This window comes from Duganella margarita (genome assembly GCF_009857535.1).
GTDB classification, from domain to species: domain Bacteria; phylum Pseudomonadota; class Gammaproteobacteria; order Burkholderiales; family Burkholderiaceae_D; genus Rugamonas; species Rugamonas margarita.
Genome location: NZ_WWCS01000001.1, coordinates 393,851 through 451,521, shown reverse-complemented (window position 1 = coordinate 451,521; position 57,671 = coordinate 393,851). Strand labels below are relative to the sequence as shown.

Sequence of the window (57,671 nt, the reverse complement as noted above, 5' to 3'; positions counted from 1 at the left end):
GGCGTTCGAGTACGACAGGTCGCCGACCAGCGTCCAGCCATCTTTCTTGAAGGTGTTGTTCCAGCCCAGCGCACCGAGCTGGTCCTTGCGCTGGTTGTAGTCGTTGCGCACGATCGGTTCCAGGTTGGTCAGCACGCCGCCGACCAGCACGCGCGTGCCGCCCACGTTTTCAACCTGCGGATTCAGATAGCGGATCGGATTGTCCTGGTTGGAGTTCCACATCAGGCCGCGCATGGTGGTGTTCTGCTTGAACTCGGAATAGTACATGTCCAGCGTGGTGCGGAATTCCTTCGACGGACGGTATTCGACCACTGCCATCAGGCCATCGCGCTTTTGCTCGCGCGAAGAGGCGGTGACTTCGGCGCCGTTCAGCGTGACCACGTTCTGCATGTCGGCCGGCAGGTTTTTATTGGTGCCCCACCACCACGACTTGTATTCCTGCTGCTGGCCCGGCGAATCCAGATGCGCGTAGCCGACCGCGATGCCCAGCGTGTTGTTGAGGAACTGGTCGACATACGACGCGCTCACGCGGTTGCCGTTGGCCGAGGTGTTGGAGTTGAGCTTGCCGTTGGAATTGTGCTCGCCGCGCGCATTCAGCACCAAGGTGCGCTGGCGGACGTCCAGCGGCCGCACGGTCTGCAGGTCCACGGTGCCGGACAGGCCGCCCGACACCAGCGACGCATCCGGCGTTTTATACACCACCACGCCGTTGATCAGTTCGGATGGATACTGGTCAAATTCGGCGCTGCGGTTATTACTGGTGGACACTTGCTCGCGGCCGTTCAGCAGCGTGGTGGAAAAGTCCGGCGCCAGGCCGCGAATCGATATCGACTGCGCACGGCCTTCGACGCGCTGCGCGGTCAGGCCGGCCAGGCGGGCGATCGACTCGGCGATCGAGACGTCCGGCAGCTTGCCGATGTCTTCCGCCGTCACCGCCTCCACAATGGCGTCGGCATCGCGCTTGATCGCCATCGAAGTCTCGATGCTGCGGCGGATCCCGGTCACGACCACTTCCTGCACCGCGCCGTCGTCGGTCTTGTCGGCCTTGGGTGCGGCGGTTTGCTGTTGCGCCATGGCTGGACTGGCGGCAAAAGCCAGTGCGGCGCAGGCGGCAGCGATGGGTGTCATCTTGGCCTTCATTTTTCGTCTCCCTTTTATCGTTTTATTTCCAGGTGAAGGTGGCCACACTGGCAGCCGGCAAGGTGTAATCGAAACTGCGCTGGCCGATGCGCACCGCGAACTGGCGTGGCGCCCTGGCCGAATTCACCACCAGCAGCGCCAGCGAACCATCGTCGGCGTTGCGGAAGGCGACCGTGTCGAGCTGGTCGTAGCCGCTGGTGGACGCGATGCGGCGCGCGCCCTGGCGCACGAAGCGGCTGGCGTGGGCCAGCGCGTAATACTCTTCGTTGCGGGTGATCTTGCCGTCGCGGCTGTCGATGGTGACCACGCCGCGGCATTCCTTGCAGCCGCCCAGGTACGGGCCATCGTTTTCATCCAGCGCAAGGTTCCACAGCAGCACGCCCCTGGCCCAGCCGCGCGTGGCGCCGATCACCAGCGTGCGGGCGAAGTGCTGCAAATTGTCCGACCATACCGGCGCCCACTTGCCGCCCGAGCATTCGGTGAAATAGGTTTCCTTGTCCGGCCAGCGGTCGTGCAGTGCCGACTGCACGCGCACGTCGCCGCCATAGCAGTGCCAGGCGACGCCGGCCACGTACTTGTTGGCGACCGGATCTTTCAGCACCTCGGCCGGCGACCACGGCTCGTCCCAGTTGTGGTCCCAGTCGAGGATTTTGGTGTGCGGATGGTCCTTGGCCAGCAGCGGGCCGAGATAGCCGCCGATGAAAGCCGCGCGCTTGGCCGGATCGACGCGCATGCCGGGATAATCCTTGGGCTCGAAGTGCGGCTCGTTCTGCAAGGTCAGCGCGAAGATCGGCACGCCTTCCTTTTCGTAGGCGCTGATGTAGCGCGACAGATAGCCGGCGAACGGCGCGAAGGCTTCCGGCTTCAGCGTGCCCTGGATCAGGCTGTCGGTCGACTTCATCCAGCCCGGCGCGCTCCATGGCGAGGCCATCACGCGCAGCCTGGGATTGATGGCCAGCGCCGCCTTGGTGACCGGCAGCACATCGGCGCGGTTGGGGGCGATGGAAAAATGCTGCAGGGTCGGATCGGTCTGGCCCGGCGGCATATCGTCAAAGCTGTAATGGCTGCGGGAAAAATCAGAAGCGCCGATGGTCAGCCGCGTGAAGCTGAAATTAGCACCCGGCGACCGGCCGAACAGTTCGTTGAGCAGGTCGGCGCGCTGCTGCGGGTTCAGCTTGTTCTGGATCAGCCAGGCCGACGCATCGGTGATGGCGGCGCCGAAACCGACCATTTCCTGAAAGCGCTGCCTGGGGTCGACTTCAATGATGGTAGCGGCAGTGGCGCCGCCGTGGAAACGGCTGTCGGCGCCGCGCGCCAGCAGCTGGGTCTGGTCGCCGGTGGTGATCCAGGCCTGCACGGTTTGCGCCTGCGCGGACCCGTGCAACGCTGCACCGAGCGCGCCTAACAGCATGATTTTAAAGAGGGATTTCAAAGACGATGGGCGCAGTTGTCCATCGCCCGGCAAAGCGGGGCTTGCAGTCATGAATGTGTCTCCTCGCGCAGGCAGATCGTCGTCCGCCCGTCTCCGTTTGTTTATTTATGAAATAAATGGAATCGTTTCCACTTATTGACGAAACTATAGCACCGGAAAATCTTTGATGTCAACGCGAGGACGCCAAGCGTGTGGTTGATATAGCGACGGGAGTGCAAATCAATTGGACGGATTTTTGATGCACATCAAAAACCAACGAAAGATTTTCGTCCTAAATAGGCAGTAAAACGTTGGCAAAAAGAGCGCTCGGCTGGGTTGTGCGGGCATCACCGCAAAGGCAATTGCTGCGGTGGCACAATACAACTATCGGCGAATGAAACAAATTGGCGCAGCGATTGTGCCAAGCCTAGCGTTGGCGGAAACGACAGCGCATCGCCATGTGACTGCTAAGCAATTGATTTTACTGGGAAAACTTGGTGCGGCTGGCTGGAATCGAACCAGCGACCCTTGGCTTCGGAGGCCAATACTCTATCCACTGAGCTACAGCCGCGACGAGGGATACGCGAACGCGTGCCGTAGGATACCGTTTTTATTGGCAGCCGTCCATGGGGCAATGTTCTTTTGCTTATGTTTGCGTTTCCTTCGCGGCATTCTTGTGTCTATAATCAGCCGTTTGGTGAAGTTTTTTACAAGGTAGCCGCTGATTCACTCTCGCGCCACCCCGGCTGAAATTAGTCTCTTAAGGAAATCATGAGCGACGCACACAACGAACACGAATCCCTCATCCGTACCCCGAAACAGCTGGTTGGCGCTGTGGTCGGCTTCTTCGCGGTCACGATCATCGGCATCATTCTGCTGGTCCAATATGTCACCACCACCAAGCTCACCGGCGCCGGCTCCAACAGCCAGGCGCCGGAAGAAGTGGCCGCGCGCATTGCGCCGGTGGCCAACGAGGGCTACACGCTGAAAGACGCCAGCGGCCCGAAAGTGCTGCAGTCCGGCGAGGCGGTCTACACTGCCACCTGCGCGGCCTGCCACGGCGCCGGCGTTGCCGGGGCGCCGAAGTTCGGCGACAGCGGCGCTTGGAGCGCGCGCATCGCCCAGGGTTACGACACCGTCCTCAAGCACGCGCTGGAAGGCTTGCGCGCGATGCCGGCCAAAGGTGGCAATCCTGATCTGGACGACGTGGAAGTGGCGCGCGCGGTGGTTTACATGGCCAACCATGGCGGCGCCAAGTTCAAGGAACCAGAAGTGCCGGCCGCACCGGCCGCCGCCGCAGCAGCAGCATCCGCACCAGCGGCGCCGGCAACTGAACCAGCGGCCCCGGCGCCGGCAAAATAAACGGCGTCAGCGCGCCAACCAACAACCGGCCTTGACGGCCGGTTTTTTTATTAGCGGCACAAGCCGTAGGCTTTGCGCTCCGGGAAGTAGCGGTAGGTGAAGGTGCGCATAGGATACTTATGCAGCGCGATCTCGAACGCCGGCGGCACCACGTCGAAACGTTCCGGCAGCTTCTCGGTCACGCGCAGGCGCACGCGCCAGATGGTTTCCTCGCCAGTGGCGCCGGCGATCAGCATATCCGGCACCTTGGGGATCGCCTCGACGATTTCCGGCGCGGAGTTGGTGGTGCGCTGGTAAAAGGTCACCAGTTTGGCCTTGGCCAGCACCGGCCCCTTGGGCTGGGTGACGTTGAAGTCGCGGGTCAGGAACAGCGCGCGCTCGCCGCGCGGCACCAGATAGACGAAGGTGAACTCGGCGCCGCCATCGGGCAGCGTCACCGGCGGCGTGGTCGACACGCTGATCCCGCGCGGCAGCTCGAAGCGCGAGCCGTCCTGCCAGTCCTTGCACTCCGGCGTCTGGGCCATGTAAACATCCACCGGCGTAAAGGAATCGCCGCAGGCACTCAGTAGCAGCGGCAGGACAAGAGGAAGGGTGTAACGCAGGCGCATGGCAATCAGCTTCTTAACATCGGAAGCCGCTAGTTTACTCTGAAATGAAAAAAGGCCGCATCGCTGCGGCCCTTATTTACCTCATTACCACATGATCACGCGGTCTTTTGGCGCCAGGTACATCTTGTCGCCTGGCTTGACGCCGAAGGCGTCGTAGAAGCCCGGCTGGTTGCGCATCGGGCCGTTGGCGCGGAACTGGCCTGGCGAGTGCGGATCGGTCTTGATCTGCTGGATCTGCGCCGCTTCACGCATCTTCAGGCGCCATACCTGCGCAAAGCCCATGTAGAAGCGCTGGTCGCCGGTCAGGCCGTCGATGACTGGCGGCTTCTTGCCGTGCAGCGACAGCTTGTAAGCCTTGTAGGCGATCGCCACGCCGCTGTTGTCGGCGATGTTCTCGCCCAGGGTCAGCTGGCCGTTGACGTGGTAGCCAGGCAGCGGGCTGAACTGGTCGTACTGGTCGACCAGCATCTTGGTCTTGGCGGCGAACGCCTTGTGGTCGGCGGCGGTCCACCAGTCGCGCAGGTTGCCGTCACCGTCGTACTGGGCGCCCTGGTCGTCGAAGCCGTGGCTGATTTCGTGGCCGATCACGCCGCCGATGGCGCCGTAGTTGACCGCGTCATCCGCGTCGGCGTTGAAGAACGGCGCCTGCAGGATCGCTGCCGGGAACACGATTTCATTCATCTCCGGGTTGTAGTAGGCGTTGACGGTCTGCGGCGTCATGCCCCACTCGTCGCGGTCGATCGGTTTGCCCAGCTTGTTCAGTTCCTTGTTGTAGTCGAACTGACGCGAGCGCAGCACGTTGCCCACCAGGTCATCCTTGCTGATCGTCAGCGCGCTGTAGTCGCGCCATTTGTTCGGGTAGCCGATCTTGTAGGTGAACTTGGCCAGCTTGGCTTGCGCCTGCTTCTTGGTGGCCGGGGTCATCCAGTCCAGCTTGTCGATGCTGGTCTTGTAGGTCGCCAGCAGGTTCTTCACCAGCTCTTCCATGCGCGCCTTGCGCTCGGCCGGGAAATACTGATCCACGTACAGTTTGCCGACCGCTTCGCCCAGCGCACTCTGGGTCACGGACACGCCGCGTTTCCAGCGTGGACGCTGCTCGGTCACGCCGCTCAGCACGGTGCCGTAGAAGGAGAAGCTTTCGTCGACGAAGGCTTTGTTCAGGTAAGCCGCGTTGGAACGCAGCAGATGCCATTGGAAGTAGGCCTTCAGCGTGTCCAGCGGCGTGCTGTCCAGCAGCGCGGTCATGCCTTTCAGGTAGCTCGGCTGGCTGACGATCACGTAGCTGACCTTGCCGGCAACGCCGGCGTCGGTCAGGTAGGCGTTCCAGTCGTAGCCCGGAGCGACCTCGCTCAGCTTGGCGATGTCGACCTTGTTGTAGGCCTTGATCGGGTCGCGCAGCTCGACCTTGGTCCATTGCAGTTGCGCCAGCTGTTTTTCAAACTCGACGATGGCGTGGGCGGTGGTGGCGCCATGGGCGTCGCCCGCCAGCGTCAGCATTTTACCCACGTGCAGTTCGTACTTGGCCAGGATGTCGGCCAGTTTCTTGTCGTCGGCTTTAAGGTAGTAGTCGCGGTCCGGCAGGCCCAGGCCGTCCTGCGAGATGTCGGCCACGTATTTGGTCGAATCCTTGTTGTCCTGGTGGATGCTGTAGCCGTACGGCGCGCTCACGCCGATCTGGTTGAAGTGGGCGATCAGCGCCGGCACCTGTTTCTTGTCGCTCAGTGCCACGACCTTGGCCAGTTCCGCGTTCAGCGGTTTCAGGCCCAGTTGTTCCAGCTTGGCTTCATCCATGAAGCTGGCGTAGAAGTCGCCGATGCGTTGCGCTTCCGCACCGCCCGCCTTGTTGCCGGCGGCGCCTTCGATAATCGCGCGCAGCTGCGGCTGGATGTCATCGTTCAGTTTGGCAAAGCTGCCCCAGCTCGATTTGTCGGCCGGGATTTCGGTCGTCGCCAGCCACTTGCCGTTCATGTGCGTGAACAGGTCGTCCTGCACGCGCACGGCCGGATCGATGTATTCGGTGGCGATGCCGGAGACGGGTTTCTTGCTTTCTTTAGCGCTGACCGGAGCAGTGCTTTTGGCAGTGTCCGCGGCGCCTGCCAGGCCTGCGATCAGGCTCAGCATCAATGCACTTACGAGATGACGTTTCACGAGTTTTCCTTCTAGATTTAAATGAAAGGCCCATTGCTCACATGGGCGCAGTACCACTTGCTACGCTGCGTTTATATCACATCACCACATGATGACGCGATCCTTGGGCGCCAGGTACATCTTGTCGCCCGGCTTGACGCCAAAGGCTTCGTAGAAGCCCGGCTGGTTGCGCACCGTGCCATTGGCGCGGAACTGATCCGGCGAGTGCGGATCGGTTTTCAGATAGACGATTTGCTGCGCGTCGCGGATCTTGCTGCGCCACACCTGGCCGAAGCCCATGTAGAAGCGCTGCTCGCCGGTCAGGCCGTCGATCACCGGCGCCGGTTTGCCGCCCAGCGAAATCAGGTAAGCCTTGTAGGCAATGGCGGCGCCGCTGTTGTCGGCGATGTTTTCACCCAAGGTCAATTCGCCGTTGACGAAGTAGCCCTTTACCGGACTGAAGCCGTTGTACTGCTTGACCAGCATCCTGGTCTTGGCGGCGAAGTTCTTGTGGTCGGCCTTGGTCCACCAGTCGCGCAGATTGCCATCGCCGTCGTACTGTGCCCCCTGGTCGTCGAAGCCGTGGCTGATCTCGTGGCCGATCACCGCGCCGATGGCGCCGTAGTTGACCGCGTCGTCGGCGTCCGCATCAAAGAATGGCGGCTGCAGGATCACGGCCGGGAACACGATCTCGTTCAGCTCCGGGTTGTAGTACGCGTTGACGGTTTGCGGCGTCATGCCCCACTCGTCGCGGTCGATCGGCTTGCCCAGCTTGGCCACTTCCTTGTCGTACTCAAACACATGTGAACGGCGCACGTTGCCGGCCAGGTCGTCCTTGACCACCGTCAGCTTGGAATAGTCGCGCCACTTGTTCGGATAGCCGATCTTGGTGGTGAACTTGGCCAGCTTGGCCTGCGCCTGCAGCTTGGTCTCGGGGCTCATCCAGTCCAGCGTGTTGATGCTTTCCTTGAACGCGGCCAGCAGGTTCTTCACCAGCTGTTCCATGCGCGCCTTGCGCTCGGCCGGGAAGTGCTGCTCGACGTACATCTTGCCGAGCGCCTCGCCGAGCGCGCCGTCGGTGGCGTTGACGCCGCGTTTCCAGCGCGGCTGCTGCTCATCGATACCGCTCAGCACCTTGCCGTAGAAGGCGAAATTCTCCAGCGCGAAATCCTTGGCCAGGTACGGCGCGTTGGCGTGCAGCACCTGCCACTGGAAATAGGTTTTCCAGGTGCTCAATGGCGTCTTGTTCAGCAGCTTGTTGAAGCCGGTGATGAAGCTCGGCTGGCTGACGATGACGTAATCGACCTTGCCGCCGATGCCGGTGTCGTTCAGCCAGGTGGTCCAGTCGTAACCCGGCGCCAGCTTGGACAGCTTATCCAGCGGCACCTTGTTGTAGGCCTTGACCGGATCGCGCAGCTCGACCTTGGTCCACTGCAGCTTGGCGATCTCGGTTTCCAGCGCCACGATGGCCTTGGCGTCGGCCGCGCCGTTGGGGTTGCCGGCCAGCGTCAGCATCTTGGCCACGTGCTGTTCATACTTGACCAGCGTGTCGGCCAGTTTCTTGTCCGATTTTTTCAGGTAGTAATCGCGGTCCGGCAGGCTCAGGCCGTCTTGGCCCAGGTCGGCCACGTACTTGGTGGAATCCTTGTTGTCCTGATGGATGCCGAAGCCGTATGGCGCGGTGTAGCCGTTGCGGTTGAAGTGAGCGATCAGCGCCGGGATCTGCTTCTTGTCGCTCAGTGCGGCCACGCGGTCGAAGTCGGCCTTCAGCGGCGCCAGGCGCAGCTGCTCCAGCTTGGCTTCGTCCATGTAGCTGGCGAAGAAATCGCCGATGCGCTGGGCTTCGGTGCCGGCCTGCTTGTCCGGCGTAGCGGCGGCCGCTTCGATCAGCGCGCGCAGCTGCGGCTTGGTATCATCGTCCAGCTTTTCGAACGAACCCCAGCTCGACTTGTCGGCCGGGATCTCGGTCTTGGCCAGCCACTTGCCGTTCAGGTTGAGGAAGAAGTTATCCTGCGGCCGCACCGATGGATCGATGTTGGCGAGGTCGACGCCCGAGGTTTTTTGTTGTGCCTGTACGCCGGCCGAGGCCAGCAGCGCCAGCATCAACGTGCTAAGCAGATATTTTTTCATTGTTACGCTCTCCCTAAGATCCAAAACAATAACAAAAAAGCCACGCAGGGTGGCTTTTTTGCTATGAATAAACGATTACCAGATGATGATGCGCTGTTCCGGCGCAACATACAGCTTGTCGCCCGGCTTGACGCCAAACGCGTCGTAGAAGCCCGGCTGGTTGACCACCGGTCCGTTGGCGCGGAACTGGCCCGGCGAATGCGGGTCTGTCTTGATTTGCAGGATCTGCTGGTCTTCGCGCATCTTCACGCGCCACACTTGGCCAAAGCCCATGTAGAAGCGCTGGTCGCCGGTAAAGCCGTCGATCACCGGCGCCGGTTTGCCGTCCAGCGACATCTTGTAGGCCTTGTAGGCGATCGCCATGCCGCTGTTGTCGGCGATGTTCTCGCCCAGCGTCAGCGCGCCGTTGACGTTATAACCTGGCAGCGGGCTGTAGCCGTTGTACTGCTTGATCAGCGCGTCGGTCTTGGCCTTGAAGTTGGCGCGGTCTTCCTTGGTCCACCAGTCGCGCAGGTTGCCGTCGCCATCGGACTGGCTGCCGCCGTCGTCGAAGCCATGGCTGATCTCGTGGCCGATCACCGCGCCGATGGCGCCGTAGTTGACCGCATCGTCCGCGCGCGCGTCAAAGAACGGCGGTTGCAAAATCGCGGCCGGGAACACGATCTCGTTCATGGTCGAGTTGTAATAGGCGTTGATGGTTTGCGGCGTCATGCCCCACTCGTCGCGGTCGACCGGCTTGCCCAGCTTGGCGATCATGCGCTGGTGGCGGTAGTTGGCCGTGCGCAGCACGTTGCCCACCAGGTCGCCCTTGATGATCACCAGCGTCGAGTAGTCGCGCCATTTGTCCGGGTAGCCGATCTTCGGCGTAAACTTGGCCAGCTTGGCTTGCGCTTCCAGCTTGGTCGCCGGGCTCATCCAGTCCAGATTATCGATCGAGGTTTTGTAGGCGGCCAGCACTTTCTTGACCAGCTGGTCCATGCGCGCCTTGCGCTCAGGCGGGAAGTACTCGGCCACGTACAGCTTGCCCAGCGCTTCGCCCAGGCTGCCTTCGACCAGGCTGACGCCGGTTTTCCAGCGCGGCGGCTTGACAGCCACGCCGGTCAGCACGGTGCTGTAGAAATCGAAGTGGGCGTCGGCGAATTCCTTCGACAGGAACGGCGATGTTTCACGCAGCAGCTGCCATTCCAGGTAAGCTTTCCAGGTGGCCAGGTCGGTCTTTTCCAGCAGCGCGCCAAAGCCGGTCAGGAAGCTCGGCTGGTTGACGATCACATAGTCGGTCTTGTTGGCCACGCCGGCCGCAGCCAGCGCGTGGCCCCAGTCGTAGCCTGGCGCCAGTTCGGCCAGCTGCTTGATCGGCATCTTGTTGTAGCGCTTGACCGGATCGCGGTTTGCCACCTTGGTCCATTGCGCTTCGGCCAGCGCGGTTTCCAGCGCGACGATTTTTTTGGCATCGGCGGTGGCGTTGTGGTCGCCCGACAGACCCAGCACCCTGGCGATGTAGAGCTCATACTTGGCCAGGGCGTTGGCCAGCTTGGCGTCGTCTTTTTTCAGGTAGTAGTCGCGGTCCGGCAGGCCCAGGCCGCTCTGACCGACGTAGACCGCGTACCTGGTCGACTCGCGCGCATCCTGGCGCACGCCGACGCCGTACGGCGTGGTGATGCCGATCTGCGCCAGGTGGGCGATCAGGATCGGCAGGCCTTTCTTGTCCTTCAGCGCGCGGATGTGGTTCAGTTCGCCGCTGAGCGGACGGATGCCCAGATCGTTCAGCTTGGCTTCATCCATGTAGCTGGCGTACAGGTCGGCGATCTTCTGCGGCTCGGTGCCGCTCTTGGCTTTTTCGGCGCCGGCTTTTTCGATCAGGCCGCGCAGCTGCGGCAGCGTGTCGTCGCGCAGCTTGGCGAAGGTGCCCCAGCTCGATTTGTCGGACGGGATCTCGGTGGTCTTCAGCCAGCTGCCGTTGAGGTAGGTGAAGAAATCGTCTTGCGGACGCACGCTGGTGTCCATGTTGGGGATGTCGATGCCGGAGATCGGCGCGGCCGTATCGGCAGCGGTGGCGGCGCCGAAGGCAGTCATCAGGCTCAGTGTCAGCGTGGTCAGCAGAAGTCGTTTTTTCACAGCAGGTCCTTACGGTTAGAACTTCATTTCATATTTGACGCTCCAGACGACGTACGTCTGGTTGATCGTATTGGCCAATTGTGTCAGGCCGTTGGTGCTCACGGTATTGGCGCCGATCGCGTCTTCCGCCACCAGGTTGTTGGCGGAGATGCGCAACTGGTTGCTGGCGTTGAAGCGCCACAAACCATAGGCGTCGAACGAGCGCTTGCGGCTAGTGTAAACCAGCTGCGACAGGCTGCTCTGGATCAGCGTCTCCGGCGTCCAGTTGAGGCTGCCGCCCAGGGTCAGCGGCAAGTCCTTCATGCGGTAGTCGAGGCCGAGGTTGGCGGTCTGCTTGGGCTGCGCGTCGAGGCGGTTGTTGGGACCGGGAATATCGTCGACGCTGGACCAGAAGCGGCTGTAGTTGGTGCGGAAATCGATGGCCGGCGCATCCGCCATCAGCTCCTGCAGCTGGAATTTGGCTTCCAGCTCGATGCCGGTGCTGCGCGCGCTGCCGATATTGCGCGGCGTCGATACCCAGCGCGGGCCGGTGCTGGTGGTTTCCAGCGCGATATCGCGCCGGATCAGGTCGTCGATATTGCGGATGAAACCGCTGGCGCTGAGGATGCCGGCGCGGCCCAGGTAATGCTCGTAGGCCAGATCCAGACCGGTAGCCAGTTCCGGTTTCAGATTCGGATTGCCGGTGCGGTCGGGACGCGTCGCGCTGTTCAGGCGCGACAGCGACGGCAGCGCGATCAGGTCCTGGATATTGGCCGCCTTGTAGCTCTTGGTCAGGCTGGCGCGGATCTGGTCCTTGTCGTGGCCGGGAATGCGGTAGACCGCGTGCAGCAGCGGGCTCAGCACGCTGCTGGTGTTGCTGACATCGCCCGTGCTGGCGCCGCTGCTGGAAGTGCGGATGCCTTCCCAGCGCACGCCGGCATAGCCCGACCATTGCGCGGAGATATCCCACTCGTCCTGCACGAACACCGCCACGCGGCGGGTGTCGGCGGTCAGGTTGTCGCCGGAATCGGCAAACTGCGGCACGCCGTCCTTGTCGAGCGAGGTCTTGGTTTCTTCGCGGTGGCCCAGTTCCACATCCCAGCCGGCCGCCAGCGAGTGTTCGCGGCCCAGCGGCGTGCTGTACTTGCCGCCGGTGCTGGCGCTGCGGTCGCGCACGGTGGCGGTGTCGGTGAAGCGATCCAGCAGCGCGCCGCTGTTGTCGTACTGGTAGCGCAGCGAATCGTTGTCGCTGTGGCCGGCGCCGAAGCCGAACTTGACGTCCAGCTTGGCCGCCCCTTGCAGCTTGTGCACCCAGTTGCCGAAGCCGCGCAGGAAGGTCGATTCGGTATGGCCGTCGGTCAGCGCCAGGTTGTATTCCGGCGGCAGCAGCAAGCCGGGCGGCACCAGGCCGGGATTCTGCGTCAGGTCGCTGCGGGCCTTGCTGTCGCTGCGGTTGACCATCAGGAACGGCTGGAAGTTCAGCGTATCGCCGCCGTCGAATTTATACGACAGGCGCGGCGTCAGGAACAGGCCGCGCGTCTCGCGCCGGGTCTCGTCGAGCACGTTCTCGTCCTTGACCACCACGTTGTCGGCGCGGGTGTCGAGGTTGTGGGTTTCAGTCTGGTCGTGCTGGCGGTTTTCAAACAGCGAGCCGGTCAGCAGCCAGGTCAGGCTGCCGACCTTGCCTGGCACGGTCAGCGACACGTTCGGCGAGTGGCGGCCTTGCTCGATCGAGTCGGTCAGCTTGAGCTGGTTGTCGCGCTGCTGATAGCCGTCGCGCAGGATGATGTTGATGGTGCCGGCGATGGCCCGCGTGCTGTGTTCGGCCACCGGGCCGCGCATGATCTCGACCCGCTCCACCTGGTCCGGCGCCAGCGATTCCATCGAAAAGCCGGCCGGCGGCCGTTCGCCGTTGACCAGGATCTGCGTGTAGCCGCTGCCCATGCCGCGCATGCGCACGTCGCCGCCACGGCCCGGACGGCCGCCGAGCGTGACGCCGGGCAGGCGCTTGAGCACGTCGCCGAGATTGCTGTCGCCGTTGCGGTCCAGTTCCTCGCGGCCGAAGATCTGCTTGCCGGCCACCGAGTTGCGGCGCTCGTCCATATCGCTGGCGCGGCCACCGCTGATGGTGACCTGCTGCATCTGCTTGTCGGCTGCGGATTTGTCGGTCGCGGACTTGTCGGCTGCGGCCTTGACGGCCGGCTGTGCCGCCTGCTGCGCTGCGCTATCGGTCTGGGTTTGCGCGCATGCGTCTGCCGCGCCCAGCATGGCCAGCCAGGCGAGGGGTAGTAATTTGCTCATGTACTCTGTCAGGTGGAATTCTTGCGAAGAATTCTACCGTCATGCCAGCCGGCAAAAGAGCTTGCCGGAGGCTTTTTACTTTACGATACAGTAGCAACAACACTTTTTTCTAAGGGTATCCCTTATCCGCCCACGCCCACGCCCGGCAGGTTGACGTTGACGCCGCCGGCGCCCACACCGACGCCTCCGCCGCCCATGCCCCCGCGGCCCTTGCCGCCACGGTGTTCGCCGCCCTCTTCCTTGCGCTCCGGACGCGGCGCGCTGCCGCTGTCCGGCACGCGCTGCAATTGTTCGCTCAGCATCTGCACCACCGCCTGACGCTGGCTTTCCGACAAAGCATCATTGACCGTCAGCCACCATTCGCGCAGCTGTTTCTCTTCGGCGGTGCTGAGGTTGGTTTCGTCGTCGATGGCCTTGGCCACATCGCGCAGCTCGACATTGGCGCCCTGAGCGGCGGCCAGCGTGGCGGCCTGCAGGCGCTCGCGGCGGGCCTTGCGTTCGCGCAGCAGGTTGCGGGTCTTGGACTCGGTCTGCGACCACAATGTTTGCTGATTGGTATTCAGGCTCAGCGACTTCTTCAATTCTGCGGCCATCGGCAGGTAATCCTCGGCGCGCATCTCCATCACCGGCAACGCAAACGCCGGCGACAACAGGGCCGACAAGGCCAGCGCTGCACTGAGGCGGCGCAGAACGGATGAGGATGGACGTGACAGAAATCGCATGGAGGCTCCGTAGATAAAAAAAAGCCAGCGCTTGGGGCGCTGGCGAAAAACCACTTCAGGGTAGAGAGAAATACGAGCCCAGTTTAGGCCGCGAAATTGGGTGTTTCAGGGGTTCTTACAATTACTTACCGTCGTCAACGCGGGGGATACACTGTACACAAAAGTGTCAACATGACCCTACACCAGGCCGGCGTTGGTGCGCTTTCAAAGTCAATAACAAGCGTTGTAAAACGCCGTAAAGGTATAAATCATTTCGTGACGGCTAGAACGTTTGCTGGGAATCAGGTTTATACTCAATTCAGCCGCCGCAAATTCGCCGCGGCGATTCAGGACAGGTGAAACATGGGCAAGAAATTAAAGAATTCCGGTCTGGTCGGCCTGGGCGTAGTCGCCGGCGTCGCCATTTCGCTGCAATTTTCCGCCATGGCGCAAAAGCCGGTGGACCCGCCGTTGCCGCTGGAAGAGCTGCGCCAGCTGGCCGATGTCTTCGGCCTGATCAAGTCCGACTACGTCGAGCCGGTCGAAGACAAGAAACTGCTGACCGAAGCCATCTCCGGCATGGTCGCCTCGCTCGACCCGCACTCCGCCTACCTGGATAAAAAAGCCTATGCCGAACTGCGGGAAGGATCGCAGGGCAAGTTCGTCGGCCTCGGCATCGAAATCGGCCAGAGCGAGGACGGCTATATCAAGATCGTCGCGCCGATCGAGGATTCGCCGGCCTGGCGCGCCGGCATCAAGCCGGGCGACCTGATCAGTCGTCTCGACAATATGCAGGTCAAGGGCATGTCGCTGGACGAGTCGGTCAAGAAGATGCGTGGCGAGCCGGGTAGCAAGGTCAGCATGACCATCCTGCGCAAGGACGAGGCCGAGCCGCTGGTGTTCAACATCACGCGCGAGGAAATCCACCAGAAGAGCGTCAAGGGCAAGCTGGTCGAGCCGGGCTATGCCTGGGTGCGCATCTCGCAGTTCCAGGAGCCGACCGTGGACGACATGGCCGCCAAGATCCTCGAACTGTACAAGCAGGACCCCAACATCAAGGGCCTGGTGCTGGACCTGCGCAACGATCCGGGTGGCGTGCTGCAAGGCGCGATCGGCGTCGCCGCCGCCTTCCTGCCGAAGGATTCGCCGATTGTATCGACCAACGGCCAGTTGCCGGATCAGAAACAGATTTTCTACGGCCGTCCTGAATACTACGAACTGCGCGGCGAGAACGACGCGCTGGCCAAGCTGCCGGCCGCACTGAAGAAAGTGCCGATGGTGGTGCTGGTCAATACCGGTTCCGCTTCGGCCTCGGAAATCGTCGCCGGGGCCTTGCAGGATTACAAACGGGCCGACATCATCGGTTCGCAGACCTTCGGCAAGGGTTCGGTGCAGACCATCCGCCAGCTGACGGCCGACACGGCCGTCAAGCTGACCACGGCGCGCTACTACACGCCGAACGGCCGCTCGATCCAGGCCAAGGGCATCACGCCGGACGTGGCGGTGGATGAAAACGCCGACGGCGACGGCCTCAACGCGCTGCGCACCCGCGAAGCCGACCTCGACAAGCACCTGGTCAACGACAAGGAAACCGAAGGCGCCAAGGGCAAGCGCGACGAGCTGGAAGAACAGCTGCGCATCGTCGCGCTGGAGAAGAAACGCAAGCCGCTGGAATACGGTAGCGGCGACGATTTCCAGTTGCAGCAGGCGCTGAATCACCTGAAGGGCTTGCCGGTTCAGCTCGCCAAACAGGGGACCACGGTGGTGTCGGTGGATAGCGCCGCTAGCAAAAAATAAGCGGTCTGTTGTAGCGAACTCGGCGGCGCCTCAAGGGCGCCGCTTTTATTTGCGCCGAACCTGCAGGCATTGTGTAGAATTTGCCTCATTATTGGCATCTGCCATTGCTTAATTTGAAAGTTTAATCATGAAACAAGCCGTCATCAGCGGTACCGGGCTCTTCACGCCAGCGCAGTCGATCAGCAACGAAGAGCTGGTGATCTGCTTCAACACCTATGTCGAACAGTTCAACGCCGACAACGCCGCCGCGATTGCGGACGGCACGGTGACGGCGCTGGAACCGTCCAGCGTGGCCTTCATCGAAAAAGCCTCCGGCATCAAGGCCCGCTATGTGATGGAAAAAGCCGGCATTCTCGATCCCAAGCGCATGGTCTCGCACATTCCCGAGCGCGCCGACGAGGAACTGTCGCTGCAGGCGGAAATCTGCGTGGCCGCCGCCCACCAGGCGCTGGACCGCGCCGGCCGCACCGCCGCCGACATCGATATGGTGCTGGTGGCCTGCTCCAATATGCAGCGCGGCTACCCGGCCATGGCGGTCGAGGTGCAAGGCGCGCTGGGCATCGACGGCTACGGCTTCGACATGAACGTGGCCTGCTCGTCGGCCACCTTCGGCATCCAGCAGGCGGTGGCGGCGGTGCAGAGCGGCCAGGCGCGCGCGGTGCTGGTGCTGAATCCGGAAATCACCTCGGGCCACCTGAACTGGCGCGACCGCGACAGCCACTTCATCTTCGGCGACGCCTGCACGGCGATGGTGATCGAAGCGGCCGACACGGCCAAAGGTTCGCACCGCTGGGAAATCCTGGATACCAAGCTGAAGACCAGCTTCTCCAACAACATCCGCAACAACTTCGGCTTCCTCAACCGCTTCGACGAAGCCGGCATCGGCCAGCCGGACAAGCTGTTCCGCCAGCAGGGCCGCAAGGTGTTCAAGGACGTTTGCCCGATGGCGGCCGAAATGATTAAGGACACCGTCGCCCACGCCGGCCTGGAAGTGCCGCAGGTCAAGCGTTTCTGGCTGCACCAGGCCAATCTGAACATGAACCTGCTGATCAGCCGCCTGGTGCTGGGCCGCGACGCCGAGCCGGGCGAAGCGCCGGTGATCCTGGACGAATACGCCAACACCTCGTCGGCCGGCTCGATCATCGCCTTCCACAAGCATTCCGACGACATGGCAGCGGGCGAACTGGGCGTCATCTGCTCCTTCGGCGCCGGCTACTCGATCGGCTGCGTGGTGGTCAAACGCCTCTAAACAGCACGGCGCGCAGAGCCGGTCATGGATTTTCTTCGGCTGGACAGCAGCGCGGCTGAGCCGCTTTATCGGCAGATTTATACGCGTTTTCGCAGTGCGATTGCGGACGGCTTGTTGCAGCCGGGGGATCGTATTCCGGCTGCGCGGGCGTTGGCGGTGGAGTTGGGGCTGGCGCGCGGTACGGTGGAATCGGCCTACGCGCTGCTGACGGCGGAAGGCTATGTGGAGGCGCGCGGACAGGCTGGCACGGTGGTGACGCCGGCACTGGCGCGGCGCCCCAACGGGAGCGGAAGCCTGCCGTCATCCGGGCCGGCATCGGCGTCGGCGGTCCGCACCGCGTCCGCACCCGCACCCGCGCACAGCCAGCTGGGCGACGCCGCCTCCTCCACCAAACCCTTCCAGATGGGCATACCGGCGCTGGACGCTTTCCCGCGCAAGGTGTGGGCACGGCTGGCCGCGCGCGCGGCACGCGCCATGCAGCCGCAGGACATGATCTACCCCGCCTGGGCCGGCCTGCCGGAACTGCGCATCGCCATCGCCACCTATCTGCAACTTGCGCGCGGCATTCACTGCACGCCGTCGCAGGTGTTCATCACCAGCGGCTACCGCAACAGCATGGAGCTCATCACGCGCACCCTGCTCAAACCCGGCGACAGCGTGTGGGTCGAAGATCCCGGCTATCCCCCCACCAGCGACCTGCTGCGCGAAACCGGCATGCAGCCGGTACCGGTGCAGGTGGATGCCGACGGCCTGATGGTGGCGCACGGCATCGCCACCGCGCCGCGCGCGCAGGCCGCCGTCGTCACGCCCGCGCATCAAAGCCCGCTGTGCGTCTCGCTGTCGCTGCCGCGCCGCCTGGCGTTGCTGGACTGGGCCGCGCAATCCAACGCCTGGATCGTCGAAGATGACTACGACGGCGAATACCGCTACGTCAGCCGCCCGCTGCCGGCGCTGCAAAGCCTGGACCGCAATGGCCGCGTGCTGTACTCCGGCACCTTCAGCAAGGTGCTGTTCCCGGCGCTGCGGCTGGCCTACCTGGTGGTGCCGCCGGCGCAGGTGCCGCGTTTTGACCACATCAGCCGCACCCTCGCCATGGCCGGGCCGGCGCTGATGCAGCACATCGTCACCGACTTCATGAACGAAGGCCACTTCGCCCGCCACATCCAGCGCATGCGCCGGCTGTACGCCGAGCGCCGCCAGATCACCGCCGACGGCCTGTCGTCGGTGCTGGGCAAGCATATGCAGGTCGAGCCGCAACCGGGCGGCATGCATCTGGTGCTGCGCATGAAAGGCCGCCACACCGACCGCGCGCTGGCGCAACGCATGATCGAACATGGCATGTCGGCGCTGGCGCTGTCCGAGCGCGGCGTGCTGCCGCATACGGCGTCCGCCTCGGCGCTGCTGCTGGCCTTTACCAATATCGATACGCCGGAACGCGCGCGCGAACTGGGCAAGCGCATTTTGAAAATCATGGCCTAGTTCAAATGCCTATTTATGGCCCTTCCTGCATGGTCCATGAAAGCGCACAATGATTCCATCGTAACCCACCAAGGACATCATCATGAGCAAGCGTCTGGAAGTATTCAAATTTGCCCCCGCCGCCTACAAAGGCTTCGGCGCCGTCAAGGACTATGTGTCGTCGGCGCTGCCGGGCGAGCTGCTGGAACTGGTCAACCTGCGCGTCTCGCAGATCAACGGCTGCGCCTACTGCATCGACATGCACACCCGCGACCTGCTCAAGAACGGCGTCAAGATCGACAAGGTGGCGCTGGTGCCGGTGTGGGAAGAAGCGGCCGCGCTGTTCAGCGACAAGGAACGCGCCGCGCTGGCCTGGGCCGAAGTGGTCACCTGCGTCGAACAAAGCAAGGTGCCGGATGCCGACTACCAGGCCGCGCTGGCAGTGCTGAGCGAGCAGGAACTGGCCGACATCACCGTCGCCGTCGCGCTGATGAACGCCTTCAACCGCTTCGGCGTCAGCATGCGCATGCAACCGGCCGCACTGGCTTAACCAGCTGGCGGCATCGCCGCCCTAATTTTTAGACAACCATTCTGTTTGACAGGCTGGCGGACAGCGTATGTTAATCTCAGGGTTTCCCTTACCATTTTTGAAGGATCCCCCGACGCATGCCCCACAATATCAGTCTGATTACCACGATCGCCGCCGCCCTGGGAGCAGGTCTCCTGTTCGGTTATATTGCAACGCGCCTCAAGCTGCCGGCGCTGGTGGGTTATCTCGCTGCGGGCATTATCATCGGTCCGGCCACGCCGGGTTATGTGGCGGATGCCGCCCTGGCCGGCCAGCTGGCCGAAATCGGCGTGATGCTGATGATGTTCGGCGTCGGCCTGCACTTCTCGCTCGACGACCTGTGGGACGTGCGCAAGGTGGCGCTGCCGGGCGCCGTGCTGCAGATCGCCGTCGCCACTGCGCTTGGCATGGGACTGGCCCACTTCTGGGGCTGGACCATCGGCGGCGGCCTGGTATTCGGCCTGGCGCTGTCGGTTGCCAGCACCGTGGTGCTGCTGCGCGCACTGGAAGAACGCGGCATCCTCGATAGCTTCAACGGCCGCATCGCGGTCGGCTGGCTGGTGGTGGAAGACCTGGTGACCGTATTGGTGCTGGTGCTGCTGCCGGCGCTGGCCGGCTCGCTCGGCGGCGAAATGCCCGATGCCGGCCATGGCGCCGCCGACGGCAATCTGTGGACCACGCTGGCCATCACCCTCGGCCAGGTCGCCGCCTTCATCGTGCTGATGCTGGTGGTGGGGCGCAAGCTGTTCCCGTGGATTTTGTGGCAAGTGGCGCGCACCGGCTCGCGCGAGCTGTTCACGCTGTGCGTGATCGCCGCCGCCGTCGGCATCGCCTACGCGTCGACCCACTACTTCGGCGTGTCGTTTGCGCTGGGCTCCTTCTTCGCCGGCATGGTGCTGCGCGAATCGGCGCTGGCGCACCGCGCCGCCGAGGAATCGCTGCCGCTGCGCGACGCCTTCGCGGTGCTGTTCTTCGTCTCGGTCGGCATGCTGTTCGAGCCGTCGATCCTGACCGAACAGCCGCTCAAGCTGCTGGCGGTGGTGGCCATCATCATCGTCGGTAAATCGGTGGCGGCCTTCCTGCTGGTGCTGCTGCTGCGCTACCCGGCCAAGACCGCGCTGATGGTGTCGGCCAGCCTGGCGCAGATCGGCGAATTCTCCTTCATCCTGGCCGCGCTGGGCGTGTCGCTGAAACTGATGCCGGTGGAAGGCCAGAGCCTGATCCTGGCCGGCGCCATCATCTCCATCGCCCTGAATCCGGTGGTGTTCCGCATCACCCAGCCGCTGGAACGCTGGTTGAGCAAGGACCACGGCCTGGCCGCCAAATTCGACCGCACCGCCGATCCGCTGGCCGAGCTGCCGATGAACGTGCCGCACGAGCACCTGCGCAACCAGGTGGTGCTGGTGGGTTATGGCCGCGTAGGCCGCCGCATCGCCGCCGCGCTCAAGGAGCGCGGCATTCCCTACGTGGTGGCGGAGCAGAACCGCGAAGTGGTCGACCAGCTGCGCAAGGAAGGCACGCCGGCGGTGGCCGGCAATGCCGGCGAACCGGCGGTGCTGATCCAGGCCCATATCGCCCACGCGGCGATGCTGGTGATCGCCACCCCGGACACCTTCCATGTGCGCGCCATGATCGAAACGGCGCGTGCGCTCAACCCCGCCATCAAGACCGTGGTGCGCACCCACAACGACGCCGAGGCCGACCTGCTGCGCAGCGAACGCGCCGGCGAGATCTTCATGGGCGAGCAGGAACTGGCCAAGGGCATGACCGCCTACGTGATCGACACGCTCAAGAAAACCGACCACGCGCACTGATGAAGAAACCTGTTCCTGCCTTTTTCGCACTTGTCGTGCTGCTGCAAGGCGCCCCTGCGCAGGCCACCGACCAGCAGGCTGAAATCCCCGTGCTGATCGCCGAGTCGATCGACCCGCAGGGCCATCCGCTGCCGACGCCTCCCATCATCGAGGCGGTCATCGGCCAGCTTGCGGCCGAATCGAAACTCAGGCTGGTGGTGCGCGCCTATCCCTGGCGACGCGCGCAAATGATGGCGGAGCGTGGCCAGGGCCTGCTGTACGGCGCCGCCATCACGCCGGAGCGGCGCCGCGTGCTTGCCTTCACCCGGCCGCTGTACGACGCCAACCAATGGCTGGTGTCGTCCGCGTCGGCGCCGCTGGCGTTTCACCGCTGGGAAGACTTGCGCGGCAAGGTGATCTCGATCGGCGAGGGCGGCAAATACGGCCCCGAGTTCGAGCAGCGCAAGCGCAAGCTGTTCAAGATCGAAGACAACGCCGGCTCGATGGCGAGCCGCCTGAAAATGCTCAGCGCCGGGCATGTCGATGCGGTGCTGGTCGACAGTTTCCGCAATCCGGCGCAGCTGGGCGCCAGCCTGAATTGCCGCTTCCCCGACGACCACTGGGTGGTGGCCGACAAGTCGGTGGGGTTTGAACCCCTGCTGATCGCGGTGCCGAAAAGCGCGCCGCTGGGCAAGCTGCTGCCGGCGCTGAACCAGGCCATCGTCCGGCTGCAGAAGTCAGGCCATATACAAAAGGCGGTCGATCGCGTCGCCAACATTTCAGGTTGTTAAACCATGTCCAAGTTCATGTCCTCCTGGGCCGGCGTGGCCGCCGCGCTCACCATCATATGCGCCGCATCGCCCGCCATGGCGACCGACGCGCGGCAGGAAATTCCGGTGTTCCTGCCCGAGCAGATCGAACCGAATGGCCAGCCCTCCACCGGCATGGTGACCATGACCGGCATCATCAACCTGCTGGCGGCCGAGTCGGGGCTGAAGCTGGTGGTGCAGGCCTACCCATGGCGCCGCGCGCAGATGAAGGCGAAGAACGGCGAAGGCCTGCTGTTCGGCGCCGCCGAAACGCCGGAACGCGCACGCCTCTTCAACTTCACCAAACCGCTGTATGAGGTCAACCAGTGGCTGGTGACGACGGCGCAGCGGCCGATCGATTTCCGCAGCTGGGAAGACTTGCGCGGCAAGGTCGTCTCGATTCCGAGCGGCGGCCAGCTCGGGCCCGAATTCGAGGCGCAGCGCGGCAAAACGTTTACTGTCGAAGAAAACGCTGTCACGATCGCCAGCCGCTTCAAGATGCTCGACACCGGCCGCGTCGACGCGATAGTCATCGACAGCAACCGCGCCGCCCCGCAGCTGGAAGTGCGCTTGAATTGCCTGTTCCCCGGCGCCAGCAAATGGGCGGTGATGGCCAGGCCGGTCAACGCCGAACCGGTGGTGATCGCGGTGCCGAAAGCCTCGTCCTTCAACAGCTATATACCGGCGCTGAACGAGGCCATCGATCGCATGAGCAAAGCGCACGCGGTGCTGAAGTACCTCGACAAGCGCAGCGCCGAAAGCAGCTGCTGACTGTCGCCTGCTAGAGCGCGGCCGCCAGCTCGGCGCCTTCCTTGATGGCGCGCTTGGCGTCCAGTTCCGCCGCCAGCGCGGCGCCGCCGATTTTGTGGAAGCGCGGCCAGGACGCGTTAGCCTTGGCCTCTTCCGCGCTCGGCATCAGCTCCACCAGGCTGTCCTGCCCCGCGCAGATCACCACGTTGTCGACCGACAGCAGGCGCTGTTCGCCGCCCACCGTGATGTGCAGCCCCTGGTCGTCGATGCGGTCATACTGCACGCCGGCCAGCATCACTACGCCATTGCGCGCCAACACCGCGCGGTGCACCCAGCCCGACGTTTTGCCCAGGCCTGCGCCCAGGCGCGAGGTCTTGCGCTGCAACAGATACAGCTGGCGCACCGGCTCCGGCTGCGCCGCCGGCACCAGGCCGCCCGGCGTATCGCCCTTCATGCTGACGCCCCACTCCCTGGCCCAGACATCCAGCGCCAGCGGCAGCGGATGTTTAGGATCGTGCAGCAGGTATTCGCCCATATCGAAACCGATGCCGCCGGCGCCGATGATGGCCACGCGCTTGCCCACCGGCGCCTTGTCGCGCAACACGTCCAGGTAGGACAGCACCTTCGGATGGTCGATGCCGTCGATCGGCGGCTTGCGCACCTTGATGCCGGTGGCGACGATCACGTCGTCATAGCCGCCGGCCAGCAGCTGCGCGCGCGTCACCCGCGTGTTCAGTTGCAGCTTGACGCCGGTGACTTCGATCCTGCGCCCGAAGTAGCGGATGGTCTCGGCGAATTCCTCCTTACCCGGCACCTGCATGGCGATCTTGAACTGGCCGCCGATGCTGTCGGCGCCATCGAACAAGGTGACATGGTGTCCGCATTCCGCCGCCACCGTGGCGGCCGACATGCCGGCCGGCCCGGCGCCCACCACCGCCACCCGGCGCTTCTTCACGGCCGGCGCGTACACCAGTTCCGTCTCGTGGCACGCGCGCGGATTGACCAGACAACTGGCGCGCTGACGCGAGAAGGTGTGGTCCAGGCAGGCCTGGTTGCAGCCGATGCAGGTGTTGATTTCATCGGCGCGGCCCTCGGCGGCTTTCACCACGAAATGCGCATCGGCCAGGAACGGCCGCGCCATCGAAATCATGTCCGCCTCGCCGCGCTGCAGAATGCCTTCCGCCTCGGCCGGCATGTTGATGCGGTTGGAGGCCACCACCGGGATCGTCACCTCCAGCCGCAGGCGGCCCGCCAGGCTGGCGAAGGCGCCGCGCGGCACCGAGGTGACGATGGTCGGCACGCGCGCCTCATGCCAGCCGTAGCCGGTATTCAGGATCGACACGCCGGCCTGCTGCAAGGCCCTGGCCACGGCCACTACATCGTCCCAGGTGTTGCCGCCTTCGACCAGGTCCAGCAGCGAGTGGCGGTACATGATGATGAAGTCATTGCCGACTTCCGCCCGGATGCGCTTGACGATCTCCACCGACAGCCGCATGCGGTTCTCGATGCTGCCGCCCCACCGGTCGGTGCGCAGGTTGGTGCGCGCGCACAGGAACTGGTTGAGCAGATAGCCTTCGCTGCCCATCACCTCCACGCCGTCGTAGCCGGCGTCCCGCGCCAGTCTGGCGCAGCGGGCGTAGTCGCGGATGGTGTCCTCGATGCCGGCTTCGGTCAGCGCGCGCGGCTTGAACGGCGAGATCGGCGATTTCTTGTCGGAGGCCGACACCACCAGCGGCTGATAGCCATAGCGGCCGGCATGCAAAATCTGCATCAGGATCTTGCCGCCCTCCTCGTGCACCGCCCTGGTCACGCGCCGGTGGTTGAGCACATCGCCCTTGAAGTTGAGCGTACCTCCAAAGGGGAGCAGCCAGCCGGACCGGTTGGGAGAGATGCCGCCGGTGACGATCAAACCCACGCCGCCGCGCGCGCGTTCACGATAGAATGCCGCCAGTTTGCCGTAGTGATAGAAGCGGTCTTCGAGGCCGGTGTGCATCGATCCCATCATGACGCGGTTGCGCAGCGTCGTATGGCCAAGATCGAGGGGCGCCAGCAGGTGGGGGTATGGTGTCGTTTTCATAATGCCCGCATTAAATCCGAATTCTCTAGACCTGGGCTACTAAAAAGTCCGTGCGTGCTGCGCTTGTATTCTGCCACCCTTTACCGTACGCTGGCCAAATGATGCGATTCCTTGTGTTTTTGTTGTTGGGTGTGACCGCCCCGGTGATGGCGCAAGCACCAAAGCTTGAATTGCCAAAACTGGAAGTATCGGTCAACCGCGTCGACCATGACGGCCAACATATGTATGAAGTGGACGCCACCGGCACGGTGGCCGCGCCACTGCCCAAGGTATGGCGCATCCTCACCGGCTACGACCGCATGGCCGAATTCGTGCCGGAGATGGAATCGTCCAAGGTGTTGTCGCGCAATGGCGGTGAGGTGATCATCGAACAATTCGGCGTGGCGCGCTTCCTGTTCATGAGCCGCACCATCCACCTGATCGTGCGCGCGGTCGAACAACCGATGTCGTCGATCGACATCTCGCTGATCTCCGGCGACATGAAGCACTACGAAGCGCGCTGGGAGCTGGTGCCGGTGCCGGAAACCGGCGGCACCAAAATCATCTACCACGGCAAGCTGCTGCCAAACTTTTACGTCCCCAGCCTGCTCGGCTCCAAAATGGTCCGCAACGACATCGAACGCATGATGAACGCCGTGCTGGCGCGCCTGGACCGCCGCGACGCGCCGCGGGTGGAGGCCATCCCGCAGCAGTAAATCGTCATTCCCGCGCAGGCGGGAACCCATGCCGAGCCTGCCGCGATGCACAGCATGGATTCCCGCGTGCGCGGGAACGACACTCAGGCCAAATACGTATCCTGCGAACGCAGCTCGGCGAAGTTTTCCAGGCTGCCGATCTTGATCAGCACCGGATTCAGGCTCAGTTTGGCCTGCATGGCGCGCCAGGCGAACTGCCATTCCTGCTCCTGTGCCTCGGCGGCGGTCTTGGTGAAGGCCGCGCCCAGCGCCGCGCGCGTGCCGTATTCGACGGCGCCGTCAATCCCGGCCCAGCTCGGCAAGGCGCGTTGCACCGCGCGGTGCAGGCGCTCGCCGAATTCCTCGGTGTTGTGGATGATCAGGCAGGCATCGGACGAGAACAGTTCGAACAGCTTGCTGTCCCAGACCTGCGAAAAGCTCAGCGTCAGGCAGTTGGACGCGGGACGGAGGATGAACTGGCCCTGGGTCAGCGCCAGTTCCAGGTCTTCGCGCACGCCGTAGCGGTACAGGGTGGGCGGGCGTTGGTAGTCGTGCATGATGTTCTCACAAAAAAAGTTTAACGCTTGCGGCGGATATGGCGCTGGGATCGCATCCACGCCGACGCAATAAAGATTTCGCGCAGCAGCGAAACGAAGCTGCCGACCAGGCACACCACGGCCACCACGAAAGTGCCGGCGATGTACTTGTCGAGGCTGAGGTTGGTGATGTCGCCGAGGAACAGCATGGCGACGATCACGCAGACGAACAGCCCGCACGCGGTCGACAGGAAGATCGACATGTTGATCAGGTGCGAACGGCCGTACAGCACGTCCAGTTCATTCAGGTAGGGGTCGCTGTAGGCGACGTCGAGCCGGTCTTCCAGCACGCGCGAGCGGTCGATGATGCGCGCCAGCCGGTTGGTCAGCACGATCAGGTTGGTACACACGCCCGACAGCAGGAAAACCGGCGCAATCGCCAGCTGGATGATGTGACCGATATCCCCGGTCTGGATGTTCATGATGGCCATACAATTTATTCTTATTGATTAGTCTACAGTGTAGCAGCCCGCGTCTCCGGCGGGCTGATTTTCAGGCGAACGCGCGGTTGCGCTTGAACTGTTCGGTGGCGCTGACCAGCGCCTGGGCGATGCCTTGTTCCATGGCGGCGTGGCCGGCGTCCGGGATCATGTGCAATACCGAACCGGGCCAGGCCTGATGCAGCCGCCAGGCCGACACCGGCGGGCAGATCACGTCGTAGCGGCCCTGGACGATCGCCACCGGCAGGTGGGCGATGCGGCTGACGTTGCGCATCAGCTGGTCGTCGCTGAAGAAGCCGAGGTTGGCCATATAGTGCGATTCCAGGCGGCCGATGCCCAGGTCCAGCGCATCGGACGGCGCGTCGTCCGGCTGCGGCAGCAGGAACACGCGGCGGCCTTCGAAGCGGCTCCAGGCGCGCACCGCCGGCCAGTGCACGGCCGGGTCGTCGCTCATGATGCGCTGCACGTAGGCTTGCAGCAGGTTGCCGCGTTCGGCTTCCGGAATCGGCGCGATGAACTCGGCATGGATTTCAGGGTGGAACCATTGGGCGCCGTCGAGGAACCAGTCGATTTCCTTTTGCGTGCACAGGAAGATGCCGCGCAGCACGAAGCCGAGGCAGCGTTCCGGATGCGCCTCGCCGTAGGCCAGCGCCAGCGTCGAGCCCCACGAGCCGCCGAACACCAGCCATTGCTCGATGCCGGCCATCACGCGCAGGCGTTCGATGTCCTCGATCAGCAGCTGGGTGGTGTTGTTGCGGCACTCGCCCACCGGCGTCGACTTGCCGGCGCCGCGCTGGTCGAACAGGATCACGCGGTATTGCTCGGGATCGAAGAAGCGGCGGTGCGCCGGCGACAGCCCGGCGCCCGGGCCGCCATGCAGGAAGATCACCGGGATGCCGTCCGGATTGCCGACTTCTTCCCAGTAAATGGTGTGCAGGTCGTCCACCGCCAGCATGCCGTGGCGGGACGGCGTAATCGGCGGGAACAGGGTGGAGGCAGGGTCGAACATGAGGCGGTCCTTTGGCTGTGATAGCCAGATTGTACCGCCAACCCACAATACGGCGAAAAGGGTCTGACCCCGTACGGGGTCAGACCCTTGTGTCCGCTTTGCGGGTCAGGACATATGCTGGCCGCCGTTGATGGCGATATTAGCGCCGGTCACGAACGCCGCTTCATCCGACGACAGGTAGGCCACCAGGCCGGCCACCTCGTCCGGCTTGCCCAGACGGCCCATTGGAATCTGCGGGATGATTTTGCTATCCAGCACATCCTGCGGAATCTCCATCACCATCTTGGTGCCGATGTAGCCCGGCGAGATGGTGTTGACGGTCACCCCCTTCTTGGCCACTTCCAGCGCCAGCGCCTTGGTGAAGCCATGCATGCCAGCCTTGGCCGCCGAATAGTTGGTCTGGCCGAACGCGCCCTTCTGGCCGTTGACCGACGAAATATTGATGATACGGCCCCAGCCACGCTCGATCATGCCGTCGCACACCGGCTTGGTCATATTGAACACGGAATCGAGGTTGGTCTTCATGACCGCGTCCCAATTGACCTTGTCCATCTTCTTGAAGGTCATATCGCGCGTGATGCCGGCGTTGTTGATCAGGATATCGACCGGGCCGATGTCTTTTTCGATTGCCGCGATGCAGGCCTGGGCCGAGTCGAAATCCGACACGTCGCACGGATAGGCGCGGAAGTTATAGCCCTGGTCGCGGGTCGTGGCCAGCCATTGTTCAACTTTCGGATTGCCCGGGGAATACGTGGTGACCACGCAATAGCCCAGGGCCGACAGCTTATAACTGATTGCTTCGCCCAGACCACCCATGCCACCGGTTACCAATGCTACTCTTGCCATAATTGTCCCCTCGTTTGATGCCAACATTCGAAGTTGGCCCGGCCTGGGGCCGGGCCGCTGTTTTTATAAATTAAGCGCGTTCAATCGCCAGCGCCACGCCCATGCCGCCGCCGATGCACAGCGAGGCCAGGCCTTTTTTGGCGTCACGACGAATCATTTCATGGATCAGCGTGACCAGGATGCGGGCGCCGGACGCGCCGATCGGGTGGCCAATGGCGATCGCGCCGCCATTGACGTTGATCTTGCTGGTATCCCAGCCCATTTCCTTGTTGACTGCGACTGCCTGGGCGGCGAAGGCTTCGTTGATTTCCAGCAGGTCCAGATCATCCGGCGTCCAGCCGGCTTTTTTCAGGCACAGCTTGGTCGCGGTGACCGGGCCCATGCCCATGAAGGCCGGGTCCAGGCCGGACGACGCGTAGGCCTTGATCTTGGCCAGCACCGGCAGGCCCAGTTCCTTGGCCTTGCTGGCGGTGGTCATGATGACGGCGGCGGCGCCGTCGTTCAGGCCGGACGCATTGCCGGCGGTGACGGTGCCGTCCTTGGCGAAGGCCGGACGCAGGCCGGCCAGGCCTTCCAGCGTCGAACCCGGCTTGATGTATTCATCGCTGTCGAAGACGAAGCTGCCTTTCTTCTGGACGATTTCCAGTGGCAGGATCTCATCCTTGAACTTGCCTTCTTTCTGCGCGGCTTCCGCCTTCAGCTGCGATTGCAGCGCGAATTCGTCCTGCTCGGCGCGCGAAATCTCGTATTTCTTGGCGACGTTTTCGGCAGTGGTGCCCATGTGGTACTGGTTGAACGCATCCCACAGGCCGTCGACGATCATGCTGTCGATCGCCTTGAAGTCGCCCATGCGGAAACCGTCGCGCGAGCCGGGAATCACGTGCGGCGAGGCGCTCATGTTTTCCTGGCCGCCGGCGATGATGATCTGCGAGTCGCCCGCCTTCAGCGCTTGCGCCGCCAAGTGGGTGGCCTTCAGGCCGGAGCCGCAGACATGGTTGATGGTGAAGCCGGGAATGGTGTTCGGCAGGCCGGCCTTGATGACAGCCTGGCGCGCCGGATTCTGGCCGACGCCGGCGGTGAGCACCTGGCCGAGGATGGCTTCGCTGATCAGGTTGGGATCGATACCGCTCTTGGCCAGCAGGCCCTTGATCACATGCGCGCCCAGGTCGGCGGCCGGGGTCTTGGCCAGGCTGCCGCCAAATTTACCCACGCCGGTACGGCCAGCGGCAACGATAACTACATCATCCATTTGATTCTCCAATGCGCCAGCCGGAGCCGGCTAAGTTGAGCAACAACGCGAACTTTTATCATACGCTCTCCACCTGCTAGCCGTGGCAGGTTTCAATGCTGCGCTGCCGCGAGAAAAATCGCCAGAGTTGCAAGTCGGGCACTAATCGTATGCGCGGGTTTCCGCGCATACTTTGATGCGCGTCAAACCCCCGGTATATATTTTGCAGAAACAATAACTATTTGTCACGATAATAATTTGATACCGTCCAATGAGGCCGCGCATTGCTCGCGTATCACATTGACGAAATCGAGCACATAGGCCTTGTGCTGTTGCGCTTCGGGCACGGAGACGAACAGGTCGCTCCACAGGCCCTGCTCACCGACCGGGCGGGCAATGACATAGTCGTAGTCGACATAGTTTTTGATGGCCCAATTGGGCAGCGCAGCAATGCCACGGCGGCTTGCCACCAATTGCAGCACGGCCACCGTCAACTCGGCCGTGCGGCGCTGGAACTGGACGTGGGCCGGGTTCAGTACTTCGCGGATCAGGTCGATACGCTCTTCCGGCACCGGGTAGGTGATCAGGGTTTCGCCCTCAAAATCGGCGGCACTCAGGCGGCGCTGCTGCGCCAGCCGGTGCTTCTGCGCCATCACCACCAGGATTTCAAAACGGAACAGCGGGAAGGTGCTGAATTCGGGGCCATAGGCCGAACCGATGACCAAATCGGCTTCGCCGCTGCGCAGCAAATCGGCCGGTTCGCTATGAAAACCGGAGACCAGATCGATTTCCACCTCGGGCCAGCGCTTGCGGAACTCGTCCATCACCGGCATCAGCCAGTCGAAACAGGTGTGGCACTCCAACGCCACCCGCAACTGACCCGTATCTCCCTGCATCAGGCGCGCAACTTCGCGCTCTGCGGTCTCAATTTCCGGCAACAGCATGTCCGCCAGCTTGAGCAGGCGCGAGCCGGTGGCGGTGAAGCCGATCGGCACCGATTTGCGCTCAAACAGCGGCCCGCCGTAGCGATCTTCCAGCAATTTGATTTGATGTGACAACGCCGACTGGGTCAGGTTGAGCAACTGGGCAGCGCGCACCAGGCTGCCGGCCGAGCGCAAGGCGCTCAAGGTGCGTAGATGGCGTATCTCTAGCATGGTCTATTAATTTTTTTCATGTGAACGCACAAAATCTTTCGTTTTGATTATAGACCGGTTTGCCGCACACTTTATATCACCAATATTAAATGCGGATGACAGCACCATGACCAACACTAATAAAACGATATCTACCCACATTCCAGGCTTCCCGCGCATAGGCGCCGCCCGTGAATTGAAATTTGCACTGGAACGCAATTGGCGCGGCGAGCTGTCCGACGCTGAACTGGAAGATGTGGGCCGCGACCTGCGCGCGCGCCATTGGGCCTTGCAGCGCGACGCCGGGCTGGATCTCGTGACGGTCGGCGATTTCGCGTTTTACGACCAGGTGGCCAACCACATCCAGCTGCTCGGCTGCGAGCCGGGGCGCTACGGCTTCCAGCCCGACCAGCCGCAACTGGGCCGCTACTTCACCATGGCGCGCGGCCGCAGCGGCTCGGCGGATCACGACGCCGGCTGCGGCTGCGGCGCGCACGACGCCGACGCCCTGCCCGCCGCCGCCGCGCTGGAAATGACCAAGTGGTTCGACACCAACTACCACTACCTGGTCCCCGAATTCACGCCGGACACCGCCTTCGCGCTAGCCTGCGAACGCCTGTTCGACGAAGTCGCCGAAGCGCAGGCACTGGGCCACGCCGTCAAAGCCGCGCTGATCGGCCCGCTGACCTTCCTGTGGCTGGGCAAAACCAAGGCCGACGGCTTCGACCGCCTCTCGCTGCTGGATAAACTGCTGCCGGTCTACGGCCAGATCCTGGACCGCCTGAAAGCTCAGGGCGTGCAATGGGTCCAGATCGACGAACCCATCCTCGGCCTCGACCTGCCCGCGCCATGGCGCAGCGCCTTCGAAAACAGCTACTGGCAACTGAACCAGGTCGGCGTGCCGCTGCTGCTGGCCACCTACTTCTCGCCGCTGGAAGAAAACCTCAGCCTGGCGTGCCGCCTGCCGGTGGCCGGCCTGCACGTGGACGGCGTCCGCGCGCCGCAGGAACTGACCAGCATCGCCGACTGGCTGCCGGTGCACAAAGTGCTGTCGGTCGGCATCGTCGACGGCCGCAACATCTGGCGTACCGACCTCGACGCCGCGCTGACCGTGCTCCAGCCCATCGTCGACAAACGTGCCGGTAAACTGTGGCTATCGTCGTCCTGCTCGCTGCTGCACGTGCCGTTCACGCTGGCTGCCGAAACCGCGCTGGATGCGGAGACCCGCTCCTGGCTGGCCTTCGCCACCGAAAAGCTGGCGGAGCTGAAAACGCTGAAACAAGCACTGCACGCCGAAGCCGGTGCAGACGCCGCGCTGGCCACTTCCCGCGCCGCCATCGCCAGCCGCCGCGCCAGCCCGCGCGTGCACCAGCAAGCCGTGCGCGACCGCCTGGCACACCTGCCGGCCGGCGCCGACCAGCGCCGCGCCCGGTTCGCCGAGCGCCAGGCCGCGCAACGCGCCCGCTTCCGGCTGCCCAACTTTCCGACCACCACCATCGGCTCCTTCCCGCAAACGCCAGCCATCCGCGCCGCCCGCGCCAGCTTCAAACGCGACGACCTCAGCCTGACCGACTACGAAGCCGCGATGCGCGCCGAAATCGCCGACGCCGTGCAGCGCCAGGAAGCGCTCGGCCTCGACGTGCTGGTGCACGGCGAAGCCGAGCGCAACGACATGGTCGAATATTTCGGCGAACAGCTGGCCGGTTTCGCCTTCACGCAGCACGGCTGGGTGCAATCCTACGGCTCGCGCTGCGTCAAGCCGCCCATCATCTACGGCGACGTCAGCCGCCCGCACGCCATGACCGTCAACTGGACCGTGCATGCGCAAAGTCTGACCGGCAAGCCGATGAAAGGCATGCTGACCGGTCCCATCACCATCCTGCAATGGTCGTTCGTGCGCGACGACCAGCCGCGCGCCCGCACCGCGCTGCAGATTGCGCTGGCCATCCGCGATGAGGTGGCCGACCTGGAACAGGCCGGCATCGGCATCATCCAGATCGACGAACCGGCGGTGCGCGAAGGCCTGCCGCTGCGCCGCAGCCGCTGGACGGAATATCTGGACTGGGCCACGCACGCCTTCCGGGTGTCGGCCAGCGCGGTCGGCGACGCGACGCAGATCCACACCCATATGTGCTATGCCGAGTTCAACGACATCCTGCCGCAGATCGCCGCCATGGATGCCGACGTCATCACCATCGAGACCAGCCGCTCGGACATGGAACTGCTGAACGGCTTCGGCCAGTTCCGCTACCCGAACGAGATCGGCCCCGGCGTGTACGACATCCACTCGCCGCGCGTGCCGGACCGGCAGGAGATGGTGCGCCTGCTGCACAAGGCCAGCGCCGTGATCCCGCCGGCCAACCTGTGGGTCAACCCCGATTGCGGCCTGAAGACGCGCGGCTGGGTGGAAACCGAAAGCGCGCTGCGCAATATGGTGGCCGCCGCCCACCAGCTGCGCGCCATCTATTAAACCAATTAAACCCCGCATTTTTACAGGCCCGCACGCTTGCGGGCCTCCCCTTCCTGCTTTTTCCACAGTAGAATGCTGGTGCCTGCGCATGCGCGCGGGGATAACCCCTGATACTGTCGCCCATGTCCAAGAGCCTGTTTCAAAAGCCCATCGAAATCAAGATTTCCACCGTCGTCGCCGTCTCCGCCATCCTGGCCACCGCTGACCGCATCGCGCTCGACGCCGCGCTGGCCGAAATGACCGGCGGCACCACCGACTTTTTCGAAGACGACCTGACCGTGATCGACATCGCCGCCCTGCCGGCCGGCTGCGAGCCGATCGACTGGGCCGGCCTGATCACCCTGCTCAAAAAATACCGCCTGAACCCGGTCGCCGTGCGCAACGCGCCGCCGGAAATGGCCGCCGAAATCGCCGCCCACGGCCTCAGCCTGGAAACCGCCGGCGCCAAGCCGCGCGAGGAAGCCGCCGCCGCGCCGGCCCCAGCGCCAGCGGCAGCCCCGGTGGCGGTCGCCGCCGCCCAGGCCCAGCCGCCGGCACCGGCCAGCAACGGCACCGACGTCATGATCATCGACACCCCGGTGCGCGCCGGCCAGCGCATTTACGCGCGCGGCTGCGACCTGGTGGTCACCGCCGTGGTCAACAACGGCGCCGAAATCATCGCCGACGGCAGCATCCACGTTTACAACACGCTCAACGGCCGCGCGCTGGCCGGCGCCTCGGGCAATGCCCAGGCCCGCATTTTTGCATTGAACATGTCGCCGGAGCTGGTCTCCATCGCCGGCGTCTACAGCACGTTTGAAGACGGTTTCCCCCAGGAATATGCACGCTCGCCGACGCAAATTCGCCTGGTCGGTGACAGAATCGATATATCATCTGTCAATACGGCTAACCGCGCTTGACGCACCCCTCTCTGAAAAGGATTATTCGTGGCAAGAATTATTGTTGTAACGTCCGGCAAGGGCGGTGTCGGTAAAACCACCTCCAGCGCCAGTTTCTCCACCGGCCTGGCCATGCGCGGCCACAAGACTGCGGTCATCGACTTCGACGTCGGCCTGCGCAATCTCGACCTGATCATGGGCTGCGAACGCCGCGTGGTGTACGACCTGATCAACGTGATCAATAAAGAAGCAACGCTGACCCAGGCGCTGATCAAGGACAAGCACTGCGACAACCTGTTCATCCTGCCGGCGTCGCAGACGCGCGACAAGGATGCGCTGTCGGAAGACGGCGTGGAAGTCGTGCTGCACGAACTGATCAACATGGGCTTCGAATTCATCATCTGCGATTCGCCGGCCGGCATCGAGCACGGCGCGCTGATGGCGCTGACCTTTGCCGACGAAGCCATCATCGTCACCAATCCGGAAGTATCGTCGGTGCGTGACTCCGACCGCATCCTCGGCATCATCCAGGCCAAGTCGCGCCGCGCCCAGACCGGCGGCGAGCCGGTCAAGGAACACCTGCTGATCACCCGTTACTCGCCGAAACGCGTGGAAGCCGACGAGATGCTGTCGTACCAGGACGTGCAAGAAATTTTGCGGATTCCACTGATCGGCATCATTCCGGAATCGGAACAGGTGCTGCATGCTTCGAACCAGGGTAACCCGGCGATTCACTTCAAGGGCACCGACGTTGCGGAAGCCTACGAAGACGTGGTGGCGCGCTTCCTCGGCCAGGAACTGCCGTTGCGCTTTACCACCTATGAAAAGCCAGGCCTGCTGCAGCGTATCTTCGGGAGCAAGTAATCATGGCACTGCTTTCCTTCCTGTTTCCGCCCAAACCCAAAACCGCGACTGCGGCCAAGGAACGGTTGCAGATCATCATCGCGCGCGAGCGCAGCGGCCGCGCCGGTCCGGACTTCCTGCCGGCGCTGCACAAGGAACTGATCGAGGTGATCTCCAAGTACACCAAGGTCAACGCCGACGACATCAAGATCTCGCTGGACCGCCAGGGCAACCTGGAAGTCCTCGACGTCAACGTGGTGCTGCCCGACGCATAATCTCAGGCTGGCCGGTGCACGCCGGCCGGCAGCAACTCCTGCGCCGCCTTGGCGCAGGCATCCACGTGCTGGTAGCCGCCGCACCAGCTGACGGCAACGTTCGCGCACCGCCGCGATGTCGCGTTCCGAGACGCCCCCGCGTCCGATTTGTGTCTTTTTTGCCGCCCATCACCCCTCCTTGCCTGCCCTGTAAGTTCTTGCCATTTTTCAACTTCTGCATTGAATTCGGGGTTTTTCCGGTGTACCGTGTAATCCAGATGCTGCTCGGCACAGTGAAAACCAGCATTGCCAAGAAATTATGGATAGTGTCGAAAGAAAATATTTTTAGCCTTTTTGCTAATCTATTTGTGAATCTCTGTTATATTTGACGTGACTTCTCCTTAACATTTAACAGCAGGCAACAGCATGAGAATTGCCGTACTCGACAACGATCGCAGTCAAGCCGAACTCATTTGTCAGGTGCTCACCGCAGCCGGCCACATCTGTCACAGCTTCCAGACCGCCAAAGATGTGCTCGCGCAGCTGCGCAAGGACAGCTATGACATGATGATTCTCGACTGGCAAGTGGTCGACCTGGGCGGCGCCGAAGTGCTGCGCCGTGCCAAGGAAAAGCTGCCGGACAATGCGCCGGTGCTGTTCCTGACCACCAGCTCGGGCGAGGACGACATCGTCGCCGGCCTGGCCGCCGGCGCCGACGACTACATGATCAAGCCGCTGCGCCGCAGCGAGATGGTGGCGCGCGTGCAAGCCCTGCTGCGCCGCGCCTACCCGGCGCAGAACGGCGCCGAACAGCTGCAATTCGGTCAGTACGTGTTTGAAACCCGCCCGGGCCGCCTGCTAATGGACGGCATTGTGTTGGATGTAACCCACAAAGAGTTCTATCTGGCACTGTTATTTTTCCGCAACATCGGCCGTCCGCTGTCGCGCGCCTACATCCATGAAGCGGTATGGATACGCGAGACCGCCGTGCCGTCGCGCACCATGGACACCCACGTTTCGCGCGTCCGCAACAAGTTGCAACTCAAACCAGAAAACGGCTTCCGCCTGGTCCCGGTCTACAGCTACGGTTACCGTCTGGAAAAACTCGGCGCCTGATCGATAGCAAAGGGGACTGCTATAGCATTGGGCAGTCCCACGGGCAACATGATGGCAGTAGGGGTATAATGCCGTCATAACTATCGTCTGGACCCGAAATGCAGCTGCTTGCCGTCGGCCTCAACCACAACACCGCACCGGTCTCGCTTCGCGAGCAGCTGGCGTTCGCCCCTGAGCAATTGGGGCAGGCGGTGGTGGCGGCGCGGTCGTGGTTCGAGCGCATCGACCACCGGGGCGGCGACGAGGCGGCGATTCTGTCGACCTGCAACCGCACCGAGTTGTACGCCGCCAGCACCGTGCCCGACCCGCTCGACGCCGGCGCCCATTTCCTCGCCGATTTCCACCAGCTGAACTACGCCGAACTGCGCCCGCACCTGTATATGCTGCCGCAGCACGACGCCGTCCGCCACACCTTCCGCGTCGCCTCCGGGCTCGATTCGATGGTGCTGGGCGAGACCCAGATCCTCGGCCAGATCAAGGACGCCATCCGCACCGCCGATGAAGCGGGCGGCCTCGGCACCTATCTGCACCAGCTGTTCCAGCGCTCGTTCTCGGTGGCCAAGGAGGTGCGCAGCACCACCGAGATCGGCGCGCACAGCGTGTCGATGGCCGCCGCCGCCGTGCGCCTGTCGCAGCGCATCTTCGACAAGATCGCCGAGCAGAACGTGCTGTTCATCGGCGCCGGCGAAATGATCGAGCTGTGCGCCACCCACTTCGCGGCGCAGAACCCGAAAAGCATCACCATCGCCAACCGCACGCTGGACCGCGGCGAACTGCTGGCGCACCGCTTCGGCGGCCGCGCCATCCGCCTGGCCGATTTGCAGGACAGGCTGCACCAGTACGACATCGTGATTTCCTGCACCGCCTCGTCGCTGCCGCTGATCGGCCTCGGCATGGTGGAGCGCGCCATCAAGGCCCGTCGCCACAAGCCGATGTTCATGGTCGACCTGGCCGTGCCGCGCGATATCGAACCGGAAGTGGCGCGCCTCAACGACGCCTTCCTGTACACCGTCGACGACCTTGGCAAAGTGGTGCAGACCGGTCTGGAAAGCCGCCAGGCCGCCGTCGCCCAGGCCGAAGCGATCATCGAAACCCGCGTGCAGTCCTTCATGCACTGGGTCGACGACCGCGCCGTGGTGCCGGTGATCCAGAGTCTGCAGGAAAACAGCGAAGCGCTGCGCCTGCTGGAACTGGAACGCGCCCGCAAGATGCTGGCCAAGGGTGAAGATATCGACACCGTGCTGGAAGCGCTGTCGCGCGGCCTGACCGCCAAATTCATGCACGGCCCGCAGCAAGCGCTGCGCCATGCCCAGGGCGACGAACGCGCCCAGCTGGCCGAGTTGCTGCCACAGATGTTCCGCGGCCGCCGTTAGCTGCACCCGCTCGCGGGCCCGCGTTCCCCGTCATTCCCCCGCCGCGCCATGCGGCGCCTGCTTCACTCTCACACAATACGCTATGAAACCATCCATGCTGGCCAAGCTTGACCAACTGGCGAATCGCCTGGTCGAACTCGATGAATTGCTGATGTCCCAAGGGGCGACCGATAACATGGACAGCTACCGCAAGATGACCCGCGAGCACGCCGAAATCGGCCCGCTGGTGGCGGTCTACAAGTCCTATCAGGAAGCGCTGGGCGACATCGCCGCCGCCGAAGAAATGCTGGCCGATCCGGACATGAAGGATTTTGCGCAGGAAGAAATCGAGTCCGCCAAAACCCGCACCGCCGAACTCGACGTCGAGCTGCAAAAAATGCTGCTGCCAAAGGACGCCAACGACGAGCGCAACATCTTCCTGGAAATCCGCGCCGGCACCGGCGGCGATGAATCGGCGCTGTTTGCCGGCGATCTGCTGCGCATGTACACCCGCTTCGCCGAACGCCAGCGCTGGCAGGTGGAGATGGTGTCGGAATCGCCGTCCGACCTGGGCGGCTACCGCGAGGTGATCGTGCGCCTGGTCGGCAACGGCGTGTATTCGAAACTGAAATTTGAATCCGGCGGCCACCGCGTGCAGCGCGTGCCGGCCACCGAAACCCAGGGCCGCATCCACACCTCGGCCTGCACGGTGGCGGTGATGCCGGAAGCCGACGAGGTGGAAGACGTCAACATCAATCCGTCCGAGCTGCGCATCGACACCTACCGCGCCTCGGGCGCCGGCGGCCAGCACATCAACAAGACCGATTCCGCCGTGCGCATCACCCACTTGCCGACCGGGATTGTGGTCGAGTGCCAGGACGACCGTTCGCAGCACAAGAACAAGGCGCAGGCGATGAAGGTGCTGGCCACCCGCATCAAGGACGTGCAGCTGCGCGAGGCGCAGGCCAAGGAAGCCGCCACCCGCAAGAGCCTGATCGGTTCCGGCGACCGCAGCGAACGCATCCGCACCTACAACTACCCGCAGGGCCGCATGACCGATCACCGCATCAACCTGACCTTGTACAAGCTGGACTTCATCATGGACGGCGACCTGACCGAGATGACCAATGCGCTGATCGCCGAGCACCAGGCCGAACTGCTGGCGGCGCTGGGCGATAATTAACCCCTGGGCAAAAAGGGGTCTGCCCCCGTACGGGGTCAGACCCCGGCATGCGGGCTGCGGGGTGGAATTAAGAGCCGTCTAAGGCCTAACAAGCAACATTGTGCGAAAATTGCGCGCATTACCCCTGACCGGACCACCTCATGATACATACCCGCTCCCTGCTGCTGTCCATCGCCCTCGCCGCCTTCGGCCTGATCGGCGTCGCCCTGTACCTGCAGCACGGGCTGGACATGCTGCCTTGCCCGCTGTGCGTGATCCAGCGCTACCTGTTCCTCGCCATCGGCGTGTTCGCGCTGATCGGCGCCTACACCAGTCAGCCGAAAGCCTTGGCCGGCGTCAGCCTGCTGGCTGCGCTGGGCGGTCTCGGCACCGCCGGCAAACACCTGTGGGTGCTGGCCCATCCGGGCCTGTCGTGCGGCATCGATCCGATGGAGACCATGCTCAACAAAATCCCCACCGCCACCTACCTGCCGTTCCTGTTCAAGGCCGACGGCCTGTGCGAAGACGCGCTGGCGCCATGGTTCGGCCTGTCGATTCCGCAGTGGTCGTTCCTGTGGTTCGCGCTGTTCACGCTGGCGCTGGCCTGGGTCTTGATCCGCCGCGCCAAATGACCAGCACCATCGGCTCCCTGCAACGCCAGTCCGCGCTCGATCCGCTGGATAACCGCGTGCTGCTGTGCCACGCGCTGGGCGTCAACCGCATCGCGCTGATCACCCAGTCGGAACGCGAGCTTACCGAAGACGAAGCGCAGCGCTTCGCCGCCCTGGTGCAGCGCCGCCTGGACGGCGAGCCGATCGCCTACATCGTCGGCCAGCGCGAATTTTTCGGCCTGCCGTTCGACGTCTGCAACGCCGTGCTGATTCCCCGTCCCGACACCGAACTGCTGGTCGAACTGACCCTGGAGCGCACGCCGCGCAACGGCCGCGTGCTGGACATGGGTACCGGCAGCGGCGCCATCGCCGTCGCGGTGGCCCACACGCGGCCGGATGCCGACGTCACCGCGCTGGATGTCAGCGCCGACGCGCTGGCCGTGGCGCAGCGCAACGCCGCCAGCAACCACGCCCGCGTCACCTTCCTGCAAAGCGACTGGTACGCCGCACTGCAAGGCGCGGCACCGTTCGACGTGATCGCCTCCAACCCGCCCTACATCGCCAGCGGCGACCATCATCTGTCCGAAGGCGATCTGCGCTTCGAACCGGTGGGCGCGCTGACCGACCACGCCGACGGCCTGTCGGCGCTGCGCACCATTATCGCCGGCGCGCCGCCGCACCTCAAGCCGCACGGCTGGCTGCTGATGGAACACGGTTACGACCAGGCCGAGGCGGTGCGCGCATTGCTCACGGCGGCCGGCTATGGCGAGGTGCAAAGCTGGCCCGACCTGGCCGGCATCGAACGCGTCAGCGGCGGCCAGCTGCCAGGCTAATCAAAGCCTGATCTGCAAGCGCCGGCGCAAGGCCGACAGCAGCATGGCCGGCGGCGCCGGCTTGTACAGCACCTCGACAAAATCCAGCGGCCGCTGCGGCGGCAGCATGCCATGCAGCAGCACCGGCGGCGCCTCCTCGCGCGGCCAGATCTCCCACACACTCTCGTCGGCGCACAGGATCAGCGCCGGTACGCGGTCTTGCGGCTCGTACTGCACGTCGAACTCGGCGCTCTCCAGGATCTCGCTCAGATAATCCTGCATCGGCTGGTGCGACTCCAGCAGCAGGATGGCGTGGCCGGCGCCGAACGGCTCCGGCCAGTCGAAATGCGGGGTCGGCGGCATCGCATCCTGTTCCTGCGCCAGCGGCGCGCCGATCTCGAAGCGCAAGCCATCGCCGCTGTGCTGCAGAACGCCGCCCATGGCGCGCACCAGGTGCGCCGCCACCATCACCCCGGGCAGGATGCGGTCGTCCGCCAGCGTGCCGCTAAAGTCGTGCCAGCGGCCATCTGGTTCGCCAGCTTGAAACTGCATGCGCACCGCGCCCGGGGTGCACTGCGCGCGCAGCGCCAGTTGGCCGCCCGAGTGGTCGCGCAGCCGCGCCAGCACCTGTCCCAGTCGGCGCCCATCGAGCAGCGCCAGCGCCGGCAGGCCGACGCCGTCGTGCGACACTTGGCGCATCAAGGCGTGCAGATAAGCCGGCGCCGGCGTCAGCTCGGGCGCCTGCAATTCAAAGCGCGCGCATTCCTGCAGGTCGGACAGCCATTCCAGCTGGCGCCGCGCTTCGCTCTCCAGCGCCGGCAGGTCGGCAAAGCCGGTGCTGGCGCGGGTGGCGATGCGCGCCAGCGGCGCCCGCAGGTCGTGGTGCAAGGCCGCCAGCAGGCGGGCGCGGATGCGGGCGGCGTCATGCTCGGACCCGCTCACGGTTGCGGATCCTGCCGCCAGTCGAACGGCAATGCCTGCTGGTGTTCGGCCATCGGCCCATGCTGGCGCATCGCCTGGCGATAGGCGGTGGGCGTGGCGCCGGTCTGTTCACGGAAGGCGGTGGCAAAATTGGCGGCGCTGCTAAACCCGGTCTGCTCGGCGATCTGCTGCACGCTCAGGTCGGTGTCGGCCAGCAGCTGGCGGCCGCGCCGGATGCGCGCCTCGCCGAGGTAGGCAAATACCGTCATGCCGGCGTGGCGGCGGAAGGCCTGGGACAGCCGCTTTTCGTGGGTGCCCAGCGCGTGGGCGATGCCGGCCAGCGTCAGCGGCGCGCCCAGGTTGTCGCCGATCAGGCGCATCGCGGCCAGCGCCATCACCTCGTCCGGATCGTGCGGCGCCTCCGGCGCGGGCGCCGCCGTGACGGCCTTGCGCCGCCCGGCCAGCTCGAGGTGGATGCGCACGCGCGCGAACACCTCGGCCGGATGGTAGGGCTTGGCGACGAAATCGACCCCGCCCATGGCCAGCCCGGCCACGCGCTCGTCCGGCTCGTCCAGCGCGCTGAGGAAGATCACCGGGATCGGCCGGGTCACCGGATTGGCCTTCAGCAGCCGGCAGGCGGCAAAGCCGTCCATGCCGGGCATGCGCACGTCGAGCAGAATCAGGTCCGGCGGCGCGGCCAGCGCGGCCTGGTATCCCGCCATGCCGTCGCTGGCGGTGCGCACGTGGTACCGCTGGCGGCGCAGCAGATCGGTCAGGAAGCGCAACTCCTCCCGTTCGTCGTCGACGATCAGAATACCCGGCCTTACTGCTTCAGTTGTGGTCAAGGCAAGAATGGTGCGCCCCCCTGTTCAGGAACTAGCGTCCGATTATGCCGCCGTTTTTTCAGAAATTGTCGAGTTCGTCTTCGGGCAAAACCGCTGCCCCTCCTTTTAGAATGGCAAGCTACAAGCTACCCACCAGGCTCATGCCGTTGGCGCCGAACTGGCTGCCCACCAGCGTGACGTCGTGCGCCATGGCGATGGTCAGGTCGTAGCGGCTGTGACTGTCCAGATAGCCGTCCCACCTGGCCAGCGCCGCGCTGTCGGCCTGCTGGCCGGCATTGTGGTACAGCAGGTTGATGAAGGCGTTATCGTCCATGGCGCCGAAGCGGTTGTGGAACTCGGCGGACTCGATGAAGCCGGCGCCCAGCGCGCTGCCTTGCAAGCCGCTACCCAGCCAGTGCAGGAAGCCGGCCAGGTCGCCGGCCCGCCCCAGCGTCAGGTGGTACAACATACCCAGTTCCTGCAGCGTGCCGGCGCCGGCCTGGGTGAAGCTGAGGTCGCGCGTGACGCCGTTGAATTCGCCCAGCTCGATCTGTCGAATGGTATCGATGCCGCTGTCCGGCTCGGCCACCATGACATCGCCGCCCTTGCTCAGCGCCAGACTGTACTGGCTGGCGGCGCCGCTGTAGACGATGGTGTCGGCGTCGTCCCCGCCCACCAGCAGGTCGTTGCCGGCGCCGCCTTCCAGCCGGTCGTCGCCGGAATTGGCGATCCAGCCCTGCTCCTGCGTCAGCAGCTGGCCGCCCAGCGCCAGGCCGGCGCCGCTATCGTAGGCGGCGCGGTGCACGCTGCTGAGGGCGATGTCGGCCAACACGCCGGCGCGGCTGGCCAGGTCGCCGCTGGCGACGGCATCCAGCCGCGCCAGGTACGGCGCCAGCGCACTGGCGTCCGGCGTCGTGCCCAACGCGTTATGCAACAAAGCGGCCACGTAGTCGTGATTGCTGAGCGTCATGATGCCGTTGACCGCCTCCGGCGCCTGCAGGAAACCTTCGGCCTGCTGCTGCACGCTCAGGTTATGCGGTACCCACCAGTTCAGCCCTGCCAGGTCGGGCGCGCGGTCGAAGGCCGCGTGATACATCAGCGACAGCATGTCGAGCTTGGTGGCGCTGGCGCCGACAAACTTCAGGATCGCTTCACTCTGATTGATTTCCGCCGCCGTCAGCGTTTCGGTGCCGCTGGCGTTGGCCAGCGCGGTCTGGTGGATGCCGACCACCTTGCCGTCCTTCAGGTAGAACTGCCACTGGCCGGTGTCGCTGCGGCCGCCTTGCACGACGTCGCCGCCGGCGCCGCCATGCAGCGCATCGTTGCCGGCGCCGCCGGCCAGCTGGTCGGCGCCATCGCCGCCGTTCAGGTAGTCGTTGCCGGCCGCCGTGAGCAGGATGTCGTCGCCGCCGTTGCCGTACAGCGTGTCGTTGTCGTTGCCGCTGGTCAGCACGAAGCGCTGCGCCTCGCCGTCGCCGATGAAGAAGTTGTCACCGGCGCCGCCGGTCACCGTGGCCGCGCCGATGATGGCGGCGAAGTGCACATCGTCCAGCTGCAGCCCGATGCCCTGCGGCAGCGCGCGGGCGTCGATCACCAGCGCGGTGGCGGTGTGGTCCGGTACCGTCGCGTGCTGGGCCGGCCCGCCGCTGGCGCCCACCAGGTCGCTGCCGTCGACGATCACCACCCCGGCGGCCGCGTTGCTGGCCGCGCTCATGGTCAGCGTGGCGTGTTGCAGCAGCACATTCGGCGCCAGGCCGGCCAGGAATTCCTGCGCCTGCGCCTCCATCGCCACCCGGGTGGCCTGGCCGGCGGCCGTGTGATCATCGATGCGACCGATCAGGTCGGTCAACGCCATGCTGCCGCCCAGCAGCGACGATGGCCCGGCCGCTTCGAAGCCGACGCCCACCGGCAGGCTGACCACCAGGCTGGTGCCCGGATTGGCGCCGCTGGCGGCGATGCCGATCGGGATGTCGGCCAGGTGGGCATGCTCGGTGCTGGTGTCTTCTGGCCGGCTGGTGGTGACGGTCGGCACGTTGATGGTGCGGGTCGCCAGGCCGGTGCGGGCGTCGATGCCGGTAACGGTGGTCAGCAGCACGCCATCCACCGTCGACGGCGTGCCTGGATTGGTGGCCGGATTGGTGTTGACGCTCACGACCAGCGGCGCCGAAGCGGCGTTGCCGTTGCCAGCCGCATCGGTGAACAGATTGCCGCCGACGCTCACCGTAATCGGCGTGGTGCTGTTGGAAGGCGGCGTGACGATCACCGTGTAGGTGCTGCCGCTGCCACTGAAGCCGGTGATGACGCCGCCGGCAACGACGATGTCGCCCTGCGTCAGCACGGCCGGATCGCTGAGCGTCAGCGTGATGGTGGCCACGCCGCCCTGCGCCACCGTGCCGCCGCTGCTGGTGGCGGTGAGGGTCGGGGCGGTGGTGTCCACCGTGTACTGCACCGAGTGGGCGGCGCTGATGTTGCCGGCCGCATCGGCCACCCGCACCACCATCATGCGCGTGCCCGGCAACAGCGTGTGCGACAGCGACCAGACAGTGCCGCTGACCGCCGCCTGGTGCCAGGTCAGGCCGCCGTCGAGCGACACCTGCACCACCTCGCCGCCCGCCAGCGGCGCGCTGAGGTTGCCACTGAGATTCTGCACCGGATTATTGGTGATCAGGTCGCCGCCGGTACCGGTGTCGCTCGAGAAGGTCACGCCACCGCTGGCGGCGGCCACCGGCGCCACGGTATCGATCTGCAGCGACGGGATGGCGCCGCTGACGCCGCCGTTGCCGGCGGTATCGGTGTAGCCGCTGACGGTGATGGTGGCGGTGCCGGACGGCACGCCCGGCGTCGGCGTGAAGCTGGCGGTAAACACCTTGGGATCGCTGGTCGCCGTCAGTGTGCCGAGGGTGCCGCCGGCCACGCTGATGTTGCTGCTGCTGAAGCCTGACGGCGGCTCGGAGAAGGTGAAGGTGATCTGCGCCGGCGTCACGCCATTGGCCACCGCCATATTGCTGCTGATGGTCACGGTCGGCGTCGTCTGGTCGAAGACGTACGGCGTCACGCTGGCGGCGCTGTAGTTGCCGGCGGCGTCGGCCACGCGCACCTGCATCACGCCGCTGCCGGTCAGCGTATGCGCCAGGCTCCAGCTGGCGGCGCTGACGGTGGCGTTCTGCCAGCTGGCGCCGTTGTCAAACGAGACCTGCACCACTTCGCCGGCGGCCAATGGTGCCGACAGGCTGCCGCTGACCGTTTGCGTCGGGTTGAAGGTGATCAGGTCGCCGGCCACGCCGGTGTCGTTGGAGAATGTCGGCACGCCGGTGGCCGCCGACAGCGGCGCCAGCGTATCGAGCGTCAGCGTCGGCGCGGTGCTGCCCAGGCCGCCGTTGCCGGCGGCGTCACTGTAGACATTTGGCGCCACGCTGATGGCGGCGCTGCCGGCGTTGACGCCCGGCGTCGGCGTGAACACGGCGGTGTACACCAGCGGATTGGCGGTGACGGTGAAGCCGCTCAGCGTGCCGCCGGTGGCGGTGACGTCGCCGGCGGCAAAGCCGGCCGGCAGTTCGCTGAAGGTGAAGGTAATCGTTGCGGTGTCGCCGATCTTCAGCGCGGCCAGGCTGCTGCTGATGGTCAGCGTCGGCGGCGCCGCGTCGATGCTGATGGCGCTGCTGGCGGCGCCAAGGCCGAGGTTGCCAGCGGTATCGGTATAGCTGCCGGCCGTCAGCGATACCGCAGCCGGCAGGCTGTAGCCGGGGGCCGGCGTGAACTGGGCCGTGTACACCAGCGGATTGGCGGTGACGGTGAAGCCGGTGATGCTGCCGCTGCCGGGCGGCACCACGATATCGGCAGCGGTGAAGTTCTGCGGCAGTTCGTTGAAGGTGAAGGTGATGGTGGCGCTCTCGCCACCCTTCAGCGCGCCGACGTTGGAACTGATCGCCACGGTTGGCGCGGTAACGTCGATCGCATAGGCGGCCGAGTAAGCGGCGCCGTGATTGCCGGCCGCATCGGTGACGCGTACCTGCAGCGTGCCGCTGCCGTTCAGGAACAGCGGCGCCGCCATGGTCCAAGTGGAACCGCCCACCGGCGCCACCGCGTTGACCCAATTGAGGCCGTTGTCGGTCGACACTTCGACGATCTGCCCGGTCTGCACATTGGCGTCCAGCGTGCCGTGCACGGTCTGTACCGGATTGGTGGTGATCAGGTCGTTCGGCAAGCCGGTATCGCTGCTGAACGCCACCGTGGCGATGCCGGTATTCGGTGCCTGGGTGCTGTAGTTGATCGGCGTGATGGCCGACGCCGCGCCGGCGTTGCCGGCGCCGTCGAGGAAGCTGCCGGCGGCCACCACGATGGTGCCGCTGCCGGCCGACACCCCTGGCGTCGGCGTAAACAGCGCGGTGTAGACCAGCGGATTGGCGGTCAGGCCGAAGCCGCTCAAGGTGCCACCGCTGACGGCGATGTCGCCCAGCGTGAAGCCGACCGGCAGTTCGCTGAAAGTGAAGGTGATGGTGGCCGATTCGCCGATCTTCAGGCTGGCCGCGCTGCTGGCGATGCTCAGCACCGGCGGCTGCGTGTCGACCGTGATCGGCGGCGAGACGGCGCCGCCGCCGAGGTTGCCGGCCAGGTCGCTGTACAGGCCGGGCGCCAGCGTCACCCCGGCACTGGCGCCGGCCAGTCCGGCCGCCGGCGTCAGCACCACCGTGTAGACCAGCGGATTGGCGCTGGCGGCAAAGCCGCTCAGCGTGCCGTTGACGGCCACCAGGTCTGCCAGCGCAAAACCGGTCGGCGCTTCGCTGAAAGTGAAGGTCAGCGTCGCCGCGTCGCCGCCTTTGAGGGTGGTGGCGCTGCTGGTGATGGTCATGCTCGGCGCCACCAGGTCCAGCACATAGCCGGCCGAGAAAGCGCTGCCGTGGTTGCCGGCGGCGTCGCTGACGCGCACCTGCAGGGTGCCGCTGCCGCTGAGCAGCTGCGGCGTCAGCGCCCACTGGCCGGGCGCGGTGCTGGCCGCCGTCATCCAGGTGGCGCCGTTGTCCAGCGAAACCTGCACATATTCGCCGGCGCCCACCGGCGCGCTCAGCGTGCCGGTGAGCACTTGCGAGATGGCGTTGGTCACCAGGTCGCCGCCGACGCCGTTATCGGCCGAGAAGGCGACGGTAAGCCCGCTGGCGGTCGGCGCCAGCGTGTCGAGCGCGATCGGCGCGCTGCTGACGGTGACGCCTTGATTGCCGGCGGCGTCCCCATAGACGCTGCCGGCGACGCTGATGACGGCATTGCCGCTGGCGATGCCGGCGCCGGGCGTGAAGGTGGCGGTGTACACCAGCGGGTTGCTGGTGGCGGTCAGGCCGCTCAGCGCGCCGTTGCTGGCGCTGATGCTGCCCAGCGCGAAGCCGGTCGGCGCATCGCTGAAGGTGAAGGTAACGGTGGCGGTCTCGCCCACCTTCAGCGCGCTGGCGCTGCTGGTGATGGCCAGCGTTGGCGCCAGCGTGTCGACGCTGATCGCCGGCGAGCTGGCGCCGCTGCCATCGTTGCCGGCGGTGTCGGTGTACAGGTTGTTGCCGAGCGTGACGCTGGCGCTGCCGTTGAAGCCCGGCGTCGGCGTCAGCACCACCGTGTACACCAGCGGATTGGAGGTGGCGGCAAAGCCGCTCAGCGTGCCGCCGGTGGCGATCAGGTCGCCCAGCGTGAAGCCGGACGGCGCCTCGCTGAAGATGAAGCTGATGGTGGCGCTCTGGCCCGCCTTGAGCGTGCTGGTGTCGCTGCTGACGACCACCGTCGGCGCGGTGACGTCGAGCAGGTAGGTGTGGGTACTGACGGCGCCGTGGTTGCCGTTGGCGTCGCTGACGCGCACCTGCAGCGCGCCGTTGCCGTTCAGCGTCTGGCCGAACAGCGACCACGACGCGCCGCCCGGAGGGGCGCTGGCGGTGGTCCAGCTGGCGCCGTTGTCAAGCGACACTTCCACTACATCGCCAACGGCCAGCACGCCGCCGTTGAGCGTGCCGGCGATGTTTTGCCCGGGGGTGCGGGTGATCAAGTCGGTGCTGCTGCTGCCGGTGTCAGCCGAGAACAGCACGCTGCCGCCGCCCAGCAGCGGCGCCAGCGTGTCGATGCTGATGGCGGGCGAGACGCCGGCGTTGCCGCCATTGCCGGCCAGGTCGGCATAGGCGCCGGCCGTCACGCTGATCACCGCGCTGCCGGCGGCCACATTGGCGGCCGGCGTAAACACGGCGGTGTACACCAGCGGATTGGCGGTCTGCACCAGGTTGCTGACGGCGCCGTTGGTGGCGCTGATGTCGCCCAGCGTGAACGCGGCCGGCGTCTCGCTGAAGGTGAAGGTGATGACGGCCGTGCCGCTGCTGTTCAGCGCGATGGCGTTGCTGCTGATGAGCAGCGACGGCGCCAGCGTGTCGATGGCGATCGGCGCCATGCTGCCGCCCACGCCCAGATTGCCCAGGCTGTCGGTATAGCTGCCGCCGCTCACGCTGACCGCGCCGCTGCCGTTGGCAATGCCGGCGCCGACGCTGAACACCGCTGTGTAGACCAGCGGATCGGCGGTTGCCGTCAGGCCGCTCAGCGTGCCGCCGCCGACCACGATGTCGTTGACGCCGAAGCCGGTCGGCGCGCTGCTGAACTTGAAGGTGATGTTGGCGGTGTCGCCGGCCTTCAGTGCGCTCACATCGCTGAAGATGGCCACGCCCGGCGCCACGGTGGCGTAGGTGATGTTCGGCGTCGCCCCGGCCTGGCCGCTGTTGCCGGCCAGGTCGGTGTAGGCGCCCGCCGCCACCGTCACCGAGCCAATGCCGGCCGCCTGCCCGGCCGTCGGCGTGAACACGGCAGTGTACACCAGCGGATTGGCGGTGGCGGTAAAGCCGGTCAGCGTGCCGCCGCTGACCGCCACGCTGCCGGCGCCGAAGCCGAGCGGCGCTTCGCTGAAGGTGAAGGTGATCAGCGGCGCATCGGCGCTGTTGAGCACCGCTTTGCTGGTGCTGATCGCCAGCGTCGGCGCCGTCTGGTCCAGCGTGTAGGCGACGCTGTGCGCGGCGCTATGGTTGCCGGCGGCGTCGCTGACGCGCACCTGCACAGTATGGCCGGCGCCGCTGGTCAGCGTCTGTCCGGCCAGAGTCCAGCCGTTGCTGCCGGCGCTGGCGCTGGCGCTGACCCAGGTGGCGCCGTTGTTGAGCGAGACTTCCACCGTCTCGCCTGCCGCCAGGTTGGCGCTGAGCGTGCCGCTGAGGTCTTGCGCGGCCACATTCGTGACCAGGTCGGGTGTGCCGCCGTCGCTGGAAAACACCACGCTGGCGCCGGAGGTCAGCGGCGCCAGCGTATCGACGCCGATGCCGGGCGAGCTGGCGCCGCCGCCGGCGTTGCCGGCCTGGTCGGTGTAGCTGCCGGCGGTCAGCGTAATGTTGTCGGTGACGCCGTTGACGCCCACCGCCGGCGTGTAGGTGGCGGTGTACACCAGCGGATTGGCGGTCGCGCTCAGGTTGCTCAGCACGCCGTTGGCGGCGCTGATGTCGCCCAGGCCGAAGCCGCTCGGCGCCTCGCTGAAGGTGAACGTGATGGTGGCCGTCTCGCCGGCCTTGACGGCGGCGACGTTGCTGCTGATGGTGGCGGTCGGCGGCGTGGCGTCCAGCACGTAGCTGACCGCGTAAGCGGCGCCGTGGTTGCCGGCGGCATCGGTGACGCGCACTTTCAGCGTGTCGCTGGCGGTCAGGGTCTGGCCGGCCAGCGACCAGGCGCTGCCGGCGCCGGTGGCGGTGCTCCAGCTGGCGCCATTGTCCAGCGACACTTCCACATATTCGCCGCTGCCCAGCGGCGCGGCCAGCGTGCCGCTGATGTCCTGGGCGCTGGCGTTGGTCACCAGGTCGGTGCTGCTACTGCCGTGGTCGATGGAGAACAGCACGGTGTTGGCGACCGCCGTCGGCGCCAGCGTGTCGATGGCGATCGGCGGCGTCAGAGCACCGCCGGCCGCATTGCCGGCGGCGTCGGTGAAGGCGCCGGCGGCGATGGTGATGCTGGCCGCCGTGTTCTGGATGCCGGCGGTGGGCGTGAAGGTGGCGGTGTAGACCAGCGGATTGGCGGTCGCCGCCAGCCCGCTCAGCGTGCCGCCGGCGGTGACCACATCGCCGGCGCCAAAGCCGACCGGCAGCTCGCTGAAGGTAAAGCTGACGGTGGCGGTCTCGCCGGCCTTGAGCGCCGTCACATTGCTGGTGATGGCCACGGTCGGCGCCAGCGTATCGATATTGATCACCGGGCCGGTGGCGCCGCTGCCGCTGTTGCCAAACGCATCGGTATAGGCGCCAGCGCCGACGCTGATGTCGGCCGTGCCGCCGCCGACGCCGCTGTTGGGCGTGAAGACCGCCGTGTACACCAGCGGATTGGCGGTGGCGGTAAAGCCGCTCAGCGTGCCGTTGTTATACACGATATCGCCGCTGGTGAAGCCGGCCGGCGGGGTGCTGAAGGTGAAGGTCAGCGTGGCCGCCTCGCCCGCCTTGAGCGCCACATCGTCGGCGCTGATCAGCAGCGACGGCAGCGTGGTGTTGATGGCGATCGGCACCGTCAGGCTGGCCTGGCCGTTGTTGCCGGCGGCGTCGATGTAGCCGCCGGCGTTGACCTGCACGGTGGCGGTCACGCCCAGCTGGCCGGCGGCCGGCGTGAAGGTGGCGGTGTACACCAGCGGGTTGCCGGTGGCGGCCAGGCCGCTGACGCTGCCGCCGGTAACCGTCAGCGACGCGGCGCTGAAGTTGGACGGCGCTTCGCTGAAGGTGAAGGTCAGCGTGGCGCTCTGGCCGGCGCGCAGCGCGCCGAGGTCGCTGGTGGCCAGCACCGTGGGGGCGGCGGTGTCCAGCACATAGGCAGCGCCGGCGGCGGCGCCATGGTTGCCGGCGGCGTCGTTGACGCGCACCTGCAGCGTGTTGCTGCCGCTCAGCGTGACGCCGCCCAGGCTCCAGCTGGCGCTGCCGACGCTGCTGCCGGCGTTGCTCCAGGTGGCGCCGTTGTCAAGCGACACCTGCACCGTTTCCCCCGCCACCAGCGCCGCGTTCAGCGTGCCGCTGACAGTCTGGGCCGCGGTGCGGGTGATCAGGTCAGTGCTGCTGACGCCGGTATCGTTGGAGAAGGTAAAGCTGGCGCCGGTGGTGCCCGGCGCCACCGTGTCGATGCTGACCGCCGGCGACGGCGCGGCCGTGCCGCTGTTGCCGATCAGGTCGGTATAGCTGCCGCCGGCCACCGTGATGCTGGCCGCGCCGCTGGCGATGCCGGCCGACGGCGTGAACAGCGCCGTGTACACCAGTGGATTGGCGGTGGCGCTAAAGCCGCTCAGCACGCCGCCGCTGACCGCCACGTCGGCGGAGGTGAACCCGAGCGGCGTTTCGCTGAAGGTAAAGGTAATGTTGGCCACGCTGCCGGCATTCAGCGACGCCAGGTCGCTGGTGATGGCCAGCGTCGGCGCTTTGGTGTCGACCAGGATCACCGGCGTCACGCCGCTGCCGCCCTGGTTGCCCAGGGCATCGGTGTAGCTGCCGCTGGCGACGGTGATGGTGGCCGGCGCGCTGACGTTGGCGCCGGGCGTGAACAGCGCGGTGTAGACGCCGCCGCCCTGGTTGGTCAGGCCGCTGATGGCGCCGCCGCTGACGCTGATATCGCCGGCGCTAAAGCCGCTCGGCGCGCTGGTGAAGGTGAACGTGATGTTGGCGGTTTCACCGGTTTTCAGCGTGGCCGCATCGCTGGTGATGACCACCCCCGGGCCCAGCGTGGTGATCGAGATCGCCGACGAGGTGGCGCCGCTGCCGTTGTTGCCGGCCAGGTCGGCGTAACTGTTGTTGGTCAGCGTGACGCTGCCCAGCACGCCACTGAGGCCGGCATTCGGCGTGAATTCCACCGTGTACACGCGCGGATTGGCGGTGGCCACCAGGTTGGCCAGCGTGCCGCCGCTGGCGGTCAGGTCGCCCAGCGCCAGACCGTCCGGGGTTTCGCTGAAGGTGAGCGTGACGAGCGCGCGCTCGCCGCTCTTCAGCACGCTGACATTGCTGCTCAGCGATACCGTCGGCGCGGTGGTGTCCAGCTGGTAGGCGCTGCTGGCGGCGGCGCCGGCGTTGCCGGCCGCATCCACCACACGCACCTGTAGCGTATTGCTGCCGGTCAGGGTCTGGCCGGCCAGCGACCAGGCCGCGCTGCCGGTGCTGCCGCTGGCCGTGACCCAGGTGCTGCCGTTGTTGAGCGAAACTTCCACATGCTCGTCGGCCGCCAGGTTGGCGCTCAGCGTGCCGCTGATGGTTTGCGCCGCCGTCTTGGTGATCAGGTCGCCCGGCACGCCGGTATCGGCCGAGAACGCCACGCTGGCCGAGGTGGTGGCCGGCGCCGTGTTGTCGATCGAATAGCTGGCGCTCAGCGGCGTGCTGCTGCCGCCGGGATTGGTCACGCGCACCTGCAAGGTGCCGGAACCGCTCAGCGTCTGGCCGTTCAGCGCCCAGCTGGTTGAGCCGGTGGCAGCGGTGGCGGTGGTCCAGGTGCTGCCGTTGTCGAGCGACACTTCGACCTTCTCGTTGCCCAGCAGCGCGCTGCTGAGCGTGCCGGTGATATTTTGCGCGGCGCTCTGCGTGATCAGGTCGGTATTGCTGACGCCGGTATCGGCGGAGAACGTCACGCCCAGCGCGGTGGTGCCGCTCGGCACCGCCGACACCACGGTGGTGGCGCTGTTGCTGACGATGACGCTGCCGTCGTTGATGGCGACGGTAAACGTGGTGGTGGCGCTGACCCCGGCCGCGCTCTTGAAAATCAGCGCCTGCAAGGCCGCCTGCGCGGCGCCCGGCGCCGCTGCCGACAAGGTATAGGTCACGCCGCCATCGGTGGTGACAAAGCCGGACGCGCTGAGCGACGCCGGCGTGAACGCGCCCTTGGCGGCGCTGTCCGGCGTAATGGTGACGATCACTGACGCGCCGACATCCGGATCGCTCAGCGTGATGGCGGAGAACGGATGCAGCGTGCCGCCGGCGGTGACGTTCTGCGCCGCCGCCGTGCCGGCCAGGACCGGCGCATCGTTGACCGAGGTGGCAGTGATGACGGTGGCAGTATTGGTGACAGCGGCGCCATTGGCGTCGGTGGCCACCATGGTAAAGGTGGTGCTGACGTTGACGCCCACCGCCGCCTGGTTGGCGGTCGGCGTGAAGGTCAGCGCCTTCAGCGCCGCCGTCAGCGCGGCCGGCGTGGCGGCGCTCAGCGTATAGCTGCCGTTGCTGCCGGACAGGCCGGCGCCGCTCAGCGTGCCGTTGGCGGCGTTGAAGCTGATCGTCATGCTGACGTTGTCGCCGTTGACATCGGCCACGGTCACGCCGGAGAACGGCTTGATGGTGGCGTTGTCGCCGACGCCGGCAGTGGCGGTGCCGGTAATGGTCGGCGCACTGTTGCTGGTGTTGTTGACCACCACGATGGCGGCGCTGACGGCGGTGTTGGCATTGCCGATCACGCTGTTCCAGTCATCGCCGGCCGACAGCGAATACGCGGTGCCGCCGGCCGAGATGCTGCCGTTCTTGTTCAGCAGCGCTTCCACCGCCGCGATGTCGGCGCCCGACAGCGTGACCGAGAACGAAGTCGAACTGTTGACTTCGACATTGCTGCTGGTGTTGAGGAAACGCGTAACGCCGCCCTCGCCGGTCAGGCCCAGCTTGGCGACAGTGATGTCGTTGTTGGCGCCGACCACGCCCACCAGGTTGGCGCCGGTGACGGTCAGCACATGGGTGGCGGCGTTGTAGCTGGCCGCGCTGATGGTCGGCAGCTGAACATTGGTGACCGCGATCGGATTGCCGGTCAGGTCGGTGCCGTTGCTGAGGTTGCTATCCCAGTTGGCGGCGGCGGCGATGTTGAAGGTCTTGCCATCGACGCTGGACGAACCGTTGTTGTTCAGCAGGCCGTTGAGCGCCAGCTTGTCGGCCGCGTTCAGCGTGATCGAGGCCGCCGTGGTGCTGCTGGCGCTGACCACCGACGACGTCAGCGTATAGGTGGCGCCGTTGGCGCCGGTGATGGTCAGCTTGGTCGGATCGATGGCGTCGCCGGCGCGGATGCCGACCGCCGTCAGGCTCAGCACGCCGGTGCCGGCGTTGTAGGCGGCCGAGGTGATGCTGTTGGCGACGCGCGCATTGGCGATCTGCAAATCGTCGATCGCCACCTCAAAACCCAGCGGGTTGACGATGCGGATGCCGTAGATGCCCTTGAAGTCGGCCATCGAGGCGAAATTCAGCAGGCCGTATTCGTTGACGAGCAGGCTGGTCAGCGAGACGCCGACGCCGGTCGGCTGGTAATTGGCGTCCAGCGCGTACACGGTGAACACGACCGTGCCCAGCAGGTTGCCCACCAGGCTGCCGCTGCCGAGGTTGAGGCTGACGGCGTCGAACACGCCGCTGTTGGCGCGCAGGTCGACGTAGCTGACCGGGGACAGCAGCGAGCCGTTGACGGTCAGGCGGTCGTCGCTGAGCGGAACGCCGATCAGGTTGCTGCCATTGACGTTCACCACCTGCACGCCGCCGCCGTTGGTACTTTGCGCGTACAGGTCCAGTCCGAGGCCGAGAATGTTATCGGTGTGCACCACGGTGCCGGCCGCCAGCCCGGTGGCGTTGAGCAGCGTGACGTTGGCGTTGGTGCCAAAGGTGATGGTGCCGTTGCTGCCATTATTCACCAGCGCCAGGTCGGCGGCATACGCCTGCTCGGCGGCGGCGCTCAGCGCGGACGCGGCCTCGATGGCGCCGCTATGGTATTCCAGCTCCCAGTTGCCATGCACGCCGGTGATATCGGTCGAAGCCGCCACGTCAGCGCCGCTGACAAACGACAGTGCATCGACAAAGCTCTGGCCGGCCGCGCCGGCGGCGACGTCGCAACCGAACAGCAGCAGGTCGCCACCATCGGACAGCGCGGCGCCCCATTCCCGCACGGCGGCCTGATAATCCTCCAGGTGAGCGTTGTCGAGTACGGTATTGCCGAGTTGCAATTGGCCGGCGGCGCCATGCGACACGATCTGGATGCTGTCCAGGCCTGCATGGTTACGCAGCACGGTGGCGATCTGCTCGACGCCATCGCGCCATGAAGCCAGTTTCACGACCAGTACATCATCCGCAACGCCGGCCGCGAGCGCGTCGGCATTGACCACGCTGGCGTCGATGAATAGCACTGCGCTATGTGTTCTATTCGGGCTGCTCATATTGCTTCTCCGCATCATTCTTGCCGATAACTGATTATGAGTAGCTTCAAATGGATTACAAAATTTTCCTGTTTGCCAAACGTTCTGTCCGGTATGGCAAATGCGGAGGTCGCTTGGCGCACAAAGAAAAAGCAGCGCTTTTTGTTAAAATGCTCTTCTTGCCGCCTTTCGGCGAGTTCAGCCAATATCGGTTACTCTCTGCACCAATAATTTATTAGCTGCACCAGAAAGGATTTCAAATTGCCAACTCTTTTGACACGACGCCTGGCCTTGCTGGCCGAAGAAAAACACCGCGCCGTGCTGGCAGGCGGGCTGCGGGGCATCGAGCGGGAGACCTTGCGCGTGGACCGCGCCGGGCATCTGGCGCACACCCCGCATCCGGGCGCACTAGGGTCGGCATTGACGCATCCGCAAATCACCACCGATTACGCCGAGACGCTGCTGGAATTCATCACGCCCGCTGAAAACGATATTGGCGTCACGCTCGCCAAGCTGGACGGCATCCACCGTTATGCCTACAGCAAGCTGGGCAATGAGCTGCTGTGGAGCCAGTCGATGCCGTGCACCTTGCCGGCGGAAGAAGACATCGAAATCGCCTGGTACGGCACCTCCAACCTGGGCACGCTCAAGCATGTCTACCGGCGCGGCCTGGCGCTGCGCTATGGCAAGGCGATGCAGTGCATCGCCGGCATCCACTACAACTACTCGCTGGACGAACGCCTGTGGCGCGTGCTGGCCGAGCACGAGGCCAGGGAGCAGCCGGACGCCAAGCGCCTGACGCCGCGCGCGTTCCAGTCGGAAGCCTACCTGGCCACCATCCGCAACTTCCGCCGCTACAGCTGGCTGCTGATGTACCTGTTCGGCGCCTCGCCGGTGCTGTCGGCCGGCTTCCTGCGCGGCCGGCCGCACAAGCTGGAGACGCTGTCGGCCGATACGCTGTACCTGCCATACGCCACCAGCCTGCGCATGAGCGACCTCGGTTACCAGAACGACGCGCAGTCCGGTCTTCGCCCGCACGAGAACTGCCTCGACAGCTACGTGGCGGCGCTGACCAAGGCCGTCAACCAGCCGTACGAACCGTACGCCAAGCTGGGCACCAAGCGCGACGGCGAATGGATCCAGCTGAGCACCAACGTGCTGCAGATCGAAAACGAGTACTACTCCACCATCCGTCCCAAGCGCGTGATCCAGACCGGCGAGCGGCCGATCCAGGCGCTGTGCGCGCGCGGCGTGCAGTACATCGAAGTGCGCTGCATGGACGTCGACCCGTTTGAACCGGTCGGCATCAGCGAAACGGCCGGCCGCTTCCTCGACGCCTTCCTGCTGTTCTGCGCACTGGAAGAAAGCCCGCAGATCACGCCCGAACAAAGCGCGCGCTACACCGAGAACTTTGCCCGCACCGTCAAGGAAGGCCGCCGTCCGGGCCTGACGCTGCACAACGGCGACGCCGAAGTGCCGCTGCCGGTATGGGGCGCCGACCTGCTGGAGCGCATCCGCCCCGCTGCCGCGCTGCTCGATACGCTGCGCGGCGACAGCATCCACGGCGACGCCCTGGCGGCACAGATGCGCAAGCTGAACGACCCGACGCTGACGCCATCGGCGCAAGTGCTGGAAGCGCTGAAATCGCACGGCAACTCGTTCAACGCCTTCGCGCTGGCGCAAAGCGAACAGCATGCGGCCTACTTCCGCAGCCATGCGCCGAGCGCCGAGGAAGCCGCCTACTTCGATGGCCTGGCCGCCGTCTCGCTGGCCGAACAGGCCGAGATGGAAGCCGCACCGCAATCGAATTTCGACGATTACGTGGCGGCCTACCGCAACAGCAACTTGTGCCAATCGAAGCAGGACGCTGACTGACCTTCCGATGCTCACCTTCTACAACGAACTGCACGCGCAGCACAAAGGGCGCCACGAGATGTTTCGCGGCGAACTGGTGCCCTGCTTTGAAAAGCCGGAGCGTGCGGATGCGGTGCTGGCGGAACTGGGCCGGCGTGGCCTGGGCCGCATCGTCACGCCGCATGGCGTACCGTTGATGTCGCTGGAGCGGATTCATACGCCGCGCTATCTGCAGTTTTTGCGCGGCGCGTGGAACGAATGGGTGGCGCTCGATCCGGCCAACGCCAGGAAGGACGCGTTTCCGTCGGTGTGGCCGGTGCGCACGCTGCGCAGCGATATCGAACCGGAAAATTTTGCCGCGCGTATGGGGCTGTATTCGATGGACAGCGGCACGCCGCTGACCGCCGGCACCTGGACCGCCGCCAAGACCGGGGCCGATTGCGCGGTCAATGCGGCGCATGCGCTGCGGCTGGGTGAGCGCGGCACATTTGTGTTGAGCCGTCCGCCCGGCCATCATGCCGGCGCGGATTTCTTCGGCGGTTCCTGCTTCCTGAATAACGCCGCGCTGGCGGCGCAGCACCTGCTGGATGACGGCGCGCGCAAAGTCGCCATCATCGACATCGACTACCACCACGGCAACGGCACGCAAAGCATCTTCTACCATCGGGACGACGTGCTGTTTATATCGATACACGCCGATCCGCGTAGCGAGTATCCGTTTTATCTCGGCCATGCGGATGAGCGGGGCCAGGGCGCCGGCATGGGCTACAACCTGAACCTGCCGCTGGCGGCCGGCAGCAGCGCGCAGGCGTGGTTCTCGGCGCTGGAGACAGCCTGCATCCGCATCGGCAGCTTTGCGCCGGATGCGCTGGTGGTGTCGCTGGGGGTGGACACGTTTGCCGGCGATCCGCTGGGCCGCTTCAACCTGCAAAGCGCCGACTACCTGAAAATCGGCGAACGCCTGGCCTGGCTGAATGTCCCCACCGTCTTCATCTTCGAAGGCGGCAACGTCGTCAAGGAACTCGGGGTGAACGTCGTGAACGTGCTGGAAGGCTTCGAGACAGCGTTGTAGCGGCCCTGAACCCGCACTGCGACGGCTCGGGGTCTGACCCCGAACGGG

The 57,671-nt window shown here is 65.0% G+C and carries 38 protein-coding genes and 1 tRNA gene (1 of these 39 cut by a window edge); 20 read left to right on the top strand and 19 right to left on the bottom strand.

The features are described from left to right. The 3 genes from GTP55_RS02085 to GTP55_RS02075 all read right to left on the bottom strand — a co-directional run. Positions 1 to 1,140 carry the start of a TonB-dependent receptor gene (locus GTP55_RS02085; RefSeq protein ID WP_161043314.1) on the bottom strand. 1,572 nt of this gene lie to the left of the window's left edge, so the window shows 1,140 of its 2,712 coding nt (coding positions 1–1,140); the start codon lies at positions 1,138 to 1,140; its stop codon lies off the left edge, out of view. Positions 1,141 to 1,162: 22 nt separating this feature from the next. Next, positions 1,163 to 2,623 carry a glycoside hydrolase family 30 protein gene (locus GTP55_RS02080; RefSeq protein ID WP_161043313.1) on the bottom strand — a complete coding sequence of 487 codons (1,461 nt, stop codon included), beginning with the start codon at positions 2,621 to 2,623 and terminating at the stop codon, positions 1,163 to 1,165. 423 nt (positions 2,624 to 3,046) lie between these two features. Continuing rightward, a tRNA-Arg gene (locus tag GTP55_RS02075) sits at positions 3,047 to 3,122 on the bottom strand. 200 nt (positions 3,123 to 3,322) lie between these two features. Here GTP55_RS02075 and GTP55_RS02070 point away from each other — a divergent pair. Continuing rightward, positions 3,323 to 3,913, top strand: coding sequence for a c-type cytochrome (locus GTP55_RS02070; RefSeq protein WP_161043312.1), 591 nt, complete (start codon positions 3,323 to 3,325; stop codon positions 3,911 to 3,913). A 50-nt stretch (positions 3,914 to 3,963) separates the two neighbouring features. On the opposite strand, the gene GTP55_RS02065 is transcribed toward GTP55_RS02070, so the two are convergent. The 6 genes from GTP55_RS02065 to GTP55_RS02040 form a co-directional block, all read right to left on the bottom strand. Further along, entirely contained in the window at positions 3,964 to 4,521 is a 558-nt protein-coding gene (locus GTP55_RS02065) for a hypothetical protein (RefSeq protein ID WP_161043311.1), read from the bottom strand. An 84-nt stretch (positions 4,522 to 4,605) separates the two neighbouring features. Beyond that, positions 4,606 to 6,642 (bottom strand): M13 family metallopeptidase, encoded by a 2,037-nt coding sequence (locus GTP55_RS02060; protein WP_202423482.1) that lies wholly within the window; start codon positions 6,640 to 6,642, stop codon positions 4,606 to 4,608. Between the two features lie 108 nt (positions 6,643 to 6,750). Further along, positions 6,751 to 8,778 (bottom strand): M13 family metallopeptidase, encoded by a 2,028-nt coding sequence (locus GTP55_RS02055; RefSeq protein ID WP_161043309.1) that lies wholly within the window; start codon positions 8,776 to 8,778, stop codon positions 6,751 to 6,753. 75 nt (positions 8,779 to 8,853) lie between these two features. After that, complete coding sequence (locus GTP55_RS02050; protein ID WP_161043411.1) at positions 8,854 to 10,851, bottom strand: M13 family metallopeptidase; 1,998 nt, start codon at positions 10,849 to 10,851, stop codon at positions 8,854 to 8,856. A 57-nt stretch (positions 10,852 to 10,908) separates the two neighbouring features. Next, positions 10,909 to 13,173 carry a TonB-dependent receptor plug domain-containing protein gene (locus GTP55_RS02045; protein WP_161043308.1) on the bottom strand — a complete coding sequence of 755 codons (2,265 nt, stop codon included), beginning with the start codon at positions 13,171 to 13,173 and terminating at the stop codon, positions 10,909 to 10,911. Positions 13,174 to 13,295: 122 nt separating this feature from the next. Then, positions 13,296 to 13,895 carry a hypothetical protein gene (locus GTP55_RS02040; RefSeq protein ID WP_161043307.1) on the bottom strand — a complete coding sequence of 200 codons (600 nt, stop codon included), beginning with the start codon at positions 13,893 to 13,895 and terminating at the stop codon, positions 13,296 to 13,298. A gap of 342 nt (positions 13,896 to 14,237) precedes the next feature. Between GTP55_RS02040 and GTP55_RS02035 the strand changes: the two genes are divergently transcribed. The 7 genes from GTP55_RS02035 (at position 14,238) to GTP55_RS02005 (ending at position 22,319) form a co-directional block, all read left to right on the top strand. Then, positions 14,238 to 15,671 carry a S41 family peptidase gene (locus GTP55_RS02035; protein ID WP_161043306.1) on the top strand — a complete coding sequence of 478 codons (1,434 nt, stop codon included), beginning with the start codon at positions 14,238 to 14,240 and terminating at the stop codon, positions 15,669 to 15,671. 127 nt (positions 15,672 to 15,798) lie between these two features. Further along, positions 15,799 to 16,920 carry a beta-ketoacyl-ACP synthase III gene (locus GTP55_RS02030; protein ID WP_161043305.1) on the top strand — a complete coding sequence of 374 codons (1,122 nt, stop codon included), beginning with the start codon at positions 15,799 to 15,801 and terminating at the stop codon, positions 16,918 to 16,920. Positions 16,921 to 16,944: 24 nt separating this feature from the next. Then, a complete protein-coding gene (gene pdxR / locus GTP55_RS02025; protein WP_161043304.1) occupies positions 16,945 to 18,399 on the top strand; it encodes a MocR-like pyridoxine biosynthesis transcription factor PdxR in 1,455 nt (484 codons plus the stop codon). An 82-nt stretch (positions 18,400 to 18,481) separates the two neighbouring features. Continuing rightward, positions 18,482 to 18,928 carry a carboxymuconolactone decarboxylase family protein gene (locus tag GTP55_RS02020; protein WP_161043303.1) on the top strand — a complete coding sequence of 149 codons (447 nt, stop codon included), beginning with the start codon at positions 18,482 to 18,484 and terminating at the stop codon, positions 18,926 to 18,928. A gap of 116 nt (positions 18,929 to 19,044) precedes the next feature. Beyond that, positions 19,045 to 20,760 (top strand): cation:proton antiporter domain-containing protein, encoded by a 1,716-nt coding sequence (locus GTP55_RS02015; RefSeq protein ID WP_161043302.1) that lies wholly within the window; start codon positions 19,045 to 19,047, stop codon positions 20,758 to 20,760. Then, positions 20,760 to 21,530 (top strand): substrate-binding periplasmic protein, encoded by a 771-nt coding sequence (locus GTP55_RS02010; protein WP_161043301.1) that lies wholly within the window; start codon positions 20,760 to 20,762, stop codon positions 21,528 to 21,530. Before GTP55_RS02015 ends, GTP55_RS02010 begins: the two co-directional genes overlap by 1 nt. Positions 21,531 to 21,533: 3 nt before the next feature. Then, entirely contained in the window at positions 21,534 to 22,319 is a 786-nt protein-coding gene (locus GTP55_RS02005) for a substrate-binding periplasmic protein (RefSeq protein WP_161043300.1), read from the top strand. 10 nt (positions 22,320 to 22,329) lie between these two features. On the opposite strand, the gene GTP55_RS02000 is transcribed toward GTP55_RS02005, so the two are convergent. After that, positions 22,330 to 24,375, bottom strand: a complete 2,046-nt coding sequence (locus tag GTP55_RS02000; RefSeq protein WP_161043299.1) for an NADPH-dependent 2,4-dienoyl-CoA reductase — start codon at positions 24,373 to 24,375, stop codon at positions 22,330 to 22,332. A gap of 98 nt (positions 24,376 to 24,473) precedes the next feature. Here GTP55_RS02000 and GTP55_RS01995 point away from each other — a divergent pair, with 98 nt between their 5' ends. Next, a complete protein-coding gene (locus tag GTP55_RS01995) occupies positions 24,474 to 25,070 on the top strand; it encodes an SRPBCC family protein (protein WP_229257696.1) in 597 nt (198 codons plus the stop codon). Between the two features lie 83 nt (positions 25,071 to 25,153). Here GTP55_RS01995 and GTP55_RS01990 read toward each other — a convergent pair whose 3' ends face one another. The 6 genes from GTP55_RS01990 to GTP55_RS01965 form a co-directional block, all read right to left on the bottom strand. Then, positions 25,154 to 25,606, bottom strand: a complete 453-nt coding sequence (locus GTP55_RS01990) for a hypothetical protein (RefSeq protein ID WP_161043298.1) — start codon at positions 25,604 to 25,606, stop codon at positions 25,154 to 25,156. Between the two features lie 20 nt (positions 25,607 to 25,626). Next, a complete protein-coding gene (locus GTP55_RS01985) occupies positions 25,627 to 26,067 on the bottom strand; it encodes a DUF2721 domain-containing protein (RefSeq protein ID WP_110846669.1) in 441 nt (146 codons plus the stop codon). A 70-nt stretch (positions 26,068 to 26,137) separates the two neighbouring features. After that, positions 26,138 to 27,094, bottom strand: coding sequence for a prolyl aminopeptidase (gene pip / locus GTP55_RS01980; protein WP_161043297.1), 957 nt, complete (start codon positions 27,092 to 27,094; stop codon positions 26,138 to 26,140). A gap of 105 nt (positions 27,095 to 27,199) precedes the next feature. Beyond that, entirely contained in the window at positions 27,200 to 27,940 is a 741-nt protein-coding gene (gene phbB, locus GTP55_RS01975) for an acetoacetyl-CoA reductase (protein ID WP_110846153.1), read from the bottom strand. A gap of 70 nt (positions 27,941 to 28,010) precedes the next feature. Beyond that, positions 28,011 to 29,189, bottom strand: coding sequence for an acetyl-CoA C-acetyltransferase (locus GTP55_RS01970; RefSeq protein ID WP_161043296.1), 1,179 nt, complete (start codon positions 29,187 to 29,189; stop codon positions 28,011 to 28,013). A 224-nt stretch (positions 29,190 to 29,413) separates the two neighbouring features. Further along, positions 29,414 to 30,322, bottom strand: a complete 909-nt coding sequence (locus tag GTP55_RS01965) for a LysR family transcriptional regulator (RefSeq protein ID WP_161043295.1) — start codon at positions 30,320 to 30,322, stop codon at positions 29,414 to 29,416. 106 nt (positions 30,323 to 30,428) lie between these two features. On the opposite strand from GTP55_RS01965, the gene metE reads away from it, so the two are divergent. The 9 genes from metE to prmC all read left to right on the top strand — a co-directional run bounded on the left by metE (position 30,429) and on the right by prmC (position 39,820). Beyond that, a complete protein-coding gene (metE, locus tag GTP55_RS01960; protein ID WP_161043294.1) occupies positions 30,429 to 32,771 on the top strand; it encodes a 5-methyltetrahydropteroyltriglutamate--homocysteine S-methyltransferase in 2,343 nt (780 codons plus the stop codon). A gap of 122 nt (positions 32,772 to 32,893) precedes the next feature. Further along, positions 32,894 to 33,670: a septum site-determining protein MinC gene (minC, locus tag GTP55_RS01955; protein ID WP_161043293.1), complete on the top strand. Its 777-nt coding sequence runs from the start codon at positions 32,894 to 32,896 to the stop codon at positions 33,668 to 33,670. 27 nt (positions 33,671 to 33,697) lie between these two features. After that, positions 33,698 to 34,513: a septum site-determining protein MinD gene (gene minD, locus GTP55_RS01950; RefSeq protein WP_110846148.1), complete on the top strand. Its 816-nt coding sequence runs from the start codon at positions 33,698 to 33,700 to the stop codon at positions 34,511 to 34,513. Positions 34,514 to 34,515: 2 nt separating this feature from the next. Beyond that, entirely contained in the window at positions 34,516 to 34,767 is a 252-nt protein-coding gene (minE, locus tag GTP55_RS01945) for a cell division topological specificity factor MinE (RefSeq protein WP_072782712.1), read from the top strand. A gap of 405 nt (positions 34,768 to 35,172) precedes the next feature. After that, a complete protein-coding gene (locus GTP55_RS01940) occupies positions 35,173 to 35,862 on the top strand; it encodes a response regulator transcription factor (protein ID WP_110846146.1) in 690 nt (229 codons plus the stop codon). Between the two features lie 98 nt (positions 35,863 to 35,960). Beyond that, complete coding sequence (hemA, locus tag GTP55_RS01935; RefSeq protein WP_161043292.1) at positions 35,961 to 37,235, top strand: glutamyl-tRNA reductase; 1,275 nt, start codon at positions 35,961 to 35,963, stop codon at positions 37,233 to 37,235. Between the two features lie 82 nt (positions 37,236 to 37,317). Next, positions 37,318 to 38,397 (top strand): peptide chain release factor 1, encoded by a 1,080-nt coding sequence (prfA, locus tag GTP55_RS01930; RefSeq protein WP_161043291.1) that lies wholly within the window; start codon positions 37,318 to 37,320, stop codon positions 38,395 to 38,397. A 140-nt stretch (positions 38,398 to 38,537) separates the two neighbouring features. Next, positions 38,538 to 39,008: a disulfide bond formation protein B gene (locus tag GTP55_RS01925; RefSeq protein WP_161043290.1), complete on the top strand. Its 471-nt coding sequence runs from the start codon at positions 38,538 to 38,540 to the stop codon at positions 39,006 to 39,008. Beyond that, a complete protein-coding gene (prmC, locus tag GTP55_RS01920) occupies positions 39,005 to 39,820 on the top strand; it encodes a peptide chain release factor N(5)-glutamine methyltransferase (RefSeq protein ID WP_161043289.1) in 816 nt (271 codons plus the stop codon). The genes GTP55_RS01925 and prmC overlap by 4 nt, the downstream gene beginning before the upstream one ends. Here the strand turns inward: prmC and GTP55_RS01915 are convergent, their stop codons facing one another. From GTP55_RS01915 to GTP55_RS01905, 3 genes are all read right to left on the bottom strand, one after another. Further along, entirely contained in the window at positions 39,821 to 40,741 is a 921-nt protein-coding gene (locus GTP55_RS01915; RefSeq protein WP_161043288.1) for a histidine kinase, read from the bottom strand. Beyond that, positions 40,738 to 41,565 (bottom strand): response regulator transcription factor, encoded by an 828-nt coding sequence (locus GTP55_RS01910; RefSeq protein ID WP_202423451.1) that lies wholly within the window; start codon positions 41,563 to 41,565, stop codon positions 40,738 to 40,740. The genes GTP55_RS01915 and GTP55_RS01910 overlap by 4 nt, the downstream gene beginning before the upstream one ends. A gap of 118 nt (positions 41,566 to 41,683) precedes the next feature. Then, a complete protein-coding gene (locus GTP55_RS01905; protein WP_161043287.1) occupies positions 41,684 to 54,718 on the bottom strand; it encodes an Ig-like domain-containing protein in 13,035 nt (4,344 codons plus the stop codon). Positions 54,719 to 54,958: 240 nt separating this feature from the next. Between GTP55_RS01905 and gshA the strand changes: the two genes are divergently transcribed. Together gshA and GTP55_RS01895 are read left to right on the top strand one after the other, a co-directional pair. Beyond that, positions 54,959 to 56,572 (top strand): glutamate--cysteine ligase, encoded by a 1,614-nt coding sequence (gene gshA / locus GTP55_RS01900; RefSeq protein ID WP_161043286.1) that lies wholly within the window; start codon positions 54,959 to 54,961, stop codon positions 56,570 to 56,572. Positions 56,573 to 56,579: 7 nt separating this feature from the next. Further along, positions 56,580 to 57,623, top strand: a complete 1,044-nt coding sequence (locus GTP55_RS01895) for a histone deacetylase family protein (RefSeq protein ID WP_161043285.1) — start codon at positions 56,580 to 56,582, stop codon at positions 57,621 to 57,623. Positions 57,624 to 57,671 lie beyond the last annotated feature (48 nt).

What these genes read in the sequence shown, in the direction of transcription:
- GTP55_RS02050 (WP_161043411.1), bottom strand. Translation starts at nt 10,851, where the DNA reads ATGACTGCCTTCGGCGCCGCCACCGCTGCCGATACGGCCGCGCCGATC.
- minC (WP_161043293.1), top strand. Translation starts at nt 32,894, where the DNA reads ATGTCCAAGAGCCTGTTTCAAAAGCCCATCGAAATCAAGATTTCCACC.
- GTP55_RS01905 (WP_161043287.1), bottom strand. Translation starts at nt 54,718, where the DNA reads ATGAGCAGCCCGAATAGAACACATAGCGCAGTGCTATTCATCGACGCC.
- GTP55_RS02030 (WP_161043305.1), top strand. Translation starts at nt 15,799, where the DNA reads ATGAAACAAGCCGTCATCAGCGGTACCGGGCTCTTCACGCCAGCGCAG.
- GTP55_RS02065 (WP_161043311.1), bottom strand. Translation starts at nt 4,521, where the DNA reads ATGCGCCTGCGTTACACCCTTCCTCTTGTCCTGCCGCTGCTACTGAGT.
- GTP55_RS02005 (WP_161043300.1), top strand. Translation starts at nt 21,534, where the DNA reads ATGTCCAAGTTCATGTCCTCCTGGGCCGGCGTGGCCGCCGCGCTCACC.
- GTP55_RS02045 (WP_161043308.1), bottom strand. Translation starts at nt 13,173, where the DNA reads ATGAGCAAATTACTACCCCTCGCCTGGCTGGCCATGCTGGGCGCGGCA.
- GTP55_RS01995 (WP_229257696.1), top strand. Translation starts at nt 24,474, where the DNA reads ATGATGCGATTCCTTGTGTTTTTGTTGTTGGGTGTGACCGCCCCGGTG.
- hemA (WP_161043292.1), top strand. Translation starts at nt 35,961, where the DNA reads ATGCAGCTGCTTGCCGTCGGCCTCAACCACAACACCGCACCGGTCTCG.
- GTP55_RS02000 (WP_161043299.1), bottom strand. Translation starts at nt 24,375, where the DNA reads ATGAAAACGACACCATACCCCCACCTGCTGGCGCCCCTCGATCTTGGC.
- prmC (WP_161043289.1), top strand. Translation starts at nt 39,005, where the DNA reads ATGACCAGCACCATCGGCTCCCTGCAACGCCAGTCCGCGCTCGATCCG.
- GTP55_RS02055 (WP_161043309.1), bottom strand. Translation starts at nt 8,778, where the DNA reads ATGAAAAAATATCTGCTTAGCACGTTGATGCTGGCGCTGCTGGCCTCG.
- pdxR (WP_161043304.1), top strand. Translation starts at nt 16,945, where the DNA reads ATGGATTTTCTTCGGCTGGACAGCAGCGCGGCTGAGCCGCTTTATCGG.
- GTP55_RS01925 (WP_161043290.1), top strand. Translation starts at nt 38,538, where the DNA reads ATGATACATACCCGCTCCCTGCTGCTGTCCATCGCCCTCGCCGCCTTC.
- GTP55_RS02035 (WP_161043306.1), top strand. Translation starts at nt 14,238, where the DNA reads ATGGGCAAGAAATTAAAGAATTCCGGTCTGGTCGGCCTGGGCGTAGTC.
- pip (WP_161043297.1), bottom strand. Translation starts at nt 27,094, where the DNA reads ATGTTCGACCCTGCCTCCACCCTGTTCCCGCCGATTACGCCGTCCCGC.
- prfA (WP_161043291.1), top strand. Translation starts at nt 37,318, where the DNA reads ATGAAACCATCCATGCTGGCCAAGCTTGACCAACTGGCGAATCGCCTG.
- GTP55_RS02070 (WP_161043312.1), top strand. Translation starts at nt 3,323, where the DNA reads ATGAGCGACGCACACAACGAACACGAATCCCTCATCCGTACCCCGAAA.
- GTP55_RS02010 (WP_161043301.1), top strand. Translation starts at nt 20,760, where the DNA reads ATGAAGAAACCTGTTCCTGCCTTTTTCGCACTTGTCGTGCTGCTGCAA.
- phbB (WP_110846153.1), bottom strand. Translation starts at nt 27,940, where the DNA reads ATGGCAAGAGTAGCATTGGTAACCGGTGGCATGGGTGGTCTGGGCGAA.
- GTP55_RS02015 (WP_161043302.1), top strand. Translation starts at nt 19,045, where the DNA reads ATGCCCCACAATATCAGTCTGATTACCACGATCGCCGCCGCCCTGGGA.
- GTP55_RS02040 (WP_161043307.1), bottom strand. Translation starts at nt 13,895, where the DNA reads ATGCGATTTCTGTCACGTCCATCCTCATCCGTTCTGCGCCGCCTCAGT.
- GTP55_RS01970 (WP_161043296.1), bottom strand. Translation starts at nt 29,189, where the DNA reads ATGGATGATGTAGTTATCGTTGCCGCTGGCCGTACCGGCGTGGGTAAA.
- metE (WP_161043294.1), top strand. Translation starts at nt 30,429, where the DNA reads ATGACCAACACTAATAAAACGATATCTACCCACATTCCAGGCTTCCCG.
- GTP55_RS02080 (WP_161043313.1), bottom strand. Translation starts at nt 2,623, where the DNA reads ATGACTGCAAGCCCCGCTTTGCCGGGCGATGGACAACTGCGCCCATCG.
- GTP55_RS02060 (WP_202423482.1), bottom strand. Translation starts at nt 6,642, where the DNA reads ATGCTGAGCCTGATCGCAGGCCTGGCAGGCGCCGCGGACACTGCCAAA.
- GTP55_RS01940 (WP_110846146.1), top strand. Translation starts at nt 35,173, where the DNA reads ATGAGAATTGCCGTACTCGACAACGATCGCAGTCAAGCCGAACTCATT.
- GTP55_RS01965 (WP_161043295.1), bottom strand. Translation starts at nt 30,322, where the DNA reads ATGCTAGAGATACGCCATCTACGCACCTTGAGCGCCTTGCGCTCGGCC.
- GTP55_RS01895 (WP_161043285.1), top strand. Translation starts at nt 56,580, where the DNA reads ATGCTCACCTTCTACAACGAACTGCACGCGCAGCACAAAGGGCGCCAC.
- GTP55_RS01990 (WP_161043298.1), bottom strand. Translation starts at nt 25,606, where the DNA reads ATGCACGACTACCAACGCCCGCCCACCCTGTACCGCTACGGCGTGCGC.
- minE (WP_072782712.1), top strand. Translation starts at nt 34,516, where the DNA reads ATGGCACTGCTTTCCTTCCTGTTTCCGCCCAAACCCAAAACCGCGACT.
- GTP55_RS01985 (WP_110846669.1), bottom strand. Translation starts at nt 26,067, where the DNA reads ATGAACATCCAGACCGGGGATATCGGTCACATCATCCAGCTGGCGATT.
- GTP55_RS02020 (WP_161043303.1), top strand. Translation starts at nt 18,482, where the DNA reads ATGAGCAAGCGTCTGGAAGTATTCAAATTTGCCCCCGCCGCCTACAAA.